Genomic DNA, 55008 nt, shown 5'->3' on the forward strand with positions numbered 1-55008 from the left:
CCGACCCGTTGCGGTTCCCCCTGCATCCCCATAAAAGGGACGAACCAAACGTCCCAACGGGAGCTGCTATCAAACCCCGAACCCCGCTACGACGGAAGGGCCCCCGCGGGGGGGGGGCCCCCTTCCGTCGTGCCGGGCTCAGCCCAGGTGCGTCCGCACGGCCTCGGCCAGCCGCTGCGCGACGGACTCGGCCTGCACCGGGTCGGCGGCCTCGACCATGACCCGGACCAGCGGCTCGGTGCCGGACGGGCGCAGCAGCACCCGGCCGGTGGAGCCCAGTTCGGCCTCGGCCTCGGCGACCGCGGCGGCCAGCTCGACGCTGGTGTTCACCCGGCTCTTGTCGACGCCCTTGACGTTGATCAGCTGCTGCGGCAGACGGGTCATCACGGCGGCCAGGTCGGCCAGCGGCTGCTTGGTGCTGGCCAGGCGGGCACCCAGCATGAGGCCGGTCAGGGTGCCGTCGCCGGTGGTGGCGTGGTCGAGCAGGATGACGTGGCCGGACTGCTCGCCGCCCAGCGCGAAGCCGTGCTCCTTCATCGCCTCCAGCACGTAGCGGTCGCCGACGGCGGTCTCCACCAGGTCGACGCCCTCGCGCTCCATCGCCAGCTTGAAGCCGAGGTTGGACATCACGGTGGCCACCGCGGTGTTGCGGCGCAGGGTGCCGGCGTCCTTCATGGCGACGGCCAGGATGGCGATGATCTGGTCGCCGTCCACCTCGTTGCCGTCGGCGTCGGCGGCCAGGCAGCGGTCGGCGTCGCCGTCGAGGGCGATGCCGAGGTCGGCGCGGTACTCCGTCATGGCGGCCTGCAGCCGGTCCAGGTGGGTGGAGCCGACGCCGTCGTTGATGTTGAGGCCGGTGGGCTCCGCCCCCAGGGTGTGGACGACCTCGGCACCGGCCCGGGCGAAGGCCTCGGGGGCGACGTAGGCGGCCGCGCCGTGGGCGCCGTCGATGACGACCTTGATGCCGTCGAGGCGGTTGGGCAGCACGCCGATCAGGTGGGCGACGTACTTGTCGAAGCCCTCGGTGTACTCGCGCACCCGGCCGACGGCGGCGCCGGTCGGCCGGTTCCAGTCCTCGCTGCCGAGCGTGTGCGTGCGGTAGTGGGCCTCGATCGCGTCCTCGATGCGGTCGTCCAGCTTGTGGCCGCCGCGGGCGAGGAACTTGATGCCGTTGTCGGGCATCGCGTTGTGGCTGGCGGAGAGCATCACGCCGAAGTCGGCGCCGAGCGCGCCGGTGAGGTACGCCACGGCCGGGGTCGGCAGCACGCCGACCCGGAGCACGTCGACGCCGGCGCTCGCCAGGCCGGCGATGACGGCGGCCTCCAGGAACTCGCCCGAGGCACGCGGGTCCCGACCGACCACCGCGACCGGCCGGTGGCCCTCGAAGGCGCCGGCCTCGCCGAGCACATGGGCCGCCGCGACCGACAGCCCGAGCGCGAGCTCGGCCGTCAGGCCCACGTTGGCCACCCCGCGCACGCCGTCCGTACCGAAGAGTCGTCCCACTGTCCCGTCCTCCATCACCACTGCTCGGAACCCAACCGATGGCACCCGGCCGCCGCACGATAGCCGGGGAACACGTCGCCCCGGAGTACACGTGGTACTCCGGGGCGACGGTTCGCGCAACCAGGGGGTGCGCCGCCAGGGCGGGCCGCACCCCCAGGGGCGCGATTAGCGCTTGCTGTACTGCGGCGCCTTGCGGGCCTTCTTGAGACCGGCCTTCTTGCGCTCGACGGCGCGGGCGTCACGGGTCAGGAAGCCGGCCTTCTTCAGCGCGCCGCGGTTGTTGTCCACGTCGGCCTCGTTCAGGGCACGGGCCACGCCGAGGCGCAGCGCGTAGGCCTGGCCGGAGACGCCGCCACCGGAGATGCGGGCGACGACGTCGTAACGGCCGTCAAGCTCGAGGAGCTTGAAGGGCTCGTTCACGGTCTGCTGGTGCACCTTGTTGGGGAAGTAGTTCTCCAGGGTGCGACCGTTGATCTTCCACTGGCCGGTGCCGGGGACGATGCGCACGCGGGCGATCGCCTCCTTGCGACGGCCGAGGCCGGCGCCCGGGATGGCCTCGCCGAAGCGGCCGGCCAGCGACTCGGAGGTGTACTCGCCCTCGGAGGTGTACTCGCCCTCGACAGCCTCAACGGCCTCGTCGAAGTCGACCTCAAGGGTCTCGGTGGTTTCAGTGGTCTCGGCCACGGTGTTCCTCAGCTCTTTTCAGTGTTGGGGGGCTTGGTGGCCGAATTACTGCGCGACCTGGGTGATCTCGAACGGCACCGGCTGCTGGGCAGCGTGCGGGTGCTGGTCGCCCGAGTAGACCTTCAGCTTCGAGAGCATCTGGCGGCCCAGGCTGTTCTTGGGGATCATGCCCTTGATGGCCTTCTCGACGGCCTTCTCCGGGTTGTTCGCCAGCAGGTCGTCGTAGCGCACCGACCGCAGACCACCCGGGAAGCCAGAGTGGCGGTAGGCCAGCTTCTGGGTCTTCTTGTTACCGGACAGGTGCACCTTGTCGGCGTTGATGATGATGACGAAGTCACCAGTGTCAACGTGCGGCGCGTAGATCGCCTTGTGCTTACCCCGGAGGAGGTTGGCGGCCTGGGAAGCCAGGCGGCCGAGCACGACGTCGTTCGCGTCGATGACGTGCCACTGACGCTGGACGTCGCCGGGCTTGGGGCTGTACGTACGCACGGTCGTATGCCTTCGCTTTTCAGTGAGTGAGTCCTGACAGGAGCACCTGGGACGGCAGAGCAGCCTGGTCAACCTTGGACGCAATTCAAGGGGGACCGCTGGTCGTCGAACCTGATGTCTCCGGCGTACCGACCTCTCACGTGAGATAGAGCGAGCCAATACGCACATCAAGCGTCCAGGTTACCGGGCGGGCGGGTGGGGGTCAAAAATCGGCTTCCCCCACCCCCGCCGTCACTCAGCGTTCGCGCTCCACCCGGCTGACGTCCCAGACCGGCTCGGGCGACTCGTAGACCCGGCCGTCGGCGCCGAACACCAGGTAGCGGTCGAAGGTCTTGGCGAACCAGCGGTCGTGGGTGACGCACAGCACGGTGCCGTCGAAGGCCTCCAGCCCGGCCTGCAGCGCCTCGGCGCTGTCCAGGTCCAGGTTGTCGGTCGGCTCGTCGAGCAACAGGGCCGTCACACCGGAGAGTTCGAGCTTGAGGATCATCAGCCGGGCCTGCTGCCCACCGGACAGCGACTCGAACTTCTGCTCCTCCTGCCGGTCCAGCTCGTAGCGGCGCAGCGCGCCCATCGCGGCGCTGCGGCTGAGCGCGTGCTCCTCCTCGACGATCGAGCGCACCGTCCGGCCGAACAGCTCCGGGTGGGCGTGGGTCTGCCGGAAGTGGCCGGGGACGACCCGGGCGCCGAGCTTCCAGGTGCCGGTGTGCGCGACGCTCGCGTCGCCCGCGAGCAGCCGCAGGAAGTGCGACTTGCCGGAGCCGTTGGAGCCGAGCACGCCGACCCGCTCGCCGTAGAACACCTCCAGGTCGAAGGGCTTCATCAGGCCGGTGAGCTCCAGCTGCTCCACGGTGAAGGAGCGCACGCCGGTCCGCCCGCCCTTGAGCCGCATGGTGATGCTCTGCTCGCGCGGGGGCTCCTCCGGGCGGCCGGCCTCCTCGAACTTCTTCAGCCGGGTCTGGGCGGCGGCGTAGCGGGTGGCGAGCGCGTGGCTGACGGAGGCCGCCTGGCGCAGGGTGACGACCAGCTTCTTGAGCTTGGCGTGTTCCTCGTCCCAGCGCCGGCCCAGCTCCTCGAAGCGCGCGAAGCGGTCCTTGCGGGCCTCGTGGAAGCTGTCGAAGCCGCCGCCGTGCACCCAGACACTGCTCCCGGCCGCGCCGGACTCGACGGCGATGATCTTGTCGGCTGCCTCGGAGAGCAGCTCGCGGTCGTGCGAGATGAACAGGACGGTCTTCGAGGTGGCCTTGAGGGCCTCCTCCAGCCAGCGCTTGCCCGGGACGTCCAGGTAGTTGTCGGGCTCGTCGAGCAGCAGCACCTCTTCGGGGCCGCGCAGCAGCGCCTCCAGGACGAGCCGCTTCTGCTCACCGCCCGAGAGGGTGTTCAGGCCGCGCCACTGGGCCTTGTCGAAGGGCATCCCGAGGGCCGCCATGGTGCAGACGTCCCAGTCGGTCTCGTAGTCGTAGCCGCCGACGTCGGCCCAGTCGGAGAGCGCCTGGGCGTAGGCCATCTGGGTCTTCTCGTCGTCCTGGGCGATCATCGCCAGTTCGGCGGCGTCCACCGCGCGGGCGGCGACGGCGATCCGCTCGGGGGCGACGGACACCAGCAGGTCGCGGACCGAGGCGTCCGGCGCCAGCGCGCCCGGGGTGGCCCGCTCGTCCTCGCGGCCGGTGGTGCCGACGAACTGGCGCATCACGCCGAGCCCGCCGCTGATCGTCACCGTGCCGCCGTGCGGCTGGAGGTCCCCCGCGATCATCCGCAGCAGGGTGGTCTTGCCGGCCCCGTTGGCGCCGACCAGGGCGACCGCGGCGCCCTCGCCGACCCGGAAGGACGCGTCGTCGAACAGCACCCGCCCGTCCGGCAGGTAGTACTCCAGGTGCGAAATCTCGACGTGTCCCATGCGGACGATTGTCCCAAGCCGACGCGCCCGGCCCAAACGGATTACCCGACGGGCGGCTGACCGGGCAGTGTGCGCAGCCGCCTGGCCTGGCGGTTCCGCTCGGCGAGCCGGTCGTCCGGCGGGTAGCCGACTTCCTCAAGGGTGAGCCCGTACGGCCGGATCACGTTGACGGCCGAGTTGCGGACCCCGCCGGCCAGCACCTCGCCGGGGAACTCCACCGGCCGGTGCCCGTCGCCGACCAGCAGCATCGCCCCGACCAGCGCCCGGACCATGTTGTGGCAGAACGCGTCGGCGCGGACGGTGGCGACCGCCAGCGAGCCCTCCTGGGCGGCGTAGGAGTCCACCGGGACGCGGTCCCAGTGCAGCTCCAGCAGGGTGCGGATGGTGGTGGCGCCCTCACGCTTCTTGCAGTACGCGGCGAAGTCGTGCTCGCCGAGCAGCAGCTTCGCGGCCTCGTTCATCCGGTCGACGTCCAGCGGGCGGTCGTGCCAGAGCACGTGCCCGCGCAGCAGCGGGTCGACCCCGCCGGGGTGGTCGGCGACCCGGTAGGCGTAGCGGCGCCAGATCGCCGAGAAGCGGGCGTCGAACCCGGCCGGCGCCTCGCCGACCCGGTAGATCCGGATGTCCCCGGGCAGCCGGCCGGCCAGCCGACGCATCAGCTTCTCGCGGTGCGCCTCCCACAGCTCGGCCGGCAGGTCGACGTGCGCGACCTGGCCGCGGGCGTGCACCCCGGCGTCGGTGCGCCCGGCCACGGTCAGCGGGAACAGCTCGGGGCTGCGGGTGACGATCTGCAGCGCGCTCTCGATCTCCTCCTGGACCGTCCGGCGGCCGCCGCGCTGGCGGGCCCAGCCGGAGAACTCGGCGCCCTGGTAGGCGAGATCGAGCCGGACCCGGACGCACCCGTCGGCCGGGCCGTCCTTCACCGGCGGCTGCTCGGCGCAATCGTTGACCACAATCCACTCCAGACAGAAGGAACGGGCCCGCTCCCCCACGGATGGGAGAGCGGGCCCGCGACCACACCTAGCGGTGTCAGGCCTGCTCGGCCTCGACGGCCTCGTCGGCCTTGGCCTCGACCTTGGCGTCGGCCTCCTTGACGGCGCGCTTGGTGGCGCCCTCGGCCTCGCCGACGGCGGTCTGCGCGACGGTCAGCGCCTCGACCAGCTCGATCACGGCCATCGGGGCGTTGTCGCCACGACGGGGACCGATCTTGGTGATACGGGTGTAACCACCCGGGCGGTTCTCGTAGCGCGGCGCGATCTCGGTGAAGAGGGTGTGCAGCACGGCGATGTCGGTGATCGTCTTGCGCACCAGGCGACGGTTGTGGATGTCGCCCTTCTTCGCCTTGGTGATCAGCTTCTCCGCCAGCGGGCGCATCCGACGGGCCTTGGCCTCGGTCGTGGTGATGCGGCCGTACTGGAACAGCTCCCGGCACAGACCGGCGAGCAGCAGCGGCTCGTGGTGCGGGCCGCCGCCGAGGCGGGCACCCTTGGTGGGACGCGGCATGGATGACTCCTTGAATCTCCGACTACGGCCGTATCAGGTACCGCAGCGGGCGTCCGGGCACTGTTGCCCGGACGACTTTCACGACGACGGGGGCGGTTCGGTGGAACCGCCCCCGCGGCCAAATCTCTTAGTACTGCTCGGTCTCGGCGTAACCCGCGTCGTCCAGGTCGTCGGCGCCGAAGGCGTCGGCGGCGGCGGTCGGGTCGAACCCGGGCGGGCTGTCCTTGAGGGCCAGGCCCATGCCGGCCAGCTTCGCCTTGACCTCGTCGATCGACTTCGCACCGAAGTTGCGGATGTCGAGCAGGTCGGCCTCGGAGCGGGCGACGAGCTCACCCACGGTGTGGATGCCCTCGCGCTTGAGGCAGTTGTAGGAGCGGACGGTGAGCTCCAGCTCCTCGATCGGCAGCGCCAGGTCGGCGGCCAGGGCGGCGTCCGTCGGGGACGGGCCCATGTCGATGCCCTCGGCGTCGATGTTCAGCTCGCGGGCGAGACCGAACAGCTCCACCAGGGTCTTGCCGGCCGAGGCCATGGCGTCACGCGGACGCATGGCGGGCTTGGTCTCGACGTCGACGATCAGCTTGTCGAAGTCGGTCCGCTGCTCGACACGGGTGGCCTCGACCTTGTAGGTGACCTTCAGCACGGGGCTGTAGATCGAGTCGACCGGGATGCGGCCGATCTCCTGGCCGGAGGCCTTGTTCTGGACGGCGGAGACGTAGCCGCGACCGCGCTCGACGGTCAGCTCCATCTCCAGCTTGCCCTTGCCGTTCAGCGTGGCGAGGACCAGCTCCGGGTTGTGCACCTCGACACCCGCCGGCGGGGCGATGTCGGCGGCGGTGACGACACCCGGGCCCTGCTTGCGCAGGTACATCACGACCGGCTCGTCGTGCTCCGAGGAGACGACCAGCTGCTTGATGTTGAGGATGAGGTCGGTCACGTCCTCCTTGACGCCCGGCACGGTGGTGAACTCGTGCAGGACGCCGTCGACGCGGATGCTGGTGACAGCGGCACCCGGGATCGACGACAGGAGCGTGCGGCGCAGGGAGTTGCCGAGGGTGTAGCCGAAGCCCGGCTCCAGCGGCTCGATCACGAACCGCGAGCGGAACTCGTCGACGACCTCTTCGGTCAGCGAGGGGCGCTGAGCGATAAGCATGGGGGGATTCCTCCAGTTGTCTTCGGCACCCACTATTTGATGCCGACAGGACCAAGCGTACGGGGTCCCGCGAACAGCGACGAATCACCGCGTGGGACCCCGTACGAAGGTTCAAAGCAGGTACTGCGAGCCCGAAGGCGCTGCGTCAGACGCGGCGGCGCTTCGGCGGACGGCAGCCGTTGTGCGGGGTGGGGGTGACGTCCTGGATCGAGCCGACCTCCAGGCCGGTGGCCTGGAGCGAGCGGATCGCGGTCTCGCGGCCGGAGCCCGGACCCTTGACGAAGACGTCAACCTTGCGCATGCCGTGCTCCTGCGCGCGACGGGCAGCGGCCTCGGCGGCCATCTGCGCGGCGAACGGGGTGGACTTGCGCGAGCCCTTGAAGCCGACGTGACCGGCGGAGGCCCAGGAGATCACGTTGCCCGCAGGGTCGGTGATCGAAACGATGGTGTTGTTGAACGTGCTCTTGATGTGCGCGTGGCCGTGAGCGACGTTCTTCTTTTCCTTGCGGCGGATCTTCTTCGCGCCGGCAGCCTGACGACCCTTGGGGGGCATAAGTCTGTTCTCCTACTGAGGTGGTCGGTCCGCTGACCCGCGGGCCGGAGGGATGTCCGGTTACGGGACGGACTACTTCTTGCCCGGCTTCTTCTTACCGGCGATCGCGCGACGCGGGCCCTTGCGGGTACGCGCGTTGGTGTGGGTGCGCTGACCGCGGACCGGCAGGCCGCGGCGGTGACGCAGACCCTCGTAGCAGCCGATCTCGACCTTGCGGCGGATGTCGGCGGCCACCTCACGGCGGAGGTCACCCTCGACCGTGTAGTTGGCGTCGAGGTACTGGCCCAGCTTGACGAGGTCTTCCTCGGAGATGTCGCGAACGCGGACATCCGGGTTGACACCGGTCTCGGCCAGGGTCTGCTGGGCGCGGGTACGGCCGATGCCGTACACGTAGGTAAGGGCGATCTCGATCCGCTTCTCACGGGGGAGATCAACGCCGGCGAGGCGTGCCATTCAAGGCTCCTGTATTTCTTCAGAGGTCTTGCGTGCTACCTACTCCTTCGCCTCTCGACGATGGAGCCCCGGCCTCTGACCGGGGGCGGCAGTCCGTCCCTTCACTGGGACGGATCGGGTAGCCCACTTATGACGTTTTCGCGTCGCGCGAAGTACTACGAGAAATGCTGGGGAGAGATCAGCCCTGGCGCTGCTTGTGGCGCAGGTTGTCGCAGATCACCATGACCCGGCCGTGGCGGCGGATCACCTTGCACTTGTCGCAGATCTTCTTGACGCTCGGCTTGACCTTCATGTTCAGGTTCTCCGGGTCTAGATCTGACGTTCTTACTTGTAGCGGTAGACGATCCGCCCGCGCGTGAGGTCGTAGGGGCTGAGCTCCACGACGACCCGGTCGTCCGGCAGGATGCGGATGTAGTGCATGCGCATCTTGCCACTGATGTGCGCGAGGACCTTGTGACCGTTCTGCAGCTCGACCCTGAACATCGCGTTCGGAAGAGACTCGATCACGGTGCCCTCGATCTCAATGGCGCCTTGCTTCTTAGCCATGAACTGCGAGATCCACCTTCCGGGACCGGCTACCGTATGCGGCACGCTCGTGCGAACCTGGGTTCACCCCGCCCCCGAAGGGAAGAGGGCGTGCTGAAGCACGCTACGAGTGAGCCGACGGTCCATCCTACGCCAGCGCGTCCGGTGGGCCAAAACGAGATCCCCCGAAGGCAGCCGTCGTGACGTTCCGGCTGGTCCCGGCGGGTCAGAACCCGGCGGTGACCTTCAGCGGCTCGACGTGGGCGGTGCAGGCCGCGCAGCGGCGGGCGGCCTCGGGGATCTCGGTCAGGCACTCGGGGCAGGGCCGCTTGGGGGTCTTCGGCTTCTTCGGCATGTACCGCGCGGTCGCCTTGGTGACCGGCAGCACGACGCAGAAGTACAGCACCGCCGCGGTCATCACGAAGGCGATCAGCACGTTGAGGAACTGGCCGTACGGGAACGTGACCCCGGCCACCGTCGCCTTGTACGAGCTGAAGTCGCCGGCCGCGCCGACCACGACGCCGACCAGCGGGGTGAGGAAGGCCGACACGAAGCCGGTCACCACGCCGGTGAACGCGGCGCCGATGACGACACCGACCGCCATGTCGACCACGTTGCCGCGCATCATGAAGTCGCGGAATCCCTTGAGCACTGCACTCTCCCGATCGATCGAAGCTGCTGAAGCCGCTACTGAAGCCACTGCCAGCCGATAAAAATAGGACAAAAGCCCTGGAGGTCCAAACCCCCAGGGCCCTGATCCGTTGTCAGCAGCGGAAGTTGGCCGCTCAGCCGACCGTCGTGAGACTAGCCGAGCGGGTCCGGGGCGGCGGTGATGCCCAGCTTCGCGAGCTCCGCCTTGCCGCCGTCGAAGGCCGTCAGGACCAGCGGGCCCTGCTCGGTGACGGCCACCGAGTGCTCCCAGTGCGAGGCCCAGGTGCCGTCGTTGGTGACGACCGTCCAGTCGTCCTCCAGCACGGCGGTGTGCGGGGTGCCCAGCGAGACCATCGGCTCGATCGCCAGGACGGTGCCGGGGATCAGCTTCGGGCCCTTGCCGCGGCCGCGCTCGACGTAGTTCAGCACGTGCGGCTCCATGTGCATCGCGGTGCCGATGCCGTGGCCGCCGTAGCCCTCGGTGATGCCCCACTTGCCCTTGGGGGGCAGCGGCTGGCGGCGGATGAAGCCCTCGATCGCCTTGGAGACGTCGACCAGGCGGTTGTTCTTCTTCATCTGGGCGATGCCGGCCCACATCGAGCCCTCGGTCACCCGGCTCAGCATCTCGACCTCGGGGCGGACCTCGCCGACCGCCACGGTGATCGCCGCGTCGCCGTGCCAGCCGTCCAGGATGGCGCCGCAGTCGATCGAGATGACGTCGCCCTCCTGGAGCACCCGGTCACCGGGGATGCCGTGCACGACCTCGTTGTTCACCGAGGCGCAGATCACCCCGGGGAACCACAGACCGCCGTGGTCGGCGCGGAAGTTGGAGGTCGCACCGTGGTCGGTGATGACCTTGTCCGCGATGTCGTTGAGCTCCTGGGTGGTCACCCCCGGGGCGACCGCCTCCCGGCAGGCCTTCAGCGCCTCGGCGACGACCAGCCCGGCCGCTCGCATCTTCGCGATCTGCTCGGGGGTCTTGATCTCCACCATCTGGTCACGCCTTCCACGTTCTGTTTGCCACTGCCTACCACCGTACGACGCCGTACGGCCGCGCCGCCCGGGATCGGGGAGCGCGGCCGTACGGCGTCGCCGGGAAACTCAGTTGTCCTGCTTCAGCGCCTCGATCGCGCGCCGGGTGACCTCGTCCACCTTGCCGAGGGCCGAGATGGTCGCCACCAGGCCCTGCTGGACGTAGTAGTCGATGATCGGCTCGGTCTCCGTGTGGTAGACCTCCAGCCGGGTGCGCACCTTGTCCTCGGTGTCGTCCGAGCGCTGGTACAACTCGCCGCCGCACTCGTCGCAGACGCCCGCGGCCTTCGGCGGGTTGTAGTCCACGTGGAAGACGTGGCCCCCGTCGTTGCGGCACAGGCGGCGGCCGGCGATCCGGCGGACCACCTCGTCCTCGGGGACCTCCAGGTCCAGCACGCCGTCCAGCTTGATCCCCTGCTCGGCGAGGAACTCGTCGAGCGCCTTGGCCTGGCCGAGGTTGCGGGGGAAGCCGTCGAGCAGGAAGCCGCCTGCGGCGTCCTCCTGGAGCATGCGGTCCTTGGCCATCCCGATGGTGACCTCATCCGGCACCAGGCGGCCCGCGTCCATGTAGCTCTTGGCCTCGAGCCCCAGCGGGGTGCCCTGACCGATGTTGGCGCGGAACAGGTCGCCGGTGGAGATGTGGGGAATGGACAGGGTCTTGGCGAGCAGGTGCGCCTGAGTACCCTTCCCGGCCCCGGGAGGACCAACGAGGACGATACGCATCAGCGGAGGAACCCTTCGTAATTGCGCTGCTGGAGCTGGCTCTCGATCTGCTTCACAGTTTCGAGTCCGACGCCGACGACGATGAGCACGCTGGTGCCGCCGAACGGGAAGTTGGTCTGCTGTCCGAAGGCGACCAGGGCGATCATCGGGATCAACGCGATCAGGCCCAGGTAGAGCGAACCCGGCCACGTGATTCGGGTCAGCACGTAGTTCAGGTACTCGGCCGTCGGTCGGCCGGCCCGGATGCCCGGGATGAAGCCACCATACTTCTTCATATTGTCGGCAACTTCTTCGGGGTTGAAGGAGATCGCGACGTAGAAGAAGGCGAAGAAGACGATCAGCAGGAAGTAGGTCGCCATGTAGATCGGGTGGTCGCCCTTGACGAAGTGCTGGGTGACCCACACCGCCCAGCCCGACTGGCTACCGGTCAGCTGGACCACCAGGGCCGGGATGTACAGCAGCGACGAGGCGAAGATGACCGGGATGACACCGGCCTGGTTCACCTTGAGCGGGATGTAGGTCGACGTGCCGCCGAACGCCCGCCGGCCGATCATCCGCTTCGCGTACTGCACCGGGATCCGGCGCTGGGCCTGCTCGACGAAGATGACCAGCATCACAACGATGATGCCGACCGCGACCACGGACAGGAACTCGACCCAGCCGCCACCGATGGTGCCGGAGCCCTTGATCGCCCACATCGAGGACGGGAACTGCGCGGCGATCGAGGTGAAGATCAGCAGCGACATGCCGTTGCCGATGCCGCGGTCCGTGATCAGCTCGCCCAGCCACATGATCACCGTGGTGCCGGCGGTCATCGTGATCACCATGACGGCGATCCGGAACACGCTCGTGTCCGGGACGATCTGGTTGCCCACCGGGCAGCCGGAGAACAGCGCGCCGCTGGAGGCCGTCGCCACGATGCCGGTGCCCTGGAGCACGGCGAGCGCGATGGTCAGGTAGCGGGTGTACTGGGTGATCTTCGTCTGGCCGGCCTGGCCCTCCTTCTTCAGCGCTTCCAGTCGCGGGATCACGACCGTGAGGAGCTGGAGGATGATGCTCGCGGTGATGTACGGCATGATGCCGAGCGCGAAGATCGTCAGCTGGAGGAGCGCGCCACCACTGAACAGGTTGACGAGCCCGAAGAGGCCGTTGTTCTTGGTGTCCTTCACACACTCGTTCACGGCCGTGAAGCTCACGCCGGGGATCGGAATGTGTGAGCCCAGGCGGAACAGCACCATGATGCCCAGCGTGAACAGCAGCTTCTTGCGCAGGTCGGGCGTCTGGAACGCCCGCGCGAACGCACTGAGCACGGTGCCTCCTGCGCCTCCCGCGCGTCGTCGGCGGGAGGGTCGGTCCTGAATGGGAGTTTTGGCGGTACGGGCTCCCGTACAGACGGCACAGGCGAGCCTACGCGCAGCCTACAAGGGAACTCCACGGACTCTAACAGTGCGCAGCCACTCGGAAGAAGCGCGTACCGCCCCTCCCCCACTCACGGGGTACGGGATGCCCGGGTTTGCCACACAAAAGAACGAGGACACGTCAACGGAATGCCCGGAAAACGCGCGAGCCCCGCACCTCCCGAAGGAGGTGCGGGGCTCGCACGGAAGTCAGCGGGCTCAGACGAGCTCGGTGACGGTACCGCCCGCGGCGGTGATCTTCTCGGCGGCGGAACCGGAGACGGCGTCGACCGTCACCTGCAGCGCAACCGAGATCTCGCCGGTGCCGAGCACCTTGACGAGGGAGTTCTTGCGAACCGCGCCCTTGGCGACCAGGTCCTCGACGGTGACCTCTCCACCCTGCGGGTAGAGCTCGGCCAGCTTGTCGAGGTTGACGACCTGGAACGTGATCTTGAACGGGTTCTTGAAGCCCTTCAGCTTCGGCAGGCGCATGTGGAGCGGCATCTGGCCACCCTCGAAGCGCTGCGGAACCTGGTAGCGGGCCTTGGTGCCCTTGGTACCACGACCGGCGGTCTTACCCTTGGAGGCCTCACCACGACCCACGCGGATCTTGTCGGTCTTGGCACCCGGGGCGGGACGCAGGTTGTGGATCTTGATCGGGTTGTCGCCCATGATCAGTCCACCTCCTCAACCGTCACCAGGTGACGGACCGTTTGGGCCATCCCGCGGATCTCGGGACGGTCCTCCTTCACCACGACGTCGTGCATGCGCTTGAGACCAAGCGAACGCAGGGTGTCACGGTGATTCTGCTTGCTGCCGATGTACGACTTGGTCTGCGTGATCTTCAGGCGAGCCATCAGGCGCTCACCCCTGCAGCACGCGCCCGCAGCAGAGCAGCGGGAGCCACGTCCTCCAGCGGCAGGCCACGACGAGCGGCGATCTCCTCGGGGCGCACGAGGCCCTTCAGAGCAGCCACGGTGGCGTGCACGATGTTGATCGCGTTGTCCGAGCCGAGCGACTTCGACAGGATGTCGTGAATGCCGGCGCACTCCAGGACGGCGCGCACCGGACCACCGGCGATAACACCGGTACCGGGGGCGGCGGGCTTCAGGAGCACGACGCCGGCGGCCTTCTCACCCTGGATCGGGTGCGGGATGGTGCCCTGGATACGGGGGACCTTGAAGAAGTTCTTCTTGGCCTCCTCAACACCCTTGGCGATGGCGGCCGGAACCTCCTTCGCCTTCCCGTAACCGACACCCACGGTGCCGTCACCGTCGCCCACCACGACCAGCGCGGTGAAGCTGAAACGACGACCACCCTTGACAACCTTGGCGACACGGTTGATCGCGACAACGCGCTCGACGTAAGCGGTCTTCTCGACGGCGGGGGCGTTGCCCCGGTCGTCACGCTTACGGTCGCGCCGCTCGCCACCGCCGGTGCCACCGCCGGCGCCGCTACCGCGGCGCTGGGGTCCAGCCATTGGAATTACCTCTCTCGATTACGTCCGTCGACTGAGTCGACGAGCGGCTTAGAAGTCGAGCCCGGCCTCGCGAGCCGCGTCCGCCAGGGCGGCGATGCGGCCGGCGTACCGGTTGCCCGCGCGGTCGAAGACGACCGACTCGATGCCGGCGGCCTTGGCGCGCTCGGCGACCAGGCTCCCGACCTTCTTGGCCAGCTCGGTCTTGTCGCCCTCGGCGCCCTTGATGGACACGTCGAGGGTGGACGCCGACGCCAGGGTGTGACCCTTGGCGTCGTCGATGACCTGGGCGACCATGTGACGGTTCGAGCGCGTCACGACGAGGCGCGGACGCACCTCGGTGCCGACGACGCGCTTGCGAACGCGGATCGCGCGGCGCTTGCGAGCGGCGCTCTTGTAGGCGTTGCCCTTGCCGATCTTGACAGAGACGCTCATCGCTTACTTACCACTCTTTCCGACCTTGCGGCGGATGACCTCGCCCGCGTACTTGACGCCCTTGGCCTTGTACGGGTCGGGCTTGCGCAGCTTGCGGATCTTCGCGGCGACCTCGCCGACCTTCTGCTTGTCGATGCCGTCCACGTGGAACTTGGTGGCCGACTCGACGACGAAGGAAATGCCCTCAGGGGCCTCGACCAGGATCGGGTGGCTGTAGCCCAGCTGGAACTCCATGTCGGAGCCCTTCGCCAGAACTCGGTAGCCGACACCGCTGATCTCCAGCGACTTGCGGTAGCCCGCGGTCACGCCGGTGATCATGTTCGCCACCAGCGTGCGGGAAAGGCCGTGCAGGGCCTTCGACAGACGCTCGTCGTTGGGGCGGGTGACGAGCAGCGTGCCGTCCTCGCCCTTACCGATCTCGATCGGCGCGGCGACAACGTGGGTGAGGGAGCCCTTGGGGCCCTTCACCGAGACCGCCCGGCCATCGATGGTGACGTCCACGCCAGCGGGGACCTGGATGGGCAGCCGTCCAATGCGCGACATTGCTGTACCTCCGTTTCCCGAATTACCAGACGTAGGCGAGAACTTCTCCGCCTACGCCCTTCTTGGCGGCCTGCTTGTCGGTGAGGAGACCCGAGGACGTGGAGATGATCGCCACGCCCAGGCCGCCGAGCACCTTCGGCAGGTTGGTGGACTTTGCGTAGACCCGCAGGCCCGGCTTGCTGATCCGCTTGATGCCAGCGATCGAGCGCTCACGGTTGGGGCCGAACTTGAGCTCGATGGTCAGCTTCTTGCCGACCTCGCCCTCAACGGGCTCCTCAACCTTGTAGGAGGAGATGTACCCCTCCTGCTGCAGGATCTCGGCGACGTGCGCCTTGATCTTGCTGGCCGGCATCGCCACGGAATCGTGGTACGCCGAGTTAGCGTTACGCAGACGCGTGAGCATGTCTGCGATGGGGTCGGTCATGGTCATGATGGCCTCAGGCCTCTCTCGCCGTGGTTTCTCCGCGCCAGGTCCCCCCGCCGCACTCCGAGGAGTGCGGCAGGGGCACAGACGCAGGGGACCTGCGGCGTCGTAAGACTGGGTGCGAGCCCTCCGAAGAGGGTCGACGGCAGCTATGGAGCTCCCGCGACAGGGGGCCCGACCTCACTACCCTACGGGATTCCGTACGCAGCCCCAAAAAAGGGGCGCTGTGGGGTCGGGCACACCTGCTTCGCTATGGCATTACCGCGAGGTCCTGGACTACCAGGAGCTCTTGGTCACGCCCGGCAGCTCGCCGCGGTGCGCCATCTCACGAAGGCACACACGGCAGAGGCCGAACTTGCGGTACACCGAGTGCGGACGGCCGCAGCGCTGGCACCGGGTGTAGGCCCGGACGCCGAACTTCGGCTTGCGCTCGGCCTTCGCGATGAGGGACTTCTTCGCCATGTGGTTACGCCTCCTTGAACGGGAAGCCCAGAGCGCGCAGGAGCGCCCGGCCCTCGTCGTCGGTCTGGGCGGTGGTCACGACGGTGATGTCCATACCGCGCTGACGGTCGACCTTGTCCTGGTCGATCTCGTGGAACATGACCTGCTCGGTCAGACCGAAGGTGTAGTTGCCACGGCCGTCGAACTGCTTCGGGGAGAGGCCACGGAAGTCACGGATACGCGGCAGGGCCAGCGACACCAGACGGTCCAGGAACTCCCACATGCGGTCACCGCGGAGGGTGACGTGGGTGCCGATCGGCTGGCCCTCACGCAGCTTGAACTGCGCGATGGACTTGCGAGCCTTCGTCACCGCCGGCTTCTGACCGGTGATGGCGGTGAGGTCGCGGATCGCGCCCTCGATCAGCTTGCTGTCACGGGCGGCCTCGCCGACACCCATGTTGACGACGACCTTGACCAGGCCGGGCGTCAGCATGACGTTCTCGTACGAGAACTGCTCCTGCAGCTGACCCTTGATCTCGGAGTTGTAACGCTCCTTGAGACGGGGGGTCACCTTCTCAACAGTCGTCTCAGACATCAGATGTCCTCACCGGTTCGCTTGGCAACGCGGATCTTGTTGCCCTCGTCATCGAAGCGGTAGCCAACGCGGGTGACGACCTTCTTGCCGTCCTTCTCCACGACCAGCTGGACGTTGGAGACGTGCACCGGGGCCTCGACGGTGACGATGCCACCCTGAGTGCCCGGGCCCGGCTTGGTGTGCTTCTTGACCCGGTTCACACCCTCGACCAGGACCTTGTTCTCGGCGGGCATGGCCTGGATGACCTTGCCCTGCTTGCCGCGGTCCTTGCCGGTGATGACCTGAACCAGGTCACCCTTCTTGATCTTCATGCTGTTCGCCATGGGTTAGAGCACCTCCGGCGCAAGCGAGATGATCTTCATGAACTTCTTGTCACGCAGCTCGCGGCCCACCGGGCCGAAGATGCGGGTACCACGGGGGTCACCATCGGTGTTCTTCAGAACGACCGCGGCGTTCTCGTCGAAGCGGATGTACGAGCCATCCGGACGACGACGCGACTTCACGGTACGGACGACGACGCACTTGACGACGTCACCCTTCTTCACCGAACCGCCGGGGATCGCGTCCTTGACGGTCGCGACGATGACGTCCCCGATGCCGGCGTAGCGGCGACCGGAACCACCGAGAACGCGGATGCAAAGGATTTCCTTCGCGCCCGTGTTGTCGGCGACTCGCAGTCGCGACTCCTGCTGGATCACAGCTTTCTCCTGATCGTCAACGAGAGCTGACGGGCCGGCCGCTGCTCACACCAGCGCCCGCGAGGGGCCTGGTGCACATACGGCCGTACCGCATCAACTTCGTTACTTGGCCTTCTCGAGGATCTCGACGACGCGCCAGCGCTTCGTCGCGGACAGCGGGCGGGTCTCCGCGAGGAGGACCCGGTCGCCGATGCCGCAGGCGTTCGCCTCGTCGTGCGCCTTCAGCTTGTTCGTACGGCGGATGACCTTGCCGTACAGAGCGTGCTTGACGCGGTCCTCGACGGCGACGACGACGGTCTTGTCCATCTTGTCGCTGACGACGAGACCCTCACGGGTCTTGCGGAAACCGCGCGTCTCGTTGGTGTTCTCAGTCATCAGGCGTTCTCCACCGTCTCGATGCCCAGCTCGCGCTCGCGCATCAGGGTGTAGATCCGCGCGATGTCCTTACGGACGAGCTTGAGCCGTCCGTGGTTGTCGAGCTGCCCGGTCGCCGCCTGGAAGCGGAGGTTGAACAGCTCCTCCTTGGCCTCACGGAGCTTGGCAACGAGACCCTCGTTGTCCAGCTCGCGGAGGTCAGCAGCCTTGGTGCCGGCCGACATCAGCTCTCACCTGCCTCGCGCCGGATGATCCGGCACTTCATCGGGAGCTTGTGAGCTGCGCGGGTCAGCGCCTCACGAGCCACCTTCTCGTTGGGGTACGACAGCTCGAACATGACCCGACCCGGGTGCACGTTCGCGATCCACCACTCGGGCGAACCCTTACCGGAACCCATGCGGGTCTCGGCCGGCTTCTTGGTGAGCGGACGGTCCGGGTAGATGTTGATCCAGACCTTGCCGCCACGCTTGATGTGACGGGTGACGGCGATACGAGCGGACTCGATCTGCCGGTTCGTCACGTAGGCCGGGGTGACGGCCTGGATGCCGTACTCGCCGAAGGCGAGCTCGGTGCCACCCTTGGCAGCGCCACGGCGCTTGGGGTGGTGCTGCTTGCGGTGCTTGACCCGACGGGGGATCAGCATTGGAGTCAGGCCTCCGTTCCGGTGTTCTCGGCAGCCGGAGCCTCCGCGGCCGCGGCCGCGGGGGCCTCGGACGCGGCGGGGCGACGGCCGCGGCCACCGCGCTCGCCACCACGGCGCTCGCCACCGCGGGCGGGACGACCACCCTCGGGACGGGCCGGGCGGTTGCCCGAGCGGGCAGCGGCGTTCTCAGCGCGGACCTCGGCGATGTTCTTGACGTCGCCCTTGTAGATCCAGACCTTCACACCGATGCGGCCGAAGGTCGTCTTGGCCTCGAAGAAGCCGTAGTCGACGTTCGCGCGCAGGGTGTGCAGCGGCACACGGCCCTCGCGGTAGAACTCCGAGCGGCTCATCTCGGCGCCGCCGAGACGACCGGAGCACTGGACCTTGATGCCCTTGGCGCCGGACTTCATGGTGCCCTGCATCGACTTGCGCATGGCACGGCGGAAGGAGACGCGGGAGGACAGCTGCTCCGCGACGCCCTGAGCCACGAGCTGGGCGTCCAGCTCGGGGTTCTTGACCTCGAGGATGTTCAGCTGGACCTGCTTGCCGGTCAGCTTCTCGAGGTCGCCGCGGATGCGGTCGGCCTCGGTGCCACGGCGGCCGATGACGATGCCGGGGCGGGCGGTGTGGATGTCAACGCGGACGCGGTCGCGGGTGCGCTCGATCTCGACCTTGGAGATGCCGGCGCGCTCCATGCCCTTCGTCATCATGCGACGAATGGCAACGTCTTCCTTGACGTAGTCCTTGTACAGCTTGTCGGCGTACCAGCGGGACTTGAAGTCCGTGCTGATGCCGAGGCGGAACCCGTGCGGGTTAACCTTCTGGCCCATTACCGGGTCCCTTCCTTGCTGCTGACGACCACGGTGATGTGGCTGGTCCGCTTGCGGATCCGGTAGGCACGACCCTGCGCACGCGGACGGAACCGCTTCAGGGTCGGGCCCTCGTCAACGTACGCCTCGCTGATGACGAGGTCGTCCACGTTGGAGTGGTTGTAGTTGTGCGCGGCGTTGGCAATGGCGCTGTCGAGCACCTTGCCGACGGGCACGGTGGCGGCCTGCGGAGCGAAACGCAGGACGGCCTGGGCCTCCGTGGCCGGAAGGCCACGGATGAGGTCCACCACGCGGCGGGCCTTCATGGGCGTGACGCGGATGTACCGCGCCTGGGCCCTGGCTTCCATGGTTGTCCCCTTGCTGGTGTAAGTCATTGAGTCGGTAATCTCGCTGGCGACTAGCGACGCTTCGACTTGCGGTCGTCCTTGACGTGACCGCGGAAGGTACGCGTCGGCGCGAACTCGCCGAGCTTGTGGCCGACCATCGACTCGGTGACGAACACCGGGACGTGCTTACGGCCATCGTGCACCGCGATCGTGTGGCCGAGCATGGCCGGGAAGATCACGGAGCGACGGGACCAGGTCTTGATGACGTTCTGGGTACCCGCCTCGTTCTGCGCGTCCACCTTCTTGAGAAGGTGGCCGTCGATGAAGGGGCCCTTCTTGAGACTGCGCGGCATCTGACCTGCTCCTAGCGCTTCTTGTTGGTCTTGCGGCGGCGCACGATGAGGGCGTTCGAAGCCTTCTTCGGGCTACGAGTGCGACCCTCCTTCTGGCCCCACGGCGAGACCGGGTGGCGGCCACCAGAGGTCTTACCCTCACCACCACCGTGCGGGTGGTCGATCGGGTTCATGGCGACACCACGCACGGTCGGGCGAACGCCCTTCCAGCGCATACGGCCGGCCTTGCCCCAGTTGATGTTCGACTGCTCGGCGTTGCCGACCTCGCCGACGGTGGCGCGGCAGCGCGCGTCCACCAGGCGGATCTCACCGGAGGGCATGCGCAGGTGCGCCATCTTGCCCTCACGCGCCAGCAGCTGGATGCCGGCACCGGCGGAGCGGGCCATCTTGGCACCGCCACCGGGACGCAGCTCCACCGCGTGGATGGTGGTACCGACCGGGATGTTGCGCAGCGGCAGGTTGTTGCCCGGCTTGATGTCGGCGCCAGCGCCGTTCTCGATCCGGTCACCCTGCGCGATGCCGCGCGGCGCGATGATGTAGCGCTTCTCGCCGTCCGCGTAGTGCAGGAGCGCGATGCGCGCGGTGCGGTTCGGGTCGTACTCGATGTGCGCGACCTTGGCCGGCACGCCGTCCTTGTCGTGACGACGGAAGTCGATCACGCGGTAGGCGCGCTTGTGCCCGCCACCCTGGTGGCGAACGGTGATCCGACCGGCGTTGTTACGGCCGCCCTTGCTGTGCAGGGGGCGAACCAGCGACTTCTCCGGCGTGGACCGCGTGATCTCTACGAAGTCGGCCACGCTGGAGCCACGACGGCCCGGCGTAGTCGGCTTGTACTTGCGGATGCCCATTTGGCTCTCTCGTCCTCGTCCTTATCGACGATCACGATCTCCGTTAGGAGACCGGACCACCGAAGATGTCGATGCGGTTGCCCTCAGCCAGCGTCACGATGGCGCGCTTGGTGTCCTTGCGCTTGCCAAAGCCCGTCTTGGAGCGCTTGCGCTTGCCCTGACGGTTGAGCGTGTTGACGGACTCGACCTTGACCGAGAAGACCGCCTCGACGGCCTGCTTGATCTGGGTCTTGTTGGCACCGGGCGACACGACGAACGTGTACTTGTTCTCGTCGAGGAGCGAGTAGCTCTTCTCCGAGATGACCGGCTTCACCAGGACGTCACGGGGGTCCGTGAACGTCTTGCTCGTGATCTCTGCAGCCATCAGGCGGCGCTCCCTTCGAGCTCGCCCTCAGCAGCCACGGCCTTGGCGGACGCGGCGGGACCCGCCACGAAACGCTCGAAGGCGGCCTGGGTGAAGACCACATCGTCGGAGACGAGCACGTCGTAGGTGTTCAGCTGACCGGCGTCCAGGATGTGCACGTGCGGCAGGTTGCGGGCGCTCTTCAGACCCAGCTCGTCGGCACGCTCGACGACGAGGAGGATGTTCTTGCGCTCGGTGATCTTGCCGAACAGACCCTTGGCGGCCTTGGTCGACGGCGCCTCGGCCGCGATCACGTCGGTGACGACGTGGATGCGGTTGTGGCGGGCCCGGTCGGTGAGCGCACCGCGCAGGGCGGCGGCGATCATCTTCTTCGGGGTCCGCTGCGAGTAGTCGCGCGGCACGGGACCGTGCACGACGCCACCGCCGGCGAACTGCGGGGCGCGGGTCGAGCCCTGACGGGCGCGGCCGGTGCCCTTCTGGCGGTACGGCTTACGGCCGCCACCGCGGACCTCGGCACGAGTCTTGGTCTTGTGGGTGCCCTGACGGGCCGCAGCGAGCTGCGCCACGACGACCTGGTGCATCAGCGGAACGCTGACCTTCGCGTCGAAGATCTCGGCCGGCAGCTCGAGGCTGCCGGTCTTGTCGCCCGAGGGCGACAGGATGTCAATGGTGCTCATATCCTCACAGCCCCTTCGCCGCGGTGCGGACGAGGACGAGGCCGCCGTTCGGACCCGGGATTGCGCCCTTGATCAGGAGCAGCCCCTTCTCCGCGTCAACGGCATGGACGGTCAGGTTCTGGGTGGTCACGCGCTCGTGGCCCATCCGGCCGGCCATCCTCATGCCCTTGAACACGCGACCCGGGGTGGCGCAGCCACCGATCGAGCCGGGCGAGCGGTGCTTGCGCTGCACACCGTGACCGGCGCCGAGGCCCCGGAAGTTGTGGCGCTTCATGACACCGGCGAAGCCCTTGCCCTTGGAGGTGCCGGTCACGTCGACCTTGACACCCGCCTCGAACAGCTCCGCGGTGATCTCCTGGCCGAGGGTGTACTCGGACGCGTCCGAGGTACGGAGCTCGACCAGGTGGCGGCGCGGGGTGACACCGGCCTTGGCGAAGTGGCCCGCGAGGGGCTTGTTCACCTTGCGGGGGTCGATCTCGCCGAAGCCGATCTGGACGGCGTCGTAGCCGGCCGGACTGTCAGCGGTGTGGACCTGGGTCACGACATTGGGCCCAGCCTTGACGACGGTCACCGGAACGATCCGGTTGTTCTCGTCCCAGACCTGGGTCATGCCGAGCTTCTCGCCCAGGATGCCCTTAATCTGCTTAGCCATCTTCGGTGCGCCTCTCAGAGCTTGATCTCGATGTCGACGCCAGCCGGCAGGTCGAGACGCATGAGCGAGTCAACCGTCTTCGGCGTGGGGTCGAGGATGTCGATCAGACGCTTGTGAGTACGCATCTCGAAGTGCTCGCGCGAGTCCTTGTACTTGTGCGGCGAGCGGATGACGCAGTACACGTTCTTCTCAGTGGGCAGCGGCACCGGGCCTGCGACCTGCGCACCAGTTCGGATCACCGTCTCGACGATCTTCTTCGCCGAGGAATCGATGACCTCGTGGTCGTAGGCCTTGAGCCGGATGCGGATCTTCTGTCCCGCCATGGCTACTCAGTAGTCCTTTGTCCTTAGTCACTGCACGACCACCCTCCGACCCCCGCGCTCGGGCGTGTCGCGCTCGCGCTTGCAAAAAACCGGCGAAAAGCTCGTCGGTTTCAAACTTTCGGGGTGGGGGGGCCGGGCCGAGGCCCCGCATGCACTTCCCGGAAGATTCCCGTACTTTCGCCCCGCAGCTGCCGTGGCGTCGACTTCACGCTTAACGGCCATCACGGGAACGACGAGTACCTGGGACTCGCTTCCAGTCCTCCCGGCGGGAGGCGCACAGCATCGGCAACTCAACCGAGCAACTTGGACATACTGCCACATGGAGCAGCCCGGATGCCAATCGGGGCCGGTGAGGTCGCCCTCACCGGCCCCGATCGGGTGACCGTCCTCAGCCGCGGCGCGCACCGCCGCGGACCCGCGTCACCAGGGTCGCTTGCTCCCGCAGGTCAGCGCCCACTCGTCGCCGGTCACGTTGGCGCACCACAGCTGACCCTTGTCGGGCTCGTTGTTGTACTCCTTGAGCTCCTTGTTCACCGGCGCACAGTCGGTCGGCCCGGCCGGGTCGTACTTCGGGCACTTGCCGTTGCGGTTCACCAGGATGTGGGCGCGCCAGGCGTCCGCGCCCATGTCGATGCCCTTGGCCCCGGCGACCGGCACGTACTCGGGCTTCGTGGTCGGCATGTAGCGGTCCGCCGACCAGGAGGCGGCCATGGTGGCGAACAGCGCCACCGCGCAGACCGCGCCGGCGACCAGCCGGCCGGTGACCGCGGGCCGCAGGGTGAGCGGCGCCGGCCGCCCGACGGCGGCGACCCGCTGCACCGTGCGCAGCCAGCCGGCGCCCCGCTGGACGAGGAACATCAGGCCGAGCACCGCGAGGATCATCAACGCGTACAGGATGATCCAGGTCGTCCGCGGGTACAGCTGGATGGACTTGGTCTGGGCCATCTGGGAGGCGAACCAGAAGCGCAGCAGCCAGGCGCTGATCAGGGTGGCCGTCACGGTCCGGACGGTGATGCTGCGCAGCCCGAGGCCCAGCGCCAGCGCGACCCCGGCGAGCAGCAGCAGGGTGTAGGCGCTCTGCCCGGCGAGCTCACCGTGCCACGGGAAGTCGTGGTAGTTCAGGTCGCCGTTGCGGTCCGAGGCCCAGCCCATGATGTACGCCGGGTCGATGTACACCGAGAGGTACGCGTACCGGTCCTTGGCCTGGGCACCCAGCCGCACCAGCTCGTACAGCAGCGGCGAGCCGACCACGCCGGCGCTCACCAGCGTCACGCCGAGGAACAGCAGCACCCGCTTGATCCGGGCGGCGCCCTGGCGCCACGGGATGACGAACAGCGTCAGGACGAGGACGCCGGGCGCGGCCCAGACGAACCAGCCCGAGTACCAGAGGAACATCAGGCCGAACGAGACGCCGAAGCCGAGGCCGCGCAGCACCGTGGACCGGGTCGACAGCTCGTGCGACCGGCGGAGCTCCCGCAGGGCGGCGGCCAGCATCGGCACCATGACCAGCATCGTGACGTGGCTGTACGGCCGGATCGGGTCGAGGAAGAGGATCGCCGACGGGACGGCGATCAGCAGCGCCCAGACCGGCCGCAGCATCAGCCGCCAGGAGAGGTACGCCATCGGGCCGACCAGTGCGCTGCAGATCAGCTGGACGTCCTTCATGGCGTAGCCGACGCCGCCGACGCCGCCGTAGAACAGCTTCGACCAGACCGCCAGCAGCGCCGGGAAGCCGGGCGGGTAGACCCCGGGCAGGCCCTTGCCGCGCAGCATGTCGTTGGCCATGCCCATGAGGTTGCCCGGGTCGCCCTCCTGACCGCCGAGGCCCCACTGGGTGCCGTTCAGCGCCACCGCGATCCCGCCCGCGACCGCGCCGGTGGCCAGTCCCGCGACGGCCGCGCAGACCAGCCGCTGGGCCAGCTGGTACCGGGCCAGGCTGCCCCGGTAGGCGGCGTACAGCAGCACCGCCAGGATCGGCAGGCCCACGATGGCGGCGTACTTCTGGAGCATGGCCAGACCGCTGACCTGGCCCACCCGGTTCAGCGGGTTGACGTCGATGCGGGTGCAGAGCAGCGCGAAGCCGAACGCCGCCACGATCGAGACCAGGGCCTCGGCCGAGCGGACCGCCCAGGGGCGCTCCAGCAGGCCGTCGAGCCGTCCGGGGCGGGGCGCGATCGCGCCCTCCGGTTCGAGCGACCCCTTGCGGGAGCCGCCGACCGGGCTGGTGGCCAGATCAGTCATGTCAGTCACTTCCGTGCAGTGGCCACGTCCGATGAGTGGCGAAGAATGGCGCAGTGGACCGGCGATCAGCGGCCATCATAGGGCGCTTACCAGAAGCCGAGGCCTCGGGCAAGAACCCCGTTCCGGCCGTGTCGGGGCTGGGGCGTGGTGGTTCAGCAGGATCCGCCCGGTCGGTCGTCGGTGCTCCCCATGAGCACCCCCTCACCCATCCAGAGCCCAGCGGCCGACCGAAGCGCTTACTCCCGCCCCGTCGAATTCGGCCGGGCGCCTCGGGGGCGCCGTGACCCGGGGGCGTCCGGCCGGCTGCCGACACCGCCCTCGGACCCGCTCGGGTCAGCTGCTGCGGACCGCGCGGCCGACCATGGCGCCGGCGTGGGAGAAGTCACCCGCGCCGAGCCGGCCGGCGGCGACCATCAGGGCGTGCAGGCGGGACGAGAGGTGCAGGTCGGCCGAGCGCGCAGCGTTGGTCCAGCCCTTGGCGCGCAGTTCCTTGGAGATCAGCGAGTAGTACCGCAGCTCCTCGTCGAAGCGCTTGCCGTCCTTGACCCGGTTCGAGGAGTCGCTGGCCTGGTGGCGCCGGTAGCGGAACACCTCGCGCTCGTCGACCAGCAGGTTGCCGCCCTCCATCAGCATGTCGACCATGAACGCCAGGTCGTGGATGGCGTCGATGTCCGGGCGGTACGGGATCTTCGACAGCGCGGACTGGCGGTAGGTGAGCGACGGCGTGTACAGCCAGTTGCCGGACAGCAGGCTCTTCACCGCGGCCTCGCCGCTGATCACCCCGGCCTTGCGGGCCGGCGCGCTGATCCGGCGCTTGACCTTGTCGCCGATGCCGAGCGAGGGCACCAGGGTCCCGTCGCTGTCCATCACCCGCACGCCCGGCTGGACGGCGATCGCGTTCGGGTCGGCCCGCAGGCGCTCCAGGACGACGTCCAGGTAGTCGGGCTCCAGCAGGTCGTCGGCGCCCATCATCGAGACGAACTCGCGCTCGGCCAGGGTGGAGGCCTTGTAGGTGTTGCCGTTGGGCCCCAGCCGCTCCGCGTTGCGGATGTACCGGATCCGCTCGTCGTTCAGGCTCTCGATGTACTGGGGCGCCCGGAAGCCCGGGTACTGGTCGTCCACGATGGTCAGCCGCCAGTCCTGCTGGTGCTGGGCCCGGATGCTGTCGATGGTGGCGAACAGGTACTCCGGATCGCCGTAGTACGGGATGACGAAATCGACGCTCATGACGGCGCCGCACCTCCTGGTCCTGGATCACGCTTCGGTGCCGCCCGGCCGCGGCCAGCGGGCGCCCCAAGTCAACCAGCTTTGCCGGGCCCGTGCGTCAGCCGGTCGGCCCACACCGGCTCCGGGGGGCGGAGATCGGGTGTACAGAGGCCGCCAATCGGAAATTCTGGCACAAGGAAATACGCCCACCGGGCGGCCGGGGGATGAATGAACTCGGTAATGTCCGGATTTTCCGGAGCCCAAAAAGGCGGCACCTATTGGCGCCCCCTTCTTCCACAACGGATGAACGGGCGTCACCGTTCGGCTCGGTGGCCGACGGTCGACGGGATCGTTCGCCGGCCTCTCCGGCGGCACGCTCGCCCGCACGGCTGAGGGCCGGCACCCCGTCGGGGGTGCCGGCCCTCAGGCCTCGTGCCCTGTCGCGTGGAGCGCGATCAGTGGTCGGAGCCGACCGGAGCGTCGAGGCGGTCGTTGTTGTGGCGGACGCCCTCGGTGATGGCGACCGTACGGGCCAGGTCGGTGAGCTTCTTCTCCAGCGACCGGAAGCGCAGGTAGGTGTTGAGCGTCAGGAAGCCCATGGCGATGACCATCAGGTAGAGCACCAGGTCCGTGCCACGGCCGACGCCCAGCGCGGTGGCCAGCTTGGTCACGCCGGCCGGCCACAGGATCGCGATGACGTTGGCGACGACGAAGAGCGAGAAGGCGATGCGCTTCCACGCCCGGGTGTTCGCGGCGTCCCAGCGCCGGACGAACAGGAGGGCCATGCCCACGGCGGCCAGGACGAGGATCAGCTGGATCCAGAGGTGATTCATCGGCGGTTACGCTCCCGCAGCGAGATGTCGAAGAGGATGTTCACGCCGTTGATCAGGGACTGGCCCTTGGCGCGCGAGTAGTCGGTGTAGAGGATGTCCACCGGCACCTCTGCCACCCGGAGGTCCGAGCCGGCGAGGAAGGAGACGATCTCCGAAGCGTGGGCCATGCCGTTCATGGTGATCCGGATGCGGCTGGCCGCCTCCCGGTTCATCACGCGCAGACCGTTGTGCGCGTCGGTGAGCTTGAGCTTGCGGGCGGTCGGGCTGACCGCGGCGGCGGTGCGGAGCACGACCCGCTTGATCCACGGCACCTGGCCGGTCTGCTCGATGAAGCGGGAGCCGAGCACGATGTCGGCCTCGTCCTGGCGCAGCAGCGCCACCATCTTCTCCACGTCGGCGGTCTGGTGCTGGCCGTCCGCGTCGAAGGTGGCGAAGTACTCGGCGCCCTCCTGCTCCAGCGCGTACTTCAGGCCGGTCTGCAGCGCTGCGCCCTGGCCCAGGTTGACCGGGTGCCGCACCAGGTGGGCGCCGGTCGTCATGACGTGCTTCGCCGTGTCGTCGGTGCAGCCGTCGTCGATCACCACGATGTTGGGGAAGGTCTTGCGTGCCCCCTCCACGACCTCGGCGATCACCTGGCCTTCGTTGTAGGCCGGGATCACCAGCCAGACGTTGTCATAGTCGGACACAGGGGCTCCATGCTTGGCGAACGGCACGGCGTCGCGTGCCTCGGTCTGTCTGTCGGTGGTGATCACGGGCGTCGTCGGCCAATCACAGTCCGGTCCCCCACCGTCACGAGGTCCGCAGCGGTTCGGCCGCGCTCCTGCTGTCCAGCCCGGAGTGCCCGGAGGCGGCAGGGCTGGAGGGGAACGCGCGGTACAGCGCCCACAGCATCAGGACGGCGCTGACCAGCGCGCCGGCCAGGTACGCGAGCTCGGCACGGAGACCGACGTCGCCCGGGGAGAGGGCGACCGCAACCAATGCTACGGAACCGGCCGTCCAGCCCACCAGCTGTCGGCGGTGCTGGGCGCTCGACATCAGCGCCTGGCCGAAGACCGTCGCGAGGACGTAGCAGAGCGTGCCGAGGACGAGCCAGGTGAAGTCCAGCGGGTTGAGCAGGTCCTTGGCGTTGAAGAGCAGCGGGTTGAGCCAGGCGCCGAGCGCGATGACCGGCAGCCCGCCGCCGATGCACATGGCGGCGACGATCGCCGTGGTGCGGGTCAGCACCTTGCGGAACTCGGCGTGGTCGCCGGCCGCGGTGGCACCCGAGAGCGCGGAGACCATGGAGGCCTGGAGGGCGCTGTAGGCGAAGAGCGGCACGCGGGCCATCACCACGGCCTGGCCGAGGGCGAAGACCAGGGCGTCGGACGCCTCGGAGTGCTTCGGCGCGAGCAGGCGCACGCAGACGACGGTCGCGTTCACCACCAGCTGGCTGAGCATCACGGAGCCGATCAGCAGGCCGAGCCCGCTGGTGAGCTGGCGCCAGGACACCTCCGGCCCGGGGGCGCGGTCGGCGAGGATGCCGCGCAGGCCGATCAGCGAGGCGGCGACCGGGGCGACCACCAGGATCAGGCCGAAGGCCAGTGCCGAGTGCAGCCCGAGGACGGCGGTCAGCGCGGCCAGCCCGATGCGCAGGGCACCGTCGACGGCCAGCTGGGTGCCGTAGGGGCCGAACAGCCCGAGGCCGGCCAGCGCACCGCGGGAGACCGAGCTCACCGCGAGGCCCGCCATGCCGCCGGCGAGGGCCACCACGAGGGTCCGGTCGCCGCCGAACAGCTGGTCGGCGATCGGGCCGGCGGCGGCCGCCAGCACAGCGCAGGCCGCGGCCAGGATCGCCAGGGCGAGCAGCAGCATCCGCCGTACCGCGGGCAGTGCCCCCGCCCCGGACACCTTGCGGGCGGCGACCAGCCGCGTCAGCTCCAGTTCGACGGGCTGGAACAGGCCCCACCCGACGGACATCACGATCGTCCAGAGCATCGTCACCCTGGCTGCGCCGGCCGTGCCCAGGCTGTAGCCCACGAGCGCCATGTAGACGTACGCCGAGGCGCCGAGCACGACCGTCCCACCGACCACGAGCCGGGCCCCCGGGGGTAGCACCCCGAGCAGCTTGGCGATCGGGTTCTTCATCACATGATCACCGAATTAACCGGCCGACCTTGCCACACGTCTCCGCACGAGGCCGGCCCGGCCGTGCGATTGCTGTGAATAGTAGCGGGTAGCCGTGAACGTCCGATGACGGTGGGCCCCACCCTCAGACCCCCGGGAAGGTACGGGACCACGGCTCCGTCCACAGGTTCTGAGGATCGCTCAGCACCGTCACCGTGACACCCTGCGCCGCCAGGTCCCGCTTGATCCGGTCGCCCACGGAGCGGTCGGCGGTCAGGATGGTCGGCGGGACGGGCGCGGCCGGGAGCTTGTCGATGGCTCCCTTGAGGCGGCCCAGAGACTTCTGGTAGTCCTCCTCCTTCACCTGGGGGCCGCCGATGGACACCCAGTGGATGTCGTACAGCGCCGTCATGTCGCCCCCGCGCCGGTTCAGCAGCGAGGCGAGCCAGGTGGCCTTGAGGTTCTTGTAGTCGTCGTTGGCGAAGAGCGCGATCACCGGGCCCTTGCTCGATATGTCGAGCGCCTGCGCGCCCTTGGGGCCCATGTCCCCCTTGAACTCGCCGCGTCCCCAGGCCACCAGCGGGTTGCCGGACCAGGCGGACGGGTTGTCCTTGGTGGTCAGGAAGCCCCACTGCACGTTGGCGAAGAGGCTGAGCGCGGCGGCGACGGCGAGGCCGGATATCGCCAGCTCGCCGAGGCGGCTCGGCAGCGTGCGGCCCGTCCCCCGGTACGGGCTCTGCAGCATGGCCCCGACGGCGCCGAGGGATATCAGGCTGACCACGACGCCCACGGCCGTCATCTTGTGGAAGTAGTACGAGTACTTGCCGATGGTGTGCAGCTGGTAGGCGGCGAAGGCGCTGAGCAGCCCGCCGGTGCCGAGCAGGACCGCGAGGTGCGCCTGGCCGACGGCCGTCCGGCGGTTGCGCGGCATGACCGCGGCCAGCAGGCCGAGCAGCCCGCCGCCGATGAGTATGGAGCGGTCGGCCCCGACGCTCGGGCCGTTCATGTTCGAGGCACCGGCCACGTCGAGGTTGCCCAGCACGGACAGGACGCTCGGCAGCGCGGCCACGCCCAGCGCGCACGCCAGCGCGCCGGCGGTCCACCACCAGCGCCCGGCGAACTTGCGCCGGTGCGCCACCAGCGCGCCCAGCAGTGCCACGCCGACGAAGGCGCCGTAGATGTTGTACGCGTAGGTGACGGTGATCAGCCCGGCCGACGCGGCCAGCACGAACTCGGTGGTGCCCATCGCCGGCCGGATCATCACGGCCAGCGCGAGTGCGATCAGCAGCAGCCCGATGAAGGTCGAGTCGAAGCCGTGGACCATCAGGTCCATGTAGTTGCTCGCGAACATGATCGCGCCGACGGTCGCGCACACCGCCGCGCAGCGCCAGCCGCGCAGCCGCGGCCCGCCGATCCACCGGGCCGCCCAGACCAGTGCGGCGCAGAACAGCGCGTACCCCACCAGCAGGTACAGGAAGTACCGGTTCATGGTGTAGAGCATGTCGCCGGAGTCGGCGGCGGAGTGGACGAGGGTGTCCGTCCAGGCCAGCAGGAAGTGGGAGCCCTGCGGGTACGTCACCTCGGACGGCGGTATCAGGTAGGACCGGGCCGCCTCCTGGTGGAGGAAGTTGAAGCCGCCGACGTTCTGGATGCCGGAGAAGAAGGAGAAGTGCGCGAGCCGGTCCTCCGACGTGGCGAAGTAGGCGACCCGCTCGGCCGCCGACGTTCCCGCGATCGGGTGGAACAGGTAGTGCCAGACGCCGTAGCCGGTGCCCAGGACCAGCAGGTCGGACCAGCGGAAGCGCAACGGCAGGCGCGGGCCGCGTCGGGCGGCCCAGGCGGCGACCGTCACCACGCTGAACATCAGGCCGCTGGTGGCGACCGGCGAGAGGCCCCACGGCCAGAGCGAGAAGAGCAGGCCGAACGTCAGCACCGAACCGGCGAGCACCAGCCCGGCGACGAACAGCCGGTCGAGCAGCACGCCGCCGACCCGGAGCACGGCGGCTATGGAGAACAGCAGCAGCGGCAGCAGCAGGACGCCCAGGTCCAGCGCGACCAGCCCGGTCGGCACCAGCCAGGACAGGGCCAGCCCCCCGGCCAGGACGAGCGGGTTGCGCCTGGACCGTCCACTGGTGATCGGCTCGGGCGGCGGCCCCGGCGGTGCGGTCGGACGTTGAAGCTCGCGCTCAGGCGAGGAATGTACGGTCGACACGGTGCCGTGCCCCTTCGGTCAAGTCCCTGCCGCCCGTCTCCCCGGCCGGGTGCGGACTTCCACTACCGTCAGCGGGCAGGCTACGAGCCACAGCATACCGAGGGGCCCGTCGGCACGACGGGCTGAGGGGGCCGGGTGGACGGTCCGCGAACGGCCGGTAACGGGCGCCGTCGAGCGCCGGTTCAGCCCCGGAAGACCCAGATCTTCAGCAGCACGAACCGGGCCACCGTGGCCAGGCCGTTGGCGGCGACCAGTCCGGCGACCTCCACCGGCCGGGAGGCGTTCGGCGCCACCTGGTCCAGCAGGGCGAGCACGCCCGCGCTGAGGCCGAGCCCGATCAGGAAGGCCACCGCGCCCTGCAGCTGGTGCCGGACCATGCCCTGCGAGCCGGTGACCCCGAAGGTGAAGCGGCGGTTGGCCGCGGTGTTGGCCACCGCACTGACGGCCAGCGCGATCAGGTTCGCCGCCTGCGGGTCGGTGAACCACCGCGCGGCGACGAACAGCGCCAGGTAGAAGACGGTGCTGAGCACGCCGATGACCAGGAAGGACGGCAGCTGGCGGCGGGTCGACGGGGCCGGCTCGGCGGGCTCAGCCGGTTCCTCGGTGACGGTCACCGGCCCGGGCCCCGCGCGTCGCCGTGCGCCGCGTCGTCCTGCGCCGGTTCGTCGTCGGCCGAGTCGTAGCCGACGAAGTAGGTCGGGCGGGCCTGCACCGCCGAGTAGATCCGGCCGACGTACTCCCCCAGCAGTCCGACGCAGATCAGCTGCACGGCGCCGATGAAGAGCATGCCGATGAACAGCGAGGACCAGCCGGGCACGGTCGCACCGAGCGCGTACGAGAGAGTGGTGTAGACCGCGAGGGCCAGGCAGACCACGAAGCTCACCAGGCCCAGCCAGGTGGCCAGCCGCAGCGGGGCGGCGGAGAAGTTGGTCACGCTGTCCAGTGCGAGCCGGACCATCTTGGACAGCGGGTAGTGGGTGCCGCCGGCCACCCGCTCCTCCCGGACGTACACCACCTCGCCGCTGGGGAAGCCGAGCCACGGCACCAGCAGCCGGTAGACCGGCTGGTGCTCGGGCAACTGCTTGAGGGCCTCCACGGCCGCGCGGCTGAGCAGGCGGAAGTCGCCGGCCTGGTTGGGCATCCGCTTGCCGACCAGCTTGCGCATCAGCCAGTAGTAGGCGCCGGCCGTCCGGCGCTTGAAGGCGGTGTCGGTGGCGCGGTCCCCGCGCACGCCGTAGACGACGTCGAAGCCCTGCTCGCGGGCCAGGTCGAGCATCTCCGGGATCTTCTCCGGCGGGTCCTGGAGGTCGGCGTCGATGCTCACCACGTAGTCGCCGCGCGCCCGGTGGATGCCGGCGGTGAGCGCGGCCTGGTGTCCCGAGTTGCGGGCGAAGCGGACGATGCGGAACTCCGGCCAGTCCTGCCGGACCTTCTGCAGGACGACGGGGGTGGCGTCCGTACTGCCGTCGTCGACGCCCACGACCTCGTAGTCGACCCCGAGCCCGTCCAGGATCGGCCGCAGCCGCTCGACGGTCAGCGGGAGCGCCTCCTGCTCGTTGTAGATCGGCATCACGACCGACAACAGTGGTGCCGTTGGCATGCGTTGGATCCCACTTTCCGCGACGGCGGCCTGGACGGTCGCCCGACAATAACAGCCGGCCATGAGCAGCCCGTGAGAGCGGGTGAAGGCCCGATGAAGGCCGAAGGGCTCCGCACACCTGGGTGTGCGGAGCCCTTCGGTTCGCCTGTGCGGGACAGACAGGTCAGAACATCAATTACTTGATGATCTTGGTGACCTGGCCGGCGCCCACGGTGCGGCCACCCTCACGGATGGCGAACTTCAGGCCCTCCTCCATGGCGATCGGCTGGATCAGCGCGACCGTCATGGCGGTGTTGTCGCCCGGCATGACCATCTCGGTGCCCTCGGGGAGGGTCACGACGCCGGTCACGTCCGTGGTACGGAAGTAGAACTGCGGGCGGTAGTTGTTGAAGAACGGGGTGTGACGGCCACCCTCGTCCTTCGACAGGATGTAGGACTGGGCCTCGAAGTCGGTGTGCGGCGTGACCGAACCCGGCTTGATGATGACCTGGCCGCGCTCGACGTCCTCGCGCTTGATGCCACGGAGGAGCAGACCGACGTTCTCACCGGCCTGGCCCTCGTCGAGCAGCTTGCGGAACATCTCGATGCCGGTGACCGTGGTGGTGGTCTTGGTCTCCTTGATGCCGATGATGTCGACAGTCTCGTTGACCTTGAGGATGCCACGCTCGATACGACCGGTGACGACGGTGCCACGACCGGTGATCGTGAAGACGTCCTCGATCGGCATCAGGAACGGCTGGTCCACGGCGCGGGCCGGGGTCGGGATGGCCTCGTCCACGGCGGCCATGAGGCCGAGGAGCTTCTCGCCCCACTCCTTGTCGCCCTCCAGCGCCTTCAGCGCGGAGACGCGGACGACCGGCAGGTCGTCGCCCGGGAACTCGTACTCCGAGAGGAGCTCGCGGACCTCGAGCTCGACGAGCTCCAGGATCTCCTCGTCGTCCACCATGTCGGCCTTGTTCAGGGCGACGACGATGTAGGGGACGCCGACCTGGCGGGCCAGGAGGACGTGCTCCTTGGTCTGCGGCATCGGGCCGTCGGTGGCGGCGACGACGAGGATCGCACCGTCCATCTGGGCCGCACCGGTGATCATGTTCTTGATGTAGTCCGCGTGACCCGGGCAGTCGACGTGGGCGTAGTGACGCGCCTCGGTCTGGTACTCGACGTGCGCGATCGAGATGGTGATACCGCGCTGCCGCTCCTCCGGCGCCTTGTCGATCTGGTCGAACGGCGTGAAGGGGTTGATCTCCGGGTGAGCGTCGTGCAGCACCTTGGTGATGGCCGCGGTAAGGGTCGTCTTACCGTGGTCAATGTGACCAATGGTGCCGATGTTGACGTGGGGCTTCGTCCGCTCGAACTTCGCCTTCGCCACTGCAGTCCTCCTGAGGACAGTTCTGTACGCCGTGCTGACGTCAGTTGGTCTTTGATCGGGTTTGGGCCCGAGGTGCCGGAAGCACCTCGCACCGTCCCGCGGGGTGGGGGCCGGAGGCCCCCCGGGAGAATCCGACCGGATTCTCCCGGGACGCCTCCTAATAGCCTAAGGGTTCACAATCGTCCCGAAATATCGGGACGGCCGCGGCCTCGTAGGGAACCGGCTGGAGCCGGTCCTTACTCGCCCTTGGCCTTGGCGATGATCTCCTCCGCCACGGCCTTCGGAACCTCGGCGTACGAGTCGAACTGCATCGAGTAGCTCGCGCGACCAGAGGTCTTGCTGCGCAGATCACCGACGTAGCCGAACATCTCGGAGAGCGGCACCAGCGCCGTGACGACGCGGGCACCGTGACGCTCGTCCATGGACCGGATCTGGCCACGGCGAGAGTTGATGTCACCGATCACGTCGCCCATGTAGTCCTCGGGCGTGGTGACCTCGACGGCCATCATCGGCTCGAGGAGGACCGGCTTGGCCTTCCGCGCGCCTTCCTTGAACGCCATCGAACCGGCGATCTTGAACGCGAGCTCGGACGAGTCGACGTCGTGCGCCTGGCCGTCGAGCAGCTTCACGCGGACACCCTGCAGCGGGTAGCCGGCGAGGATGCCGAACTCCATGGCCTCCTGGCAACCGGCGTCGACCGACGGGATGTACTCCCGCGGCACGCGGCCACCGGTGACCTGGTTGACGAACTCGTAGCCCTCGGCCTGCTCGAGCGGCTCGATCGCGATCTGCACCTTGGCGAACTGACCGGAACCACCGGTCTGCTTCTTGTGGGTGTAGTCGATGCGCTCGACGGCCTGACGGATCGTCTCGCGGTACGCGACCTGCGGCTTGCCGACGTTGGCCTCGACCTTGAACTCACGCTTCATACGGTCGACCAGCACCTCAAGGTGCAGCTCGCCCATACCCGCGATGATGGTCTGGCCGGTCTCCTCGTCCGTGTTGACCTGGAAGGACGGATCCTCCTCGGCGAGACGCTGGATGGCAACACCCAGCTTCTCCTGGTCACCCTTGGACTTGGGCTCGATCGCGACGCGGATGACCGGGGCCGGGAAGTCCATGGACTCCAGGATGACCGGGGCCTTCTCGTCGGACAGCGTCTCACCGGTGGTGGTCTGCTTCAGGCCCATGACGGCGACGATGTCGCCGGCGCCCACCGACTCGATCTCCTCACGCTTGTTCGCGTGCATGCGGTAGATCTTGCCGATGCGCTCCTTCTTGCCCTTCACGGCGTTCAGCACCGAGGTGCCGGACTCCAGGCGGCCGGAGTAGATCCGGACGAAGGTGAGCTTGCCCAGGTGCGGGTCGGACATGATCTTGAACGCCAGCGCGGCCAGGGGCTCGTCGTCCGAGGCCTTGCGGGTGATCTTGGTCTCCGGGTCGTTGGGCTTGGTGCCCTCAACCGACTCGATGTCCAGCGGCGACGGGAGGTACTTGACGACCGCGTCGAGCAGGGGCTGAACGCCCTTGTTCTTGAACGCGGTACCGCAGAAGATCGGCGTGAAGGCCGACTCCAGGGTGCCCTTGCGGATCGCCTCGTACAGCAGCTCCTCGGGGACGTCCTCGCCCTCCATGGCGAGCATCATCACGTCATCGCTGACGTTCGACACCTCGTCCAGGAGCATCTCGCGGTACTCGTTCGCCTGCTCCTGCAGCTCGGCCGGGATGTCGACGATGTCGTACATCTCGCCCTTGGCGGCCTCGGCGGACCAGACCAGCGCCTTCATGCGGACAAGGTCGACAACGCCCTTGAAGTCCGCCTCGGCACCGATCGGGAGCTGCATGACCAGCGGGGTCGCGCCGAGGCGGTCCACGATGGTCTTGACGCAGAAGAAGAAGTTCGCGCCCGTGCGGTCCAGCTTGTTGATGAAGCAGATGCGCGGGACGCCGTAGCGGTCAGCCTGCCGCCACACGGTCTCGGACTGGGGCTCGACACCGGCGACACCGTCGAACACCGTCACGGCACCGTCGAGGACGCGCAGCGAACGCTCCACCTCTACGGTGAAGTCGACGTGACCCGGGGTGTCGATGATGTTGATGGTGTTGTCGACGTCGTCGACCGTCCAGTGACAGGTCGTCGCGGCCGACGTGATCGTGATGCCGCGCTCCTGCTCCTGCTCCATCCAGTCCATGGTGGCAGCGCCATCGTGGACCTCACCGATCTTGTACGAGACGCCGGTGTAGAACAGGATCCGCTCGGTGGTGGTGGTCTTGCCCGCGTCGATGTGCGCCATGATCCCGATGTTGCGGACCCTGGCGAGGTCAAGGGAGGTTGCAGCCATGGTGGCTCGTTCTCTCTCTGTCTAGTGACGGGGTAGGGACTACCAGCGGTAGTGCGCGAAGGCCTTGTTGGACTCGGCCATCTTGTGGGTGTCCTCGCGACGCTTCACGGAAGCGCCCAGGCCGTTGCTGGCGTCGAGGATCTCGTTCATCAGGCGCTCGGTCATGGTCTTCTCGCGACGGGCGCGGGAGTAACCGACCATCCAGCGCAGCGCCAGGGTGCTGGCGCGGCCCGGACGGACCTCGACCGGAACCTGGTAGGTCGCGCCACCGACACGGCGGGACTTGACCTCGAGGGCCGGCTTGACGTTCTCCAGCGCGCGCTTCAGCGTCACGACCGGGTCCGAGCCGGTCTTCTCACGGACGCCCTCAAGGGCGCCGTAGACGATCCGCTCGGCGGTGGAGCGCTTGCCGTGCAGCAGGATCTTGTTGACCAGCTGGGTGACGACCGGGGAGCCGTAAACCGGGTCGATGATGACCGGGCGCTTCGGGGCGGGGCCCTTACGAGGCATTCTTACTTCTCCTTCTTGGCGCCGTAGCGGCTGCGAGCCTGCTTGCGGTTCTTGACACCCTGGGTGTCAAGCGAACCGCGGATGATCTTGTAGCGGACACCAGGAAGGTCCTTCACACGACCACCGCGCACCAGCACGATGGAGTGCTCCTGCAGATTGTGGCCCTCGCCCGGGATGTAAGCGGTGACCTCGATCCCGCTGGTGAGGCGCACACGGGCGACCTTGCGGAGAGCCGAGTTCGGCTTCTTCGGGGTGGTCGTGTACACACGCGTGCAGACCCCACGACGCTGCGGGGAACCCTTCAGCGCGGGAGTCTTGTTCTTCTCGACCTTGTCCTGCCGGCCCTTTCGGACCAGCTGCTGGATCGTAGGCACCGTTTCTCCGTTTTCTGTGTGCCAAGGCTTGGTAAAACTAACCTGCGGTGATCCCCCGCACACGGCCCCGTGGTCGACCCACGCGGTCGGGTGTGTTGGGCTTATTCCGACACGGAATCCCATGAGCTGATGTACAGCGACGGCGCTCAACGCGCGGGGCGCTGGAAGGCGCTCCGGCTCGGCGCGGCGACCGGTGTGCATGCACGCACAAGGACCCGGGGACACCCCAGGCACAAGGTCAGAGCGTACCTAGCGCATCGGGCGCGGTCAAAACAAATGCAACGCCGCAGGTCGCGACCTTCGGCCGGATGTCCCAGGAGTGTCCCGGACGCGACCACCCGGTGTCGGACCGCCCTCCACCCGCTCTACCACAGCCCGCCGACCGCCGCCACCGGGGCGGGACGCGCCCGGGGCGACCCGCTCAGACCGGCACCTGCAGCACCACCAGGAGCAGCAGCGTCCAGAGCGCGCAGCCCGCGTAGCCGAAGAGCAGGCCGAGGGTGGAGACCCAGTCGCCGGCCCGGTCGTGGCGGCTCAGCTGGGCCTTCGCGACGTGCCCGACGACCACCGCGGGCAGCGAGAGGCCGGTCAGACCGAAGACCAGTGAGGTGACCGCCAGCCCGTTGGTGGAGCGAACCGGCGGCGGAGGCGGCGGGAGGAAGGTCGCCGGGACGGGCGGGGCGGCGAAGGCCATCGGCGCCGGCATCGGGCCGGAGGGCAGGTCGGACACCAGCCCGGCCAGCTGGCCGTAGGTCTGCGCGACGGAGGCCTGCTCGTGGCGCTGCTCGTACTCCTCGGCGGAGAGCCGGCCCTCGGCGAACGCGGCCTTCAGCACGTCGATCGTCCGGTCCCGGTCCGCGTACCCGGCACGCATCCCCGCGTGGAACCCGGGCTGCGGGACGGACTGCGGGACGGACTGCGGGACGGGCTGGGGCTGCCGGCCCCCGGCCGGGCCGCGATCCGGCTCGCCAGGGTCCGAGGCTCCCCACGGTTGAACGGCCATCCGCACCTCCCGGCACCCGGCGCGGCCCCGCGCCCCTCGCTGTCCCTCACTGCCCCTCATAGTGCAGGACGAACGGCGGAGCTGAGTAGTTGCCAATTCCAGCCCGGCACCCGCCGTAACGCGCCGTCCGGACGGCGCGCCTCACCCGTTCGGCCCACTCGCTCAGGGGATCCTCAACTCGGGAGACAGCCCGTTTCCGCAGTGACAGGCTGAGTCCGAGACACCCATCCGCCAGCGAACAGAGAAGGCCGCCATGCAGGCGTCAGCGCCGCCGCCGTCCGACCACCCCGCACCCGTTCCCCCCTCCGCCGTCAGCATCCAGGGGCTGTGGAAGCACTTCGGCGGCCAGGCCGCCGTCGCCGGACTCAGCCTGGAGCTGCCGGCCGGCTCCTTCATCGGCCTGGTCGGCCCGAACGGCGCCGGCAAGACCACCACGCTGTCCATGGCCACCGGCCTGCTCCGGCCCGACCAGGGCACCGTCCTCATCCACGGCGGCGACGTCTGGGCCGACCCGGTCGCGGTCAAGGCCCGGATCGGCATCCTGCCCGAGGGGCTGCGGATGTTCGAGCGGCTCAGCGGCCGCGAACTGCTGCAGTACAACGGGCGGCTGCGCGGCCTGCCCGGCGCCGAGGTGGACCGCCGCGCCGAGGAGCTGCTGGCCGTCCTGGACCTCGCCCGCGACGCCGACAAGCTGGTCGCCGACTACTCCACCGGCATGCGCAAGAAGATCGGCCTGGCCGCCGCGCTGCTGCACAACCCCGACGTGCTGTTCCTCGACGAGCCCTTCGAGGGCGTCGACCCGGTCTCCGCGCAGACCATCCGCGGCGTGCTCAAGCGGTACGCGGCGGCCGGATCCACGGTGGTCTTCTCCAGCCACGTGATGGAACTGGTCGAACAGCTCTGCGACTGGGTCGCCGTGGTCAACGCCGGCCGGGTGATCGCCCACGGCCCGCTGGACACCGTGCGCGGCGGGCGCAGCCTCCACGAGGCCTTCCTCGGCCTGATCGGCGTCCGCGAGGACGACGGCCAGGCGCTCGGCTGGCTCGGCGGCGGAGCGGCCGGGAACGCTCCGGCCGGCGGCGGGCAGCTCGGCGGACAGGCCGGCGCGCAGCTCGGGGGCGGGCAGTGAGCACCGCCCCCGCAGCCGCCCGCACCCCGGTGCCCGACGGGCGGACGGTGGTCCGCGCCCTGGTGGCACTCAAGCTGCGGCTGCTGCGCAACGGCCTGCGGCGCAGCCCCGGCCGGACCGCCGTGTACGTCATCGGCGGCGTCCTCGGCCTGGCCTTCGCGGCCGGCATCGCCTTCGCCCTCGCCATGATGAACGGGCGCTTCGACGGCTCCGGGGACGCCGGGGTGATGCTGCTCGGCGTGCTCACCCTCGGCTGGGCGGCGCTGCCGCTGTTCCTCTTCTCCAGCGACGAGAGCGCCGACCCGACCCGGCTCACCATGCTCCCGCTGCGGCCCGGCCCGCTGCTGCGCGGCTCGCTGCTGGCCGCGCTGATCGGGCCCGGCCCGCTGGTCAGCCTGGTGCTGGTGACCGGCGCGGCGCTGTCCGGTGCCAACGGCGGGGCCTCGGCCGCGGCCGCGCTGGTCGGCGTCCCGCTGGCCGTGCTCTGCCTGGTCACGCTCTCCCGGGCGGTCGCCGCCGGCAACGCCCGGATGCTCTCCAGCCGGCGCGGCAAGGACTTCGCGATCTTCGGCGGACTGCTGTTCGCCCTGCTCGTGCAGGCCGCCAACGTCGGCTCGCAGAGCGTCTTCGGCCGGCCCGGGGACCACCTCGACCTCAGCCCGCTGGCGCCGATCGCCTCCGTGCTGCGCTGGCTGCCGCCGGTCGGCGCGGCCGACGCGGCCCGCACCGCCGGCGAGGGACGGTACGGGCTGGCGCTGTTCCAGCTCGCCGCGGCCGCGGCGCTGCTCGCCCTGCTGCTGCGCTGGTGGCGCGGCAGCCTCCAGGAGCTGATGGTCACCGCCGACTCCTCCACCCTGGAGGTGGCCCGCGGCGTGCAGAGCTCGCGCGGCTGGAGCTTCCTGCCCGAGGGCCGGGCCGGCGCGGTGATGCAGCGCCACCTCCGGTACGCCTGGCGGGAGCCGCGGGCCAAGGCCGCGGTGTTCACCAGCATCGGCATGACGCTGGTGATCTGCGTGCTGTCGATGGTCCAGGGCTGGTCGAGCGTCTACCTGCTGGCGATGACCGGGATGTTCCTCGGGCTGCAGATGCTCAACCTGTTCGGCATGGACGGCTCGGCGTTCTGGATGGTCGCCGCCACCCTGCTCACCCCGGCCGACGCCCGGGACGAGCTGCGCGGCCGGGCCTACGCGGTGCTGTCGTACGCCATCCCGGTGACGCTGGTGCTCGGGCCCGTGCTGGCCGCCGCCACCGGCGACTGGGCCGGCCTGCCGTCCGCACTCGGCCTCGCGCTCGCCCTGCTCGGCTGCGGCGTCGCGCTCGGCGCGACGCTCAGCGTGCTCGCGCCGTACACCATGCCGGCCGACAGCAATCCGATGCGCAACGCCGCCCCCGGGCAGGGCGGCCTGGTGCTGGTCAACCAGTTCGGCTCGCTGTTCGGTGTGGCGTTGCTCTCCCTACCGGTGAGCGGCTACCTCGGCTGGGCGCTGCTCTCCGCCGGCCCGACCTGGCCGGTCCTGGTGGTCGGCCCGCTCTACGGCGCCCTGATCGCCGCCCTCGGCATCCGTTTCGCGGCCGGGCGGCTGCTGGAGCGCGCCCCGGAGATCCTGGCCAAGGCCGTCGAGCGCTGAGTCGCCTGCGTCACCCCGGAGCGCCCGGTCCCGTCGAGGGGGCGGGCGCTCCGGCATCATGGGCGGGAGGGCCGGGCCGTCGAGGAGAGCAGGGACACACCGTGGGCAAGCGCGCGCAGCAGGACGGGGACGGGGGCGCCGGCCCACTGCTGGAGCAGGCGGTGCGATCGGTGCTGACGGCCCCGGACGAAACGCTGGACCTCGCCCTGGACACCGGGGCGTCGCTGCTCGCCGCCTCGGCCGGGCAGTGGCCGGCGGTCAGCCGGGCGCTGCTGGGGTACGCGGACACCGCCGTCGGCCGCTGCTGGTCCGCCGGGTGGCGCCCGGCCGACCTGGCCCGGGTGGTCCGGCGCGGGCTGAAGCCCGTCCACCTGGCCCTCGCGGTGGACCTGATCGCCGCCGAGGGCCGTCGGCACCCCGCGGCCGCCCTCGACCGGCGCTGGCACGAGCAGCTGCGCGAGCTGGAGGCCGAGGTCTGGTGGCCCGGCGACGAGCAGTACCTCGGCGCCTTCGCCGACCGGCACCGGCTGGACCGCTTCGCGCTCGCCACCGCCGCCCTGGAGCTGCTGCGGACCTGGGGCCGGCTGCCGCCGATCTCCCCGGTCGGCCCCGCGCCCGGCCGGCGGCCGCAGACCGATCGCACCACGGGCCCGCAGGCCGAACGCACCACGGGCCCGCTGACCGGCGAGCCGCGGATGCTGGCCCGGATCCGGGCGCTGCTGGCCAAGGCCGAGTCCACCGAGTACCCGGAGGAGGCCGAGGCGCTCACCACCAAGGCCCAGCAGCTGATGGCCCAGCACAGCATCGACGACGCGCTGCTGGCCGCCACCGGCGACGACCGGAACACCCCGGCGGCGCTGCGGATCGGCGTGGACAACCCGTACGAGAGCCCCAAGACGATGCTGCTGGACGCCGTCGCGGCGGCCAACCGGTGCCGGGCGGTGTGGGCCAAGGAGTTCGGCTTCTGCACCGTCGTCGGCTTCGACGGCGACCTGGACGGCGTCGAGCTGCTCTACACCTCGCTGCTGGTGCAGGCCACCCACGCGCTCAACAAGGCCGGCTCCCGCCGGGACTCGCGCAGCAAGGCGTTCCGGCACTCCTTCCTGGTCGCGTACGCGGCGCGGATCCGCGAGCGGCTGACCGCCGCCACCGAGCGCGCGACCAGTGCCGCCGCGGCCGGCCGGCACCTGCGCGAGGACGGCACCGAGGAGCAGCTGCTGCCCGACGAGCGGCTGCTGCCCGCGCTCGCCGCCCGCTCCGAGGCGGTGGACGACGAGGTCGGCCGGCTGTTCCCCAAGCTGGTCTCGCAGCGGGTCCGGGTGAGCGACGGAGTGGGCTGGGCGGCCGGGCGCGCCGCCGCCGACCGCGCCGCGCTGCACGGGCGCGCCGGGCAGATCCGCCGGTAGACCTGATAGAACGTATCCCGCCATGAACCAAGGGGGATCGACGTGACGGAGTCGGCGGCCGAATCGGGATACCGCGACCGGGTGCGCGGGGCGCTGCTCGGCGGGGCCGTCGGCGATGCGCTGGGCTGGCCGGTGGAGTTCCAGCAGCTCCACCAGATCCAGCAGCGGTACGGGCCGGACGGCGTGACCGGGCTGCCGGCCGGTACCGGGCCGGTCGAAGTCACCGACGACACCCAGATGACCCTGTTCACCACCGAGGGCCTGATCCGCGCGTTCGTCCGCGGCTGGACGGGCGGCGGCGGCTCGGTGCCGGAGGCCGTCCACGCCGCGTACCGGCGCTGGCTGCTGACCCAGCGCCAGGGCTCGCCGGACACCGCGCCGCAGCCCCGCCCGTACGACGGCTGGCTGCTGACCAGGCCCTTCCTGTACGCGTCGCGGGCGCCCGGCAACGCCTGCATGAGCGGGGTGGCCGAGCACCCGGAGTTCGAGTCGCCGTCCGTGATCGGGCAGCCGGGGCCGATCAACCCGGAGTCCAAGGGCTGCGGCACGGTGATGCGCTCGGCGCCGTTCGGGCTGGCCCGGCTGGGCGTCGAGCTGTCCTTCGGGCTGGCCGTGCAGTGTGCCCAGCTCACCCACGGGCACCCGACCGGCTACCTCTCGGCGGGCGCCTTCGCGGCGCTGGTCGAGCGGCTCGCCAACGGGACCGAGCCGTGGGCGGCGGTCGGCGAGACCGTGGAGCAGATCCGCGAGCTGCCGGGGTCCAAGGAGACGGTGCAGGCGCTGGCCCGGGCCGTCCGGGTGGCCCAGGAGTCGCAGCCGACGGCGGAGTCCGTGGAGCGGGTCGGCCTCGGCTGGATCGCCGAGGAGTGCCTGGCCATCGCGGTGTACTCGCTGCTGGCGACCACCCTCGAACCCGACCCGGTGCGCAGCGCGCTGCTGCTGTCGGTGAACCACTCCGGGGACAGCGACTCCACCGGCGCGGTCTGCGGCAACCTGGTCGGCGCCGCGTACGGCGCCTCGGCGCTGCCCGCCGAGTGGGCGGGGGCGGTCGAGGGCCGGGCCGAACTGCTGCGGGTCGCGGACGACCTGCTGGTGCTGTTCGGCAGCCGCGACCCGGCCCACCCGGCGCTCGGCGGGCGCTACCCGGCCTGGTGACGCCCGGTCCTCCTCCGGCTGCTTCTCCTGCTTCGTCCGCTTCATCTGCTTCGTCCGCTTCGCCTACGGGTCGGCTCAGGAGGCCTGCGGGTCGGTGACCTGGCCGAGGAACAGCGGCCGCCCGTCGGCGGTGTCGCGGATCAGGAACAGGAACGGCCGGTCGATGTGCAGTTGGACGGACTCCGGCACGGCCGGCGCCGCCATCGCCGCCACCCCGGCGCCGCTGCCGGCCGCCGCGACCGTACCGTCCTCGTTCACCTCGACGGTGGCCTTCTGCACCACCGCGCCCAGGCCGAGCGGCTCCTTGGCGGTGATGCCGGTGAAGTCGGGCGCGTCGAAGGCCGCCTTGACGCCGAGTGAGCGCAGGGCGGGGACGAGGTCGTTGGCCGTGTCGAAGTGGAACCGCGGCAGGGTCAGGTCGACGGACCGCTCGCCGAGCCCGCCGAGGATCCGGTCGAGCTGGGCCTGGTCCAGGCCCTTGCTGAAGGCCGCGTACCCGCCCTGGGCGGGGACGATCAGATCCATCGCCAACCCACCTCCCGCGTAAGGGAGTTCGACGGCCTGCCAGGGTTCGCCGACGATGCCGCCGGAGCCCTCGGCGTACCGGAGGGTGCCGGTGCGGCTCATCGTGCTCACCGCCGGGGTGGAGCCGTCCAGCCGGTGGAAGGGGCGCTCGGAGGTGTTCGCGGGCTTGAACCCGGAGGCCCACGCCGCCTTCAGGTAGAGCGCGTCGGTGAGTGCCAGCCGGGTGTCGGCGGTGATCTGCCGCGGGCCGAAGAGCTCCTTGATCCGCCCCTCGGTGGCCTTCTCCACCGCCGCGTTGATGCTCCCGCGGGCGCCGGCCGGGTCCCTGGCGAAGTCGACGGGGTGCACGCCGGTGTCGAAGGCGGCGGCGAGCGTGTCCAGGTACTCCGGGGCGACGGCCAGGCCCTGCTGCGTCCACAGGTCGTCGGAACGGCGCAGGACGACCTGGTCGCCGCCGGCCCGGCTCCCGCTGTCCGGCGCGCCGACGGCGAGGGCGTACTGCCGCGGGTCGAGCCCGGTGTGCAGGGCCTTGGCCAGCTCCTCGGCGGTGGCACCGCGCGCCCCCGGCAGCAGCATCCCGAGCACGCTCGCCAGCCCGGCCGGCGAGACCACGACGTTGCGCCCCGCCCCGTCCGGCGTCGCGGTCAGCACGTGCAGCAGGTCCAGCCCGAAGGCGCTGGTCCCGGCCGCCACCGCAGCCACCTGCCCCGGATCCACCGCCGCCCGGCTCCCCGACGCCGAGACCCGCACCACCACGGGCCCCCCGCCCGCCGCACTCCCGCACCCGGCCAGCGCCGGGCCGACCGCCAACCCGGCGGCGAGAAGCAGCCCCACCCGACGGCGGGAACGGCGATGCCCTGCGGTGCTGCGCTTCGTCATGGCCCTTCGACGCACCACCCCCGACCCCGGTTCCACCCGGGCCCGGAACGCAGGTTGTGGAGCTCAGTCCCAGAGCGCCCCGAGCGCGAGCAGCTCGTCCCGGTACTCGATCCGCTCCACCCACTCCTGCGGCCAGACCGACTCCCCGTGATGGGCCCCGGCGAAGGCGCCGGTCAGACAGGCCAGGGAGTCCGAGTCGCCGCTGGAGTAGGCGGCCCGGCGGACGGCGGACACCGGGTCGTCCGGCAGCAGCAGAAAGCAGAGCAGGCCGGTGGCGAAGGCCTCCTCGGCGACCCAGCCCTCACCGGTGGCCAGACACGGGTCCGCTTCGACGTCGGGCGCGGCGAGCGCGGCGTCCAACTGGTCGAGCACGGCCAGGCAGTCGTCCCAGCCGCGGGCGATGACGTCCTGCGGCGAGCGACCGTACCAGCGCGCGGAGAGGTCGCCGAGCCAGAACTCGTCGTACCGCTCGCGGCTCGCCAGCGCGTACGCCCGCAGCACCGCGGGCAGGCCGGCCGGCGGAACGCCCTCGGCGAGCTTGCGGATGGCGTACGCGGTGAGGTCACTGGCGGCGAGTGCGGTCGGGTGCCCGTGGGTGAGCGCGGACTGCAGCTGCGCGGCGCCCGCGAGCTGGCGGGCGTCGAGTTCGCGGATCAGTCCGACCGGAGCGACCCGCATGTTGGCGCCGCAGCCCTTGGAACCGACGTCGCTCGCCTGCTGCCAGCGGTACGCGGGGCGGCTCAGCCGCTCGCAGGCGCGCAGGCAGGTCATGCCGGGAGCACGGTTGTTCTGCGGGGAGCGCCACCAGTCGACGAACTCCTCGCGAACGGGCCGCTCCAGCCGTAGCGGGGTGAGCGGCCCGCGCTCCAGGGCAATGCGCAGACCACGGCCGAGGGCGAGGGTCATCTGGGTGTCGTCGGTGACCAGCGCCCTTCGGGGCAGCGGAAGTTGCCGCCAGTCCGGGTGGTCGTCGGCAATCATCTCTACCGTCTTGAACTCGGTCACCCGGCCGATCGCATCCCCGATCGCCAGCCCCAGCAGTGACCCCGTCGCCTTGCCCACAGCTCTCCCCCGTTCCTCGAACCGACCCCGACCTGGCCCCGACCTCGATCTAGACCTCGACCACCAGTTCCCTGAGGCCCCGGATCACGTAGCCCGGGTTCCACTCGGGTTCGCGGGCCAGGCGCAGGCCGGGGGCGCGGCGCAGGAGGGCGCCGTAGGACTCGGTGAGTTCCAGTCTGGCGAGCGGGGCGCCGAGACAGAAGTGGATTCCGGCGCCGAAGGTGATGTGGGGGTTGTCGGTGCGGCCGAGGTCGAGGCGGTCGGGGTCGGTGAAGCGCTCGGGGTCGCGGTTGGCGGAGCCGAAGAGGAGGGCGACCTCGGAGCCGCGCGGGATGGTGACGCCGCGCAGCTCGATGTCCTCCAGCACCCACCGTTCGAACAGCTGCAGCGGGGTGTCCCAGCGCATCAGCTCCTCGATGGCGGTGGGCAGGAGCGCGTCGGTCGCGCCGCGCAGCCGGGCGAGTTCACCGGGGTTGCGGAACAGCGCCCACCAGCCGTTGCCGGTGGTGTTGACGGTCGCCTCGTGGCCGGCGTTGAGCAGCAGCACGCAGGTGGAGATCATCTCCTGCTCGCTGAGCGCGTCGGAGCCCTCCTGGGCCTGGATCAGCGCGCTGATCAGGTCGGTGCCGGGGGCGGTGCGGCGTTCGCGGATGAGGGCGCGCAGGTAGTCGGAGAACTCGGTGCTCGCGGTGACGGCCTTGCGGGCGGCCTCCTCGCTCGGGTTGAGCTCGTACATGCCGGTGATGTCGGCGGACCAGGGCCGCAGCAGGTGCCGGTCGCCCTCCGGCACGCCGAGCATCTCGGCGATCACGGCGACCGGCAGCGGCTCGGCGACGGCGGCGATCAGGTCGCCGCCGCCGGCCGCGAGCAGGCCGTCGACGAGTTCCCCGGCGAGCCGCTGGACGGTCGGCCGCAGGCCCTCGACCATGCGCGGGGTGAAGGCCTTGGAGACCAGCCGGCGGATCCGGGTGTGGTCGGGGGCCTCCAGGTCGAGCAGCCCGAAGTCGTTGAGGGTGTGGAAGGGCTCGTGCGCCGGGTCGGGTTCGGGCCGGCCGAACTCCTGGTGGCTGAAGCGGTGGGTGTAGGTGCGCCCGAGCCGCCGGTCGCGCAGGAGCGCGCTGACGTCCTCGTGCCGCGAGACGAGCCACTGCCCGGTCGGCTCGAAGTACGTCACCGGCGCGTGCTCGCGCAACTCGGCGTACGCGTCGTACGGGTGGGCCACGAACGCCGCCGACCAGGGGTCGAACTTCGCCGTCGTCGTCATCGCTCGATCACTCCAGGCCATGAGGGGGGAGCCGGAAGGATCATCGTACGCATGCGGTTCACCCGTTTTTAAGCCCCTTCTTCGGAGCCCTTTTTTCAGAGCCCCTCCCCCACCAGCCTCCGCACCAAGTCCGGCAGCGCCTGGGAGATCGGCTCGCGGATCACCTCGACGGCGGCCTCGTCGTACGGCGTCGGCTCGGCGTTCAGGATGATCAGCTTCGACCCGGTCCGCACCGCGTCGTACGGCAGCGCGGCCACCGGGAACACCTGAAGACTGGTACCGACCGCGATGAACACGTCGCAGGCACGGGCGATCGAGTCGGCCTGCCCGAGCACCTCCTGGTCCAGGTTCTCGCCGAACATCACCGTGCGCGGCTTCAGGATCCCCCCGCACGCCCGACAGGCGGGGTCCGGCTCGCCCGCCTCGACCCGCCGCAGCGCCTCCGCCATCGGCCCCGTCGCCCCGCAGCCCAGACACTGCACCTCCAGTGCGGTGCCGTGCAGTTCGAGCACCTTGCGCGGGGCCAGCCCGGCCCGCTGGTGCAGCCCGTCCACGTTCTGGGTGAGCACCCGCAGCGGCAGCCCCGAGCGCTCCAGGTCGACCAGCGCCCGGTGCCCGGCGTTCGGCTCGGCCCCCAGCACACCCGTCTCCAGCCTCAGCCGCCACGCCCGCCGCCGCACCTCGGGATCGGCACGGTACGGGCCGATGGTGACCAGGTCCTGGGCCGACGGGTCGCGCTGCCAGAGCCCCTGCGGGCCTCGGTAGTCGGGGATGCCCGAGTCGGTCGAGATGCCCGCGCCGGTGAGGACGGCGATCAGGGGGCGTTTCGCGTTCATGCCCCGGACGGTACGGGCGGGCCGGTTCGGGGCGCCAGCGAAAATCCGGGTGCGCCGCGTCAACTCCCGCCGCAGACTGGGCCGGTCACCCCACCACTTGCCAAGGAGCCCCGTGCAGGGAGCAGTCAGCGTCTCGCCCGTCCAGATTCCCGAGTTGCTGCTCGGGCTGGCCACCGTCCGGCCGGTGTTCCTCTGGGGCGCGCCCGGGATCGGAAAGTCCTCGCTGGTAAGGGAGTTCGCCGAGTCGCTCGGCCTGGAGTGCGTGAGCCTGGTCGGCACCCAGCTCGCCCCGGAGGACCTGATCGGTGTCCCGCAGCTGACCCCGGAGGGCCGTTCCCGGTTCTGCCCGCCCGAGCAGATCGCCCGCGACGAGCCGTACTGCCTGTTCCTGGACGAGCTCAACGCGGCGACCCCGGACGTCCAGAAGGCGTTCTACTCGCTGATCCTGGACCGCCGGATCGGCTCGTACGAGCTGCCGCCCGGCTCGATCGTGATCGGCGCCGGGAACCGCGCCACCGACGGCGCGCTCGCCCGACCGATGGCGTCCGCGCTGGTCAACCGCATGGTCCACGTGCACCTGCGGGCCAGCGCCGCGGACTGGCTGCGCTGGGCGGCCGGCGCCGGCATCCACCCCTGGGTCGTCGACTACGTCACCGACCGGCCCGACCACCTGTGGTCCGCCCCGCCGAAGACCGAGGAGCCGTTCTCCACCCCGCGCGCATGGCACATGCTCTCCGACGCGCTGCACTCCTTCGGCCCCACCCTGGACGAGGAGACCCTCAAGGTGCTCGCGTACGGGCTGCTCACCCCGCAGCACGCGATCGCCTTCTGCGGCTACGCCAAGATCGTCCGCAACGCCTACGGCCTGGAGGCGATCCTCAAGGGCGACGCCCGCTGGCCGCACCGGCTGGAGGACCGCGACCTGCTCTACTACCTGGCCGACGCCTTCCGCGGCCGCCTGGTCAAGGAGCTTCCGGCCAGCAAGGAGCACGCCTCGGGGGCGCAGCGGCAGACCGCCTTCCGGGCCAAGTCGCTGCTGGTGCAGCTGGCCGAGATCTCGGTGGAGGTCGCCCAGACGGTGATCGCCGACGGCGCGGACGGCAATCCGGTGCTGCCCTCCTGGTTCCTGATCGAGGCGGCCCGGGACATGCCCCGGCTGGTCGAGGCCCGCCGGTGAGCCCTTCCGTCCAGAAGGGTGCGAAGAAGCCGGACCCGGGCGCGGAGGTCTTCGCCGAGGGGGTCCGGCTGCTGCGCCAGAACCCGGCCTTCGACGCCGTGCCCGCCGATTTCTGCCGCCGGGACGACTGCGGGCTGGCCCCGACCGGCGGCTGGGCGGTGGTCGACTCCGACGGCACCGTGCACGTCAACCCGCGCCGCCGGGCCGAGCCGGACGAGTGGGCCTGGGTACTGGCGCACTGCCTGCTGCACCTGGGCTTCGGCCACGTCCCGGCCGCCAAGGGTGTCCGGGTCCAGCCCGACGCCTACGAGGAGGCGGCCCGCTGCGCGGTGGTGAACCGTTTCCTCGCGACCTTCCCCGTCGGCCGCCCCCCGGTCGCCCTCCCGCAGGAGTACCCGGGCGGCGACGAGGAGGAGCTGGCCGCCCGCTGGCGCCGCGACGGCCTGCCGCCCGCCGTCACCGCCGGGACGGCCGGCACCGCCGACCACGACCAGCTGCTGGTCGAGTGGCAGGACTACGGCCACACCCCGAAGGACTGGTCGGCGGCCTTCGCCGCCGCCCTCACCCGCACCATGTCCGCCGCGATGGACCGGGCCGGCGGCCGTTTCGACCGGGAGACCGGCGAGCGCCTGCCCGTACGGCCGTGGACCAGGGCGCTCGGCTGGTTCGTCTCCTCCTACCCGCTGCTCGGCGGCATCGCGGCCGGCCTCACCGTCGTCGCCGACGCCGAACTGGCCCGCGCCCACGGCATCTCCATCGCCGCCGTCAACGCCGAGGCCGGCGAGGTCTACATCAACCCGCTGCGCCAGCAGACCGACGAGGAGTGGCGGTTCATCCTCGGCCACGAGATGCTGCACGCCGCCCTGCGGCACGGCGAGCGCCGCGGCGGCCGGGACCCGTTCCTCTTCAACGTCGCCGCCGACTACGTCATCAACGGCTGGCTGCTGGAGATGGGCGTCGGCGACATGCCGGAAGGCCTGCTGCACGACCCGCAGCTGAAGGGGCTGTCGGCCGAGGAGGTGTACGACCGGATCGTCCGCGACGAGCGCCGGATCCGCCGGCTCGCCACTCTGGCCGGCAAGAACCGCCCGGACATCCTCGGCGCACCGCTGGACCGCGGCCCGCGCGACTACGTGGACCTCGACGACTTCTACCGCCGCGGACTCCAGCAGGGCTTCGAGCTGCACCAGCGCGACCGCGGGCTGCTGCCCGCCGGACTGGTCGAGGAGATCCGCGCCCTCGCCCACCCGCCGCTGCCCTGGGACGCCCGGCTGGCCCGCTGGTTCGACGAGTTCGTGCCCCGTCCGGAGCCGGTCCGCAGCTACTCCCGCCCGGCCCGTCGGCAGTCCGCCACCCCGGACATCCCCCGGGCCGGCCGCTACCACCCGCCGGAGGAGGTACCGCGCTGCACCTTCGGCGTCGTCCTGGACACCTCCGGCTCGATGAACCGGGTCCTGCTCGGCAAGGCGCTCGGCGCGATCGCCTCGTACGCGGCCGCCCGGGACGTGCCCGCGGCCCGGGTGGTGCACTGCGACGCCGCACCGCACGACGCCGGGTACGTCCCGGTCGGCGAGATCGCCGGCCGGGTCCGGGTGCGCGGGCGCGGCGGCACCGAGCTGCAGCCGGGCGTCGACCTGCTGGAGCGGGCCGAGGACTTCCCGCGCGGGGCGCCCGTGCTGGTGATCACCGACGGCGCGTGCGACGTGCTGCGGGTGCGCCGCGAGCACGCCTTCCTCGTCCCCCGGGGCGCCGGGCTGCCGTTCACCCCGCGCGGACCGGTGTTCCGGATGAGCTGACGGGCGCCCGCCCCTCCCCTGCGGGAGCGGCCGCCCGTCCGGACCGCCCAGCCAGACCAGCACCGGGCGGACCAGCACCGGTCAGGCCAGCACCGGGCGGGGCCCGGCGGCGCGGCGGGCCAGCGGGGCCAGCGCCGCCAGGTAGCAGACCGCGGCCACCGGGATCAGCGCCAGGTCGGCCCCCGAGGCGGCGGTGCCGACCAGCATCAGCACCGGGCTCCACCAGGGCAGCGTCCGGGCCGCACCCACCGCGGCGGCGACCAGCAGGACCAGCAGGCCGACGTAGAACAGCAGCGGGCCGATCTGGTAGACCGCCGGCAGCACCCCGGGGACACCCTGGACGCGGTCGAACATCCGCGACTGCCCGGCCTTGTCCGCCGCCGCCAGGCCGACGTACAGATCGATCCCGATCTGCACCAGCGAGGCCGCCAGGCCGGCGAACGCCGTCCCGAGCGCGGCACCGGCCGCGAGCCGCCCGGCCGTGGTGCCGCGCGGGGCGAGCAGCCCGCGCAGGGCGAGCAGGACCGGGGCGAACAGCAGCAGCCCGGCGAACATCGCGGTGTGGCCGACCGTCCAGCCGAGGCCGGGCTCCCGGGAGCCCGGGATCAGCCGGATCCCCCCGTAGAGGGCCATCAGGGCGGGGGCGCCGACGACGACGTAGGCGGTGCGGCGGTTCTCCTGCGGGGTGTTCATCCGACGATCTCCTGTGGTGATCCGCGGCCCCGGCAGGTAGCTGGTGGCCCGTGGTCCGTTCCGACACCACAGATGCTGTCCGCCGCACCCCTCGTCGCGGATCGCCCGCACCGGCGAACCCGCCGCCTCCCCCGCACGGGGGAGCCACGCGCAGGGCCCCGCGCGAGGGCCCTACGCCTCCCCCGCCACCACCGCACCGGCCTCGTACGCGAACACCACCGCGTGCACCCGGTCCCGCAGCCCCAGCTTGCTCAGCACATTGCTGACGTGCGTCTTCACCGTGTGCTCGCTGACCACCAGCTCGGCCGCGATCTCCGCGTTGGAGAGCCCGCGCGCCAGCAGCCGCAGGGTCTCCTGCTCACGCAGGGTGAGCTGCTCCAGCAGCTTGGACGGCGGCCGCAGCGCCCGCTCGGGCGAGCCCGGGCGGCGGGCGGCGAACTCGCCGATCAGCCGCCTGGTCACCGAGGGCGCGAGCAGCGCCTCCCCGGAGGCCACCATCCGCACCCCGTGCGCCAGGTCGTCCCGCCGGACGTCCTTGAGCAGGAAGCCGCTGGCGCCCGCGTACAGCGCGTCGAAGACGTAGTCGTCGGCGTCGAAGGTGGTCAGCATGATCACCTTGGTGGACGGGAACTCGGCGCAGACCCGGCGGGCCGCCTCCAGCCCGTCCATGACCGGCATCCGGACGTCCAGCAGCAGGACGTCCGGGCCGTGGGCGCGGACCGCCTCGACCGCCTCGGCGCCGTCGCAGGCCTCGGCCACCACCTCGATGTCGGGCTGCGCGTCCAGGATCATCCCGAACCCCGCCCGCACCAGCTCCTGGTCGTCCGCGACGACCACCCGAATCGGCTTCATCCGCCCGCCTTCTCCACCACGCCCGCCACCCCCAACGGCAGCCGGGCACTCACCAGGAAGCCCTTGCCCTCCGGTCCGGGTCCGGCCTCGGCCCGCCCGCCGCAGGCCGCCGCCCGCTCCCGGATGCCGACCAGCCCGCGGCCGCCGGACCAGCCGTTCACCACGCCGCCGACGGTCACCGGCAGCCCGCGCCCGTTGTCGGACACCACGACCTCCAGGGTGTCCCCGGACCGCCGCACCCGGACCGCCACCCGGTCGGCGCCGGAGTGCTTGACCGTGTTGGTCAGCGCCTCCTGCACGATCCGGTACGCCGCGGCCTGGAGGTCGGCGGGCACCGCGCCCAGCCCGTCGGCCAGTTCGAGCTCCACCGCCGGTCCGGCCCGGCGCACCCGCTCGGCCACGTCGGCGAGTTCGGCCAGCCGGGGCTGCGGGGCCAGCTCAGGACCGGCCCCCTCCTCCTTCAGCACTCCGAGGACGCGCCGCAGTTGGACCATCGCGTCGCGGCCCGCGTCGGCAATGGTGTCGAAGGCGCGGATCGCCCGGTCCGGGTTGGCGTGCACCACCAGCGGCCCGGCCTCGGCCTGGATGATCATCAGCGAGACGGCGTGCGCCAGGATGTCGTGCATCTCCCGGGCGATCCGGGCCCGCTCCTCCACCACCGCACGGCCCGCCTCACTGGCCGCCCGTTCCCCCGCCTCGCGGGCCCGCTCGGCCTCCAGCCGGGCCAGCCGCCGCTGGGCGCGCACCAGCGAGCCGAAGACGAACGAGCCGACCGAGGTGAGCAGGCTGAACAGCATGCCGTTGGGCGAGTGGGTGCCGATCACGTTGGCGACCACCACCACCGCCAGCACCGTCCAGCGCTGCCGGTCCGGGGAGCGCTCCGCCACCGTGTAGATGCCGATCACACCGGCCAGCGGCACCTGCGGACTCGCCGAGTGCGCCACCACGGACAGCGTCATGAAGGCCACGCTGCCCGCCGCCAGCGCGGCCAGCGGCGCCCGGCGCCGCCAGGGCAGCGACAGCGAGGTGGACACCGCCACCAGGTAGACCCACCACGGCCAGGCCCTGTCGTCGTTGCCGACCGCCCAGACCGAGATCCCGGCCGATGCCACGGCCAGCAGCGAGTCCAGCACGTACGGACTCAGCCCGGCCGACCAGCTCCGCCAGCGCGCCGCTCGCACCACCGCAGCCCCTCCCCCGTGTCCGGGGGCGCCGCCCCCGCGGAGAAGATCATGCCCTACCGGCAGGACCTCCGGAACGGCCCGGTCAGACACCGTCGACCGGCACTGCGCCGGCGCCCGAACGCACCGCCCCCGTGATCGCCTCCGCGCCCGGTACCCGCTTCATGCCCGGCCCCCTTCGAAAGCCCCGTCGTCCCGACACGCGAAGCCTGCCCCGGCCGCCCCCTCCCCCGCCTCCCCCACCGGAGCGGTTCCGGCCCCTCCCCCGCACGAGGGAGGGGCCGCTCACGGGAACGACTCCCGGAAACGACGAAGGGCCCGGAGGCTTGATGCCTCCGGGCCCTTCGTTGCTACTGAGTAGCGGGGACAGGATTTGAACCTGCGACCTCTGGGTTATGAGCCCAGCGAGCTACCGAGCTGCTCCACCCCGCGTCGGTAAACACGACTCTACGCGACTTCTGCCAGGGAACCTAATCGCTGCCCCGCAGACCCCCCGACCCCGGGCCGCGCAGCAGGAACGCCGCAGGGCGGCCACCCCGCGAGGGGTGACCGCCCTGACAGCCGAACGTCGGACTCAGCCGGTGTACGGGCCGTAGTCGTAGTCGTCCAGCGGGACCGCCTGGCCGGAGCCGGCGCCGAAGGGCGACAGGTCGTAGTCGTCGTAGCCGACGGCCGAGTACATCGCGGCCTTGGCCTCTTCGGTCGGCTCGACCCGGATGTTGCGGTAGCGGGGAAGACCCGTACCGGCCGGGATGAGCTTACCGAGGATGACGTTCTCCTTGAGGCCCAGCAGCGGGTCCGACTTGGCGTGGATCGCCGCGTCGGTGAGGACCCGGGTCGTCTCCTGGAAGGAGGCGGCCGACAGCCAGGACTCGGTGGCCAGCGAGGCCTTGGTGATACCCATCAGCTGCGGACGGCCGGAGGCGGGGTGACCACCCTCGGCGACCACGCGACGGTTCTCCGTCTCGAAGCGGCCGCGCTCGACGAGCTCGCCCGGGAGCAGCTCGGCGTCGCCCGACTCGATGATCGTCACGCGGCGGAGCATCTGCCGGATGATGATCTCGATGTGCT

At 70.3% G+C, this 55008-nt stretch carries 63 protein-coding genes and 1 tRNA gene (1 of these 64 running past the window's edge); 6 read left to right on the forward strand and 58 right to left on the reverse strand.

The genetic code is table 11. The features are described 5' to 3' along the window. Positions 1 to 138: 138 nt before the first annotated feature. From glmM to ACFVX9_RS02560, 49 genes are all read right to left on the reverse strand, one after another. Positions 139 to 1503 (reverse strand): phosphoglucosamine mutase, encoded by a 1365-nt coding sequence (gene glmM, locus ACFVX9_RS02320; RefSeq protein WP_063348982.1) that lies wholly within the window; start codon positions 1501 to 1503, stop codon positions 139 to 141. Positions 1504 to 1668: 165 nt separating this feature from the next. Further along, complete coding sequence (rpsI, locus tag ACFVX9_RS02325; RefSeq protein WP_107452914.1) at positions 1669 to 2199, reverse strand: 30S ribosomal protein S9; 531 nt, start codon at positions 2197 to 2199, stop codon at positions 1669 to 1671. Between the two features lie 33 nt (positions 2200 to 2232). Beyond that, positions 2233 to 2676 (reverse strand): 50S ribosomal protein L13, encoded by a 444-nt coding sequence (rplM, locus tag ACFVX9_RS02330; protein WP_063348980.1) that lies wholly within the window; start codon positions 2674 to 2676, stop codon positions 2233 to 2235. Between the two features lie 235 nt (positions 2677 to 2911). Continuing rightward, complete coding sequence (locus tag ACFVX9_RS02335; protein WP_380369539.1) at positions 2912 to 4570, reverse strand: ABC-F family ATP-binding cassette domain-containing protein; 1659 nt, start codon at positions 4568 to 4570, stop codon at positions 2912 to 2914. Between the two features lie 41 nt (positions 4571 to 4611). After that, positions 4612 to 5523, reverse strand: a complete 912-nt coding sequence (truA, locus tag ACFVX9_RS02340) for a tRNA pseudouridine(38-40) synthase TruA (protein WP_380369541.1) — start codon at positions 5521 to 5523, stop codon at positions 4612 to 4614. 76 nt (positions 5524 to 5599) lie between these two features. Then, positions 5600 to 6073, reverse strand: a complete 474-nt coding sequence (gene rplQ / locus ACFVX9_RS02345; protein WP_063348978.1) for a 50S ribosomal protein L17 — start codon at positions 6071 to 6073, stop codon at positions 5600 to 5602. Between the two features lie 127 nt (positions 6074 to 6200). Further along, positions 6201 to 7223 carry a DNA-directed RNA polymerase subunit alpha gene (locus tag ACFVX9_RS02350; RefSeq protein WP_030232516.1) on the reverse strand — a complete coding sequence of 341 codons (1023 nt, stop codon included), beginning with the start codon at positions 7221 to 7223 and terminating at the stop codon, positions 6201 to 6203. A 145-nt stretch (positions 7224 to 7368) separates the two neighbouring features. Continuing rightward, positions 7369 to 7776 (reverse strand): 30S ribosomal protein S11, encoded by a 408-nt coding sequence (rpsK, locus tag ACFVX9_RS02355; protein WP_030232513.1) that lies wholly within the window; start codon positions 7774 to 7776, stop codon positions 7369 to 7371. Between the two features lie 72 nt (positions 7777 to 7848). Further along, positions 7849 to 8229 (reverse strand): 30S ribosomal protein S13, encoded by a 381-nt coding sequence (gene rpsM / locus ACFVX9_RS02360; protein WP_363369306.1) that lies wholly within the window; start codon positions 8227 to 8229, stop codon positions 7849 to 7851. 178 nt (positions 8230 to 8407) lie between these two features. Continuing rightward, complete coding sequence (rpmJ, locus tag ACFVX9_RS02365) at positions 8408 to 8521, reverse strand: 50S ribosomal protein L36 (protein WP_003956441.1); 114 nt, start codon at positions 8519 to 8521, stop codon at positions 8408 to 8410. 32 nt (positions 8522 to 8553) lie between these two features. Beyond that, positions 8554 to 8775, reverse strand: coding sequence for a translation initiation factor IF-1 (gene infA / locus ACFVX9_RS02370; protein WP_014047798.1), 222 nt, complete (start codon positions 8773 to 8775; stop codon positions 8554 to 8556). 205 nt (positions 8776 to 8980) lie between these two features. Further along, a complete protein-coding gene (mscL, locus tag ACFVX9_RS02375) occupies positions 8981 to 9406 on the reverse strand; it encodes a large conductance mechanosensitive channel protein MscL (protein ID WP_380480779.1) in 426 nt (141 codons plus the stop codon). A 152-nt stretch (positions 9407 to 9558) separates the two neighbouring features. Continuing rightward, entirely contained in the window at positions 9559 to 10398 is an 840-nt protein-coding gene (gene map, locus ACFVX9_RS02380) for a type I methionyl aminopeptidase (RefSeq protein WP_063348975.1), read from the reverse strand. Positions 10399 to 10506: 108 nt separating this feature from the next. After that, complete coding sequence (locus ACFVX9_RS02385) at positions 10507 to 11160, reverse strand: adenylate kinase (protein ID WP_380369547.1); 654 nt, start codon at positions 11158 to 11160, stop codon at positions 10507 to 10509. After that, positions 11160 to 12470, reverse strand: a complete 1311-nt coding sequence (gene secY, locus ACFVX9_RS02390) for a preprotein translocase subunit SecY (RefSeq protein WP_063348973.1) — start codon at positions 12468 to 12470, stop codon at positions 11160 to 11162. Before secY ends, ACFVX9_RS02385 begins: the two co-directional genes overlap by 1 nt. 306 nt (positions 12471 to 12776) lie before the next feature. Further along, on the reverse strand, positions 12777 to 13229 hold the full coding sequence (gene rplO / locus ACFVX9_RS02395; RefSeq protein ID WP_376086152.1) for a 50S ribosomal protein L15: 453 nt from the start codon (positions 13227 to 13229) through the stop codon (positions 12777 to 12779). A gap of 2 nt (positions 13230 to 13231) precedes the next feature. Beyond that, the gene (gene rpmD / locus ACFVX9_RS02400; RefSeq protein ID WP_030251557.1) at positions 13232 to 13414 is read right to left on the reverse strand and encodes a 50S ribosomal protein L30; all 183 of its coding nucleotides are present in this window, start codon (positions 13412 to 13414) and stop codon (positions 13232 to 13234) included. Then, complete coding sequence (rpsE, locus tag ACFVX9_RS02405) at positions 13414 to 14037, reverse strand: 30S ribosomal protein S5 (RefSeq protein ID WP_030055834.1); 624 nt, start codon at positions 14035 to 14037, stop codon at positions 13414 to 13416. Before rpsE ends, rpmD begins: the two co-directional genes overlap by 1 nt. Before the next feature lie 48 nt (positions 14038 to 14085). Then, positions 14086 to 14469 carry a 50S ribosomal protein L18 gene (gene rplR / locus ACFVX9_RS02410; RefSeq protein ID WP_030280785.1) on the reverse strand — a complete coding sequence of 128 codons (384 nt, stop codon included), beginning with the start codon at positions 14467 to 14469 and terminating at the stop codon, positions 14086 to 14088. A 3-nt stretch (positions 14470 to 14472) separates the two neighbouring features. Beyond that, complete coding sequence (gene rplF, locus ACFVX9_RS02415; RefSeq protein ID WP_063348971.1) at positions 14473 to 15012, reverse strand: 50S ribosomal protein L6; 540 nt, start codon at positions 15010 to 15012, stop codon at positions 14473 to 14475. A 22-nt stretch (positions 15013 to 15034) separates the two neighbouring features. After that, a complete protein-coding gene (rpsH, locus tag ACFVX9_RS02420) occupies positions 15035 to 15442 on the reverse strand; it encodes a 30S ribosomal protein S8 (RefSeq protein ID WP_030055831.1) in 408 nt (135 codons plus the stop codon). 270 nt (positions 15443 to 15712) lie between these two features. Beyond that, positions 15713 to 15898 (reverse strand): type Z 30S ribosomal protein S14, encoded by a 186-nt coding sequence (locus ACFVX9_RS02425; RefSeq protein WP_030393303.1) that lies wholly within the window; start codon positions 15896 to 15898, stop codon positions 15713 to 15715. Positions 15899 to 15902: 4 nt separating this feature from the next. After that, entirely contained in the window at positions 15903 to 16472 is a 570-nt protein-coding gene (rplE, locus tag ACFVX9_RS02430; protein ID WP_030393302.1) for a 50S ribosomal protein L5, read from the reverse strand. Then, on the reverse strand, positions 16472 to 16783 hold the full coding sequence (gene rplX, locus ACFVX9_RS02435; RefSeq protein ID WP_030055828.1) for a 50S ribosomal protein L24: 312 nt from the start codon (positions 16781 to 16783) through the stop codon (positions 16472 to 16474). Before rplX ends, rplE begins: the two co-directional genes overlap by 1 nt. Before the next feature lie 15 nt (positions 16784 to 16798). After that, on the reverse strand, positions 16799 to 17170 hold the full coding sequence (gene rplN / locus ACFVX9_RS02440) for a 50S ribosomal protein L14 (protein ID WP_030393301.1): 372 nt from the start codon (positions 17168 to 17170) through the stop codon (positions 16799 to 16801). A gap of 102 nt (positions 17171 to 17272) precedes the next feature. Beyond that, entirely contained in the window at positions 17273 to 17545 is a 273-nt protein-coding gene (rpsQ, locus tag ACFVX9_RS02445; protein ID WP_030055826.1) for a 30S ribosomal protein S17, read from the reverse strand. Further along, the gene (rpmC, locus tag ACFVX9_RS02450; protein WP_063348970.1) at positions 17545 to 17769 is read right to left on the reverse strand and encodes a 50S ribosomal protein L29; all 225 of its coding nucleotides are present in this window, start codon (positions 17767 to 17769) and stop codon (positions 17545 to 17547) included. The genes rpsQ and rpmC overlap by 1 nt, the downstream gene beginning before the upstream one ends. Continuing rightward, positions 17769 to 18188, reverse strand: a complete 420-nt coding sequence (rplP, locus tag ACFVX9_RS02455; RefSeq protein WP_030055824.1) for a 50S ribosomal protein L16 — start codon at positions 18186 to 18188, stop codon at positions 17769 to 17771. Before rplP ends, rpmC begins: the two co-directional genes overlap by 1 nt. 5 nt (positions 18189 to 18193) lie before the next feature. Further along, on the reverse strand, positions 18194 to 19018 hold the full coding sequence (gene rpsC, locus ACFVX9_RS02460; protein ID WP_063348969.1) for a 30S ribosomal protein S3: 825 nt from the start codon (positions 19016 to 19018) through the stop codon (positions 18194 to 18196). Next, positions 19018 to 19365 (reverse strand): 50S ribosomal protein L22, encoded by a 348-nt coding sequence (gene rplV, locus ACFVX9_RS02465; RefSeq protein ID WP_030055822.1) that lies wholly within the window; start codon positions 19363 to 19365, stop codon positions 19018 to 19020. Before rplV ends, rpsC begins: the two co-directional genes overlap by 1 nt. A 50-nt stretch (positions 19366 to 19415) precedes the next feature. Continuing rightward, entirely contained in the window at positions 19416 to 19697 is a 282-nt protein-coding gene (gene rpsS, locus ACFVX9_RS02470; RefSeq protein ID WP_030055821.1) for a 30S ribosomal protein S19, read from the reverse strand. Between the two features lie 11 nt (positions 19698 to 19708). Beyond that, positions 19709 to 20545: a 50S ribosomal protein L2 gene (gene rplB, locus ACFVX9_RS02475; RefSeq protein ID WP_063348968.1), complete on the reverse strand. Its 837-nt coding sequence runs from the start codon at positions 20543 to 20545 to the stop codon at positions 19709 to 19711. A gap of 43 nt (positions 20546 to 20588) precedes the next feature. Further along, the gene (rplW, locus tag ACFVX9_RS02480; RefSeq protein WP_063348967.1) at positions 20589 to 20909 is read right to left on the reverse strand and encodes a 50S ribosomal protein L23; all 321 of its coding nucleotides are present in this window, start codon (positions 20907 to 20909) and stop codon (positions 20589 to 20591) included. Beyond that, positions 20909 to 21586, reverse strand: coding sequence for a 50S ribosomal protein L4 (gene rplD, locus ACFVX9_RS02485; protein ID WP_063348966.1), 678 nt, complete (start codon positions 21584 to 21586; stop codon positions 20909 to 20911). Before rplD ends, rplW begins: the two co-directional genes overlap by 1 nt. Positions 21587 to 21590: 4 nt before the next feature. Next, on the reverse strand, positions 21591 to 22238 hold the full coding sequence (gene rplC, locus ACFVX9_RS02490) for a 50S ribosomal protein L3 (protein ID WP_063348965.1): 648 nt from the start codon (positions 22236 to 22238) through the stop codon (positions 21591 to 21593). Positions 22239 to 22252: 14 nt separating this feature from the next. Further along, positions 22253 to 22561, reverse strand: a complete 309-nt coding sequence (gene rpsJ / locus ACFVX9_RS02495) for a 30S ribosomal protein S10 (RefSeq protein ID WP_012785157.1) — start codon at positions 22559 to 22561, stop codon at positions 22253 to 22255. Positions 22562 to 22981: 420 nt separating this feature from the next. Then, positions 22982 to 24802: a hypothetical protein gene (locus tag ACFVX9_RS02500; RefSeq protein ID WP_387980006.1), complete on the reverse strand. Its 1821-nt coding sequence runs from the start codon at positions 24800 to 24802 to the stop codon at positions 22982 to 22984. Between the two features lie 333 nt (positions 24803 to 25135). Further along, a complete protein-coding gene (locus tag ACFVX9_RS02505) occupies positions 25136 to 26029 on the reverse strand; it encodes a glycosyltransferase (RefSeq protein ID WP_063348963.1) in 894 nt (297 codons plus the stop codon). Between the two features lie 434 nt (positions 26030 to 26463). Then, positions 26464 to 26841: a DUF2304 domain-containing protein gene (locus ACFVX9_RS02510; protein WP_063348962.1), complete on the reverse strand. Its 378-nt coding sequence runs from the start codon at positions 26839 to 26841 to the stop codon at positions 26464 to 26466. After that, positions 26838 to 27527, reverse strand: a complete 690-nt coding sequence (locus ACFVX9_RS02515; RefSeq protein ID WP_063348961.1) for a glycosyltransferase family 2 protein — start codon at positions 27525 to 27527, stop codon at positions 26838 to 26840. Before ACFVX9_RS02515 ends, ACFVX9_RS02510 begins: the two co-directional genes overlap by 4 nt. A gap of 103 nt (positions 27528 to 27630) precedes the next feature. Beyond that, positions 27631 to 28965 carry a hypothetical protein gene (locus ACFVX9_RS02520; RefSeq protein ID WP_380369559.1) on the reverse strand — a complete coding sequence of 445 codons (1335 nt, stop codon included), beginning with the start codon at positions 28963 to 28965 and terminating at the stop codon, positions 27631 to 27633. Positions 28966 to 29089: 124 nt separating this feature from the next. Continuing rightward, positions 29090 to 31156 (reverse strand): hypothetical protein, encoded by a 2067-nt coding sequence (locus ACFVX9_RS02525; RefSeq protein WP_380369561.1) that lies wholly within the window; start codon positions 31154 to 31156, stop codon positions 29090 to 29092. Positions 31157 to 31338: 182 nt separating this feature from the next. Beyond that, on the reverse strand, positions 31339 to 31770 hold the full coding sequence (locus ACFVX9_RS02530) for a GtrA family protein (protein ID WP_063348958.1): 432 nt from the start codon (positions 31768 to 31770) through the stop codon (positions 31339 to 31341). After that, entirely contained in the window at positions 31767 to 32756 is a 990-nt protein-coding gene (locus ACFVX9_RS02535; RefSeq protein ID WP_387980009.1) for a glycosyltransferase family 2 protein, read from the reverse strand. The genes ACFVX9_RS02530 and ACFVX9_RS02535 overlap by 4 nt, the downstream gene beginning before the upstream one ends. Positions 32757 to 32931: 175 nt before the next feature. Next, positions 32932 to 34125 (reverse strand): elongation factor Tu, encoded by a 1194-nt coding sequence (tuf, locus tag ACFVX9_RS02540; protein ID WP_063348956.1) that lies wholly within the window; start codon positions 34123 to 34125, stop codon positions 32932 to 32934. A gap of 236 nt (positions 34126 to 34361) precedes the next feature. Beyond that, entirely contained in the window at positions 34362 to 36467 is a 2106-nt protein-coding gene (gene fusA / locus ACFVX9_RS02545) for an elongation factor G (protein ID WP_063348955.1), read from the reverse strand. 39 nt (positions 36468 to 36506) lie between these two features. After that, positions 36507 to 36977, reverse strand: coding sequence for a 30S ribosomal protein S7 (gene rpsG, locus ACFVX9_RS02550; protein ID WP_030055803.1), 471 nt, complete (start codon positions 36975 to 36977; stop codon positions 36507 to 36509). Positions 36978 to 36979: 2 nt separating this feature from the next. Further along, positions 36980 to 37351 carry a 30S ribosomal protein S12 gene (rpsL, locus tag ACFVX9_RS02555; protein WP_014144289.1) on the reverse strand — a complete coding sequence of 124 codons (372 nt, stop codon included), beginning with the start codon at positions 37349 to 37351 and terminating at the stop codon, positions 36980 to 36982. Positions 37352 to 37772: 421 nt separating this feature from the next. Next, positions 37773 to 38354: a DUF1707 and DUF4190 domain-containing protein gene (locus tag ACFVX9_RS02560; protein WP_380480772.1), complete on the reverse strand. Its 582-nt coding sequence runs from the start codon at positions 38352 to 38354 to the stop codon at positions 37773 to 37775. Between the two features lie 253 nt (positions 38355 to 38607). On the opposite strand from ACFVX9_RS02560, the gene ACFVX9_RS02565 reads away from it, so the two are divergent. The 4 genes from ACFVX9_RS02565 to ACFVX9_RS02580 all read left to right on the forward strand — a co-directional run bounded on the left by ACFVX9_RS02565 (position 38608) and on the right by ACFVX9_RS02580 (position 43672). After that, positions 38608 to 39483, forward strand: a complete 876-nt coding sequence (locus tag ACFVX9_RS02565) for an ABC transporter ATP-binding protein (RefSeq protein WP_387980012.1) — start codon at positions 38608 to 38610, stop codon at positions 39481 to 39483. After that, complete coding sequence (locus tag ACFVX9_RS02570; protein ID WP_063348952.1) at positions 39480 to 41111, forward strand: hypothetical protein; 1632 nt, start codon at positions 39480 to 39482, stop codon at positions 41109 to 41111. Before ACFVX9_RS02565 ends, ACFVX9_RS02570 begins: the two co-directional genes overlap by 4 nt. A 101-nt stretch (positions 41112 to 41212) precedes the next feature. Then, positions 41213 to 42517, forward strand: a complete 1305-nt coding sequence (locus ACFVX9_RS02575) for a DUF2786 domain-containing protein (RefSeq protein WP_380480769.1) — start codon at positions 41213 to 41215, stop codon at positions 42515 to 42517. Positions 42518 to 42559: 42 nt separating this feature from the next. Continuing rightward, a complete protein-coding gene (locus ACFVX9_RS02580; RefSeq protein ID WP_380480767.1) occupies positions 42560 to 43672 on the forward strand; it encodes an ADP-ribosylglycohydrolase family protein in 1113 nt (370 codons plus the stop codon). 75 nt (positions 43673 to 43747) lie between these two features. Here the strand turns inward: ACFVX9_RS02580 and ACFVX9_RS02585 are convergent, their stop codons facing one another. The 4 genes from ACFVX9_RS02585 to ACFVX9_RS02600 form a co-directional block, all read right to left on the reverse strand. Further along, positions 43748 to 44914, reverse strand: coding sequence for a serpin family protein (locus ACFVX9_RS02585; protein WP_380480765.1), 1167 nt, complete (start codon positions 44912 to 44914; stop codon positions 43748 to 43750). Positions 44915 to 45139: 225 nt separating this feature from the next. Next, positions 45140 to 46138 carry an ADP-ribosylglycohydrolase family protein gene (locus ACFVX9_RS02590; protein WP_380369586.1) on the reverse strand — a complete coding sequence of 333 codons (999 nt, stop codon included), beginning with the start codon at positions 46136 to 46138 and terminating at the stop codon, positions 45140 to 45142. 49 nt (positions 46139 to 46187) lie between these two features. Next, the gene (locus ACFVX9_RS02595; RefSeq protein ID WP_363369343.1) at positions 46188 to 47402 is read right to left on the reverse strand and encodes a cytochrome P450; all 1215 of its coding nucleotides are present in this window, start codon (positions 47400 to 47402) and stop codon (positions 46188 to 46190) included. A gap of 95 nt (positions 47403 to 47497) precedes the next feature. Next, positions 47498 to 48238 (reverse strand): NAD-dependent deacetylase, encoded by a 741-nt coding sequence (locus ACFVX9_RS02600; protein ID WP_380480763.1) that lies wholly within the window; start codon positions 48236 to 48238, stop codon positions 47498 to 47500. Positions 48239 to 48350: 112 nt separating this feature from the next. On the opposite strand from ACFVX9_RS02600, the gene ACFVX9_RS02605 reads away from it, so the two are divergent. After that, a complete protein-coding gene (locus ACFVX9_RS02605; protein WP_380480761.1) occupies positions 48351 to 49415 on the forward strand; it encodes an ATP-binding protein in 1065 nt (354 codons plus the stop codon). After that, entirely contained in the window at positions 49412 to 51211 is a 1800-nt protein-coding gene (locus ACFVX9_RS02610) for a hypothetical protein (protein WP_380369592.1), read from the forward strand. The genes ACFVX9_RS02605 and ACFVX9_RS02610 overlap by 4 nt, the downstream gene beginning before the upstream one ends. An 81-nt stretch (positions 51212 to 51292) precedes the next feature. Here ACFVX9_RS02610 and ACFVX9_RS02615 read toward each other — a convergent pair whose 3' ends face one another. The 5 genes from ACFVX9_RS02615 to ACFVX9_RS02635 all read right to left on the reverse strand — a co-directional run. Next, entirely contained in the window at positions 51293 to 51904 is a 612-nt protein-coding gene (locus tag ACFVX9_RS02615; RefSeq protein ID WP_380480759.1) for a hypothetical protein, read from the reverse strand. A gap of 171 nt (positions 51905 to 52075) precedes the next feature. Beyond that, positions 52076 to 52756, reverse strand: coding sequence for a response regulator transcription factor (locus tag ACFVX9_RS02620; protein WP_063348943.1), 681 nt, complete (start codon positions 52754 to 52756; stop codon positions 52076 to 52078). Further along, on the reverse strand, positions 52753 to 53940 hold the full coding sequence (locus ACFVX9_RS02625; RefSeq protein ID WP_063348942.1) for a sensor histidine kinase: 1188 nt from the start codon (positions 53938 to 53940) through the stop codon (positions 52753 to 52755). Before ACFVX9_RS02625 ends, ACFVX9_RS02620 begins: the two co-directional genes overlap by 4 nt. Before the next feature lie 355 nt (positions 53941 to 54295). Next, a tRNA-Met gene (locus tag ACFVX9_RS02630) sits at positions 54296 to 54369 on the reverse strand. Positions 54370 to 54511: 142 nt separating this feature from the next. Continuing rightward, positions 54512 to 55008, reverse strand: the 3' end of a protein-coding gene (locus ACFVX9_RS02635; RefSeq protein ID WP_380369599.1) for a DNA-directed RNA polymerase subunit beta'. 3397 nt of this gene lie beyond the right edge of the window; only the last 497 of its 3894 coding nucleotides appear in the window; its start codon lies beyond the right edge, outside the window — the gene reads right to left on this strand; the stop codon is at positions 54512 to 54514.

Source organism: Kitasatospora sp. NPDC058243 (genome assembly GCF_042882025.1).
Classification (GTDB): domain Bacteria; phylum Actinomycetota; class Actinomycetes; order Streptomycetales; family Streptomycetaceae; genus Kitasatospora.

Excerpts from the sequence above, each read along its gene's own strand:
- rplQ (WP_063348978.1), bottom strand. The coding sequence starts at position 6,073 with ATGCCGCGTCCCACCAAGGGTGCCCGCCTCGGCGGCGGCCCGCACCAC.
- ACFVX9_RS02350 (WP_030232516.1), bottom strand. The coding sequence starts at position 7,223 with ATGCTTATCGCTCAGCGCCCCTCGCTGACCGAAGAGGTCGTCGACGAG.
- rplR (WP_030280785.1), bottom strand. The coding sequence starts at position 14,469 with ATGAGCGTCTCTGTCAAGATCGGCAAGGGCAACGCCTACAAGAGCGCC.
- rpsS (WP_030055821.1), bottom strand. The coding sequence starts at position 19,697 with ATGCCGCGCAGTCTCAAGAAGGGCCCCTTCATCGACGGCCACCTTCTC.
- ACFVX9_RS02425 (WP_030393303.1), bottom strand. The coding sequence starts at position 15,898 with ATGGCGAAGAAGTCCCTCATCGCGAAGGCCGAGCGCAAGCCGAAGTTC.
- rplF (WP_063348971.1), bottom strand. The coding sequence starts at position 15,012 with ATGTCGCGCATTGGACGGCTGCCCATCCAGGTCCCCGCTGGCGTGGAC.
- ACFVX9_RS02335 (WP_380369539.1), bottom strand. The coding sequence starts at position 4,570 with ATGGGACACGTCGAGATTTCGCACCTGGAGTACTACCTGCCGGACGGG.
- rpsM (WP_363369306.1), bottom strand. The coding sequence starts at position 8,229 with ATGGCACGCCTCGCCGGCGTTGATCTCCCCCGTGAGAAGCGGATCGAG.
- rplO (WP_376086152.1), bottom strand. The coding sequence starts at position 13,229 with ATGGGCGACAACCCGATCAAGATCCACAACCTGCGTCCCGCCCCGGGT.
- ACFVX9_RS02595 (WP_363369343.1), bottom strand. The coding sequence starts at position 47,402 with ATGACGACGACGGCGAAGTTCGACCCCTGGTCGGCGGCGTTCGTGGCC.
- rpsH (WP_030055831.1), bottom strand. The coding sequence starts at position 15,442 with ATGACCATGACCGACCCCATCGCAGACATGCTCACGCGTCTGCGTAAC.
- rpsJ (WP_012785157.1), bottom strand. The coding sequence starts at position 22,561 with ATGGCGGGACAGAAGATCCGCATCCGGCTCAAGGCCTACGACCACGAG.
- rpsK (WP_030232513.1), bottom strand. The coding sequence starts at position 7,776 with ATGCCCCCCAAGGGTCGTCAGGCTGCCGGCGCGAAGAAGATCCGCCGC.
- rpmJ (WP_003956441.1), bottom strand. The coding sequence starts at position 8,521 with ATGAAGGTCAAGCCGAGCGTCAAGAAGATCTGCGACAAGTGCAAGGTG.
- rpsE (WP_030055834.1), bottom strand. The coding sequence starts at position 14,037 with ATGGCTGGACCCCAGCGCCGCGGTAGCGGCGCCGGCGGTGGCACCGGC.
- ACFVX9_RS02535 (WP_387980009.1), bottom strand. The coding sequence starts at position 32,756 with ATGCCAACGGCACCACTGTTGTCGGTCGTGATGCCGATCTACAACGAG.
- rplW (WP_063348967.1), bottom strand. The coding sequence starts at position 20,909 with ATGGCTGCAGAGATCACGAGCAAGACGTTCACGGACCCCCGTGACGTC.
- rplD (WP_063348966.1), bottom strand. The coding sequence starts at position 21,586 with ATGAGCACCATTGACATCCTGTCGCCCTCGGGCGACAAGACCGGCAGC.
- rpsC (WP_063348969.1), bottom strand. The coding sequence starts at position 19,018 with ATGGGCCAGAAGGTTAACCCGCACGGGTTCCGCCTCGGCATCAGCACG.
- rpmD (WP_030251557.1), bottom strand. The coding sequence starts at position 13,414 with ATGGCTCGCCTGAAGATCACGCAGACCAAGTCGTACATCGGCAGCAAG.
- rplV (WP_030055822.1), bottom strand. The coding sequence starts at position 19,365 with ATGGAAGCCAGGGCCCAGGCGCGGTACATCCGCGTCACGCCCATGAAG.
- ACFVX9_RS02615 (WP_380480759.1), bottom strand. The coding sequence starts at position 51,904 with ATGAACACCCCGCAGGAGAACCGCCGCACCGCCTACGTCGTCGTCGGC.
- rplC (WP_063348965.1), bottom strand. The coding sequence starts at position 22,238 with ATGGCTAAGCAGATTAAGGGCATCCTGGGCGAGAAGCTCGGCATGACC.
- ACFVX9_RS02565 (WP_387980012.1), top strand. The coding sequence starts at position 38,608 with ATGCAGGCGTCAGCGCCGCCGCCGTCCGACCACCCCGCACCCGTTCCC.
- rplP (WP_030055824.1), bottom strand. The coding sequence starts at position 18,188 with ATGCTGATCCCCCGTCGGGTCAAGCACCGCAAGCAGCACCACCCCAAG.
- rplE (WP_030393302.1), bottom strand. The coding sequence starts at position 16,472 with ATGTCTGAGACGACTGTTGAGAAGGTGACCCCCCGTCTCAAGGAGCGT.
- ACFVX9_RS02520 (WP_380369559.1), bottom strand. The coding sequence starts at position 28,965 with ATGAAGAACCCGATCGCCAAGCTGCTCGGGGTGCTACCCCCGGGGGCC.
- rpsQ (WP_030055826.1), bottom strand. The coding sequence starts at position 17,545 with ATGACTGAGAACACCAACGAGACGCGCGGTTTCCGCAAGACCCGTGAG.
- fusA (WP_063348955.1), bottom strand. The coding sequence starts at position 36,467 with ATGGCTGCAACCTCCCTTGACCTCGCCAGGGTCCGCAACATCGGGATC.
- ACFVX9_RS02560 (WP_380480772.1), bottom strand. The coding sequence starts at position 38,354 with ATGGCCGTTCAACCGTGGGGAGCCTCGGACCCTGGCGAGCCGGATCGC.
- ACFVX9_RS02385 (WP_380369547.1), bottom strand. The coding sequence starts at position 11,160 with ATGCGTATCGTCCTCGTTGGTCCTCCCGGGGCCGGGAAGGGTACTCAG.
- ACFVX9_RS02620 (WP_063348943.1), bottom strand. The coding sequence starts at position 52,756 with ATGAAGCCGATTCGGGTGGTCGTCGCGGACGACCAGGAGCTGGTGCGG.
- ACFVX9_RS02510 (WP_063348962.1), bottom strand. The coding sequence starts at position 26,841 with ATGAATCACCTCTGGATCCAGCTGATCCTCGTCCTGGCCGCCGTGGGC.
- infA (WP_014047798.1), bottom strand. The coding sequence starts at position 8,775 with ATGGCTAAGAAGCAAGGCGCCATTGAGATCGAGGGCACCGTGATCGAG.
- ACFVX9_RS02500 (WP_387980006.1), bottom strand. The coding sequence starts at position 24,802 with ATGACTGATCTGGCCACCAGCCCGGTCGGCGGCTCCCGCAAGGGGTCG.
- rpmC (WP_063348970.1), bottom strand. The coding sequence starts at position 17,769 with ATGTCGGCCGGCACCAAGGCTGCTGACCTCCGCGAGCTGGACAACGAG.
- rplB (WP_063348968.1), bottom strand. The coding sequence starts at position 20,545 with ATGGGCATCCGCAAGTACAAGCCGACTACGCCGGGCCGTCGTGGCTCC.
- ACFVX9_RS02505 (WP_063348963.1), bottom strand. The coding sequence starts at position 26,029 with ATGAGCGTCGATTTCGTCATCCCGTACTACGGCGATCCGGAGTACCTG.
- map (WP_063348975.1), bottom strand. The coding sequence starts at position 10,398 with ATGGTGGAGATCAAGACCCCCGAGCAGATCGCGAAGATGCGAGCGGCC.
- rplX (WP_030055828.1), bottom strand. The coding sequence starts at position 16,783 with ATGAAGATCAAGAAGGGTGACCTGGTTCAGGTCATCACCGGCAAGGAC.
- rpsG (WP_030055803.1), bottom strand. The coding sequence starts at position 36,977 with ATGCCTCGTAAGGGCCCCGCCCCGAAGCGCCCGGTCATCATCGACCCG.
- ACFVX9_RS02600 (WP_380480763.1), bottom strand. The coding sequence starts at position 48,238 with ATGAACGCGAAACGCCCCCTGATCGCCGTCCTCACCGGCGCGGGCATC.